We start from the raw sequence: 57017 nt of genomic DNA, 5'->3' as shown, positions 1-57017 counted from the left end.
CGAGCGGTGAGGCCGGTGCCGAGCCCGCGGCAAGCCCGGCATCGACGTCGTTCGCCGCGGCCAGCGCCTGCGCGCTCGCCACATGCAGAAAAGCGTGAAGGTCGCCGTCGACCTCGGCAATCCGATCCAGATGTGCCCGGGTCACCTCCACCGCACTGACGTCACGCGAGTGGATACGGTCGGCGAGCTCGGACGCGTCGAGCTTGGTCAGGTCGGTCATTCGCTCTCTCCCAGAATCTGCGGCACCGCGAAACGGCCCTCCTCGGCATTGGGTGCACCGGACAGCGACTGCTCCGGCGTCAGACCGGGAACGATCACGTCGGGACGCGTCACATTGACGATGTCGCTGGGGTTGGCTGTCGGCGCAACGTCGTCCGTCGCCACCTCGGCCACGGTCTTGACGTGATGGAGGATCGAATCCAACTGGCCGGCGAACTCGTCGAGTTCGGCGTCGCTGAGAGCCAAGCGCGACAGCCGGGCGAGGTGAGCGACCTCGTCGCGGGAGATATCGGGCACCGCGTAGACCCCTTTCACACAGTAGGAGTGGGGCCTGCAGGAACCGGCCCCGTATTTGCGCAGAGCGAACCGCACAGGTCCGCGAACGCGGTCCAGCCTAGTGCGCACCGTTTCGCCGACCTCACTCCCGGTCAGCGGTCGAGATCGGCCGCCGATCTCGCCCACACGAGTGTCAGAATTGTCACGTCCCGCGTTGCGTGTCGAGCCGGCCAGGTCGAAGATGCAAGGATTGCTCGCGCCGGGGGTGCACAGTGTTCCCTGAACTACGCCAGACGTCGAAAGGGAGCGTGCCATGTCCTACTTGCTCCGCGTGCAGCTGCCGGATCGGCCGGGCAGCCTCGGATCGCTGGCCGTGGCCCTCGGCTCGGTCGGAGCGGACATCCTCTCGCTCGACGTCATCGAACGCGGCGACGGCTATGCGGTCGACGACCTGGTGGTCGACGTTGCGCCCGGTTCGCTTCCCGACACACTGATCACTGCAGCCGAGAACCTCACCGATGTCCGCGTGGACTCGATCCGGCCGTACACCGGCGTTCTCGACACCCATCGCGAACTGGAATTGATCGACCGGGTCGCAGCGGCATCCGACGACCGTCTGCAAGTGCTGGTCGACGGCGCTCCCCGAGTTCTGCGCGTGGGCTGGAGCACGGTGGTGGCTACCAACGCGCACGGCCCGTTCCGCCTCGTCGGTAGCCCGGGCGCACCTGAAACACACGCCGCCGAACTGCCCTGGTTCCCCTTGACCTCTCCCGCTGCCCTCGACTCCGACGCAGACTGGGTACCTCAGGTGTGGCGGGACATGGACACCAAGATCGCTGCCGCCCCCCTCGGCACCACCGGCACCGTGCTGATGCTCGGCCGGCCCGGAGGGCCCGAATTCAGGCCGTCGGAGGTAGCCCGGCTCGGTTACCTCGCCGGGATCGTCGCAACCGTCCTGACCTGATCACCGGAACTCGCCCGGCCTCCCCTACTGCGACGCGTCGGTGTCCGTCGTCGGCTCCGACACTGCGTCCGGGCCCTCGGTCAACAGACGCGTGAACCCTGCCTCGTCCAGGACCGGTACGCCGAGCTCGACGGCCTTGTCGTGCTTCGAACCGGGCGATTCACCGACGACGACGAACGCCGTCTTCTTCGAAACCGAACCGGCGGCCTTTCCGCCTCGCAGCAAGATCGCCTCTTTGGCCTCGTCACGCGAGTAGGACTCGAGCGAACCGGTGACGACGATCGACAGGCCTTCCAGATTGCGCTCGATGGAGGCATCCCGCTCGTCCTCCATCGAGACGCCGGCATTCCGCCACTTCTCCACGATTGCCCGATGCCAGTCGACCTCGAACCACTCGGACACGGCAGCCGCGATAGTGCCGCCCACCCCGTCCACCGCCGACAGCTCCTCGACGGACGCTGCTTCGATTCGCTCGAGGCTGCCGAATTCTCCGGCAAGGGCTCGTGCGGCGGAGGGGCCGACGTGGCGAATGGACAGGCTCACCAGCACTCGCCACAGAGGCTGATTCTTGGCGGAGGACAGATTGTCGAGCAGTTTGCGACCGGTGGCCGACAATGCGCCCGACTTCGTGCGGAAGATCGTCGTCTTCATCAGGTCTTCTTCGGTGAGCGAGAACAGGTCGCCCTCGTCCTCTATGGCACCGGTGGCCAGAAGATCCGTCGCCGCTTCGTATCCGAGACCCTCGATGTCGAAACGCTGCCGTTCGGCCACGAAGAACACCCGCTCACGGCGTTGCGCCGGGCAGAACTGCGAATTGGGGCAGCGCAGGTCCGCGTCTCCGTCCTTCGCCGGTGCCAACGGCGTCGAGCATTCCGGGCATTCGGTGGGCATGACGAATTCGGTCTCGTTGCCGGTCCTGGCGTCGACGACCGGGCCGAGCACCTCCGGAATGACCTCTCCCGCTTTGCGAATCGTGACGGTGTCACCGATCAGAACACCCTTGCGCTTGACCTCCGACGCGTTGTGCAGGGTCGCGAGAGACACCGTGGACCCCGCGACGAGCACCGGCGTCATGTACGCGAACGGAGTCACACGCCCGGTTCGGCCGACGCTGACGCGAATGTCCAACAGGGTGGTGGTGACTTCCTCGGGTGGGTACTTGTAGGCGATGGCCCACCGCGGTGCTCGCGACGTCGTTCCGAGCCGACGGTGCAACGACATCTCGTCGATCTTGACCACCAAGCCGTCGATCTCGTGCTCGACGTCGTGGCGGTGCTTGTCCCAGTACTCGACCTTCTCCACGACGGCATCGATGCCCTGCACGCGCGTCGTGTGGGTGGAGATCGGCAGACCCCACGCCTGCAGAGCCTCGTAGGCGTGCCATTGCGAATCGGGGGTGAACCCGACCATCCGTCCGAAGCCGTGACAGATCATGCCGAGACGCCGTTTCGAGGTCACGGCCGGGTTCTTCTGACGAAGCGAGCCCGCCGCCGAGTTCCGCGGATTGGCGAACGGGGGTTTGCCCTCCTCTACGAGCGCCGCGTTGAGCGCTTGGAAGTCCTCGAGCCGAAAGAACACCTCACCGCGCACCTCGAGCAGCTCCGGGATCGGATATTCGGCGCTGCCGGTCAAGGTATCGGGGATGTCGTCGATCGTCCGAGCATTGAGCGTGACGTCCTCGCCGGTCCGCCCGTCACCTCGGGTCGCACCGCGCACCAGAGTGCCGTTCTCGTACACCAGGTTCAACGCCACACCGTCGATCTTGACTTCGCACAAGTAGTGCAGATCCGGCCCGGCCTCGGTCTCGACCCGCTTGGCCCACGCGCGGAGCTCGTCGTGATCGAACACGTTGTCCAAGCTCAACATTCGTTCCAGATGGTCGACGGCGGTGAACTCCGTCGCAAAACCACCGCCCACGAGTTGTGTCGGTGAGTCGGCCGTCCGCAGGTCCGGGTGGGCTTGTTCGAGATCGTTCAGTTCGCGCAGCAGGGCATCGAACTCACCGTCCGAGACGATGGGCGAGTCACGTACGTAGTAGCGGAATTGATGTCCACGTACTTCCTCGGCCAGTGTCTGCCACCGCTCGCGGTCGGCAGGGGTGGCAGGATCGAGTTCGACTCCGGCAGCCTCGGCGGCATCGTCGGTTCCTGCAGGTAGTTCGGTCGGCTCAGGCACGTGACGAAGATTATCCGACGGCACCGACATCGAAACGATCCTGCGTCCGGAAGGCTATCTGCCCATCAGGCCCAGCAGCAGGGTGGCGGCGATCAACGCCACCGCGCAGATTCCGGCAGTCAGCGCGAATCCGGTCAGGAAGTCGTCCGAGTAGATACCGCCGAGGACGGAGGCCATCACCGAGAGCAGGACACCGGCGGGCAGACCGCGCCGCTGGGCGTCCGAGAGTCGATACATGTCTCGATCATCGCAGATCCCCGTGTCAGATCTCGTCGACGACCACACTGTTCCCGCCGGACTGCTTGGACCGGTACATCGCCGCGTCCGCCGTGCGAGCCGCTCGTCCCACGACGGAGGTGCCCACGTCCCACAGCGCGGAGTCCTCACGCAGCAGTGCCATACCGACGCTCGCTGTGACCGGAATGTCGTCCCGGTGGTCGCACAGCACGCGCACCACATCGACGCCGAGGTCGACGGTGCCCTGCGCAGTTCCGACGACGGCCAGCAGAAATTCTTCGCCACCGGTTCGCGCGAGCACTCCGCCGTGGTGGCGCGCGAGTCTGCGTAGCCGATCCGCGACCCGGACGATGACCTCGTCGCCCCGGCTGTGGCCGTAGCGGTCGTTGACGGCCTTGAACTTGTCGATGTCGACCACCAGGAACGCCATCGACAGTCCGCGTTTGTTCGCGAGCTGCCACAGGTCGAGCAGTTCACTGTCGATACCGCGGCGGTTGTACACCCCGGTCAGAGGATCGAGTACCGACCGCTTGGCGTCGTTCGACAACGTCGTCCACGCCACCTGCGCGAACACCGGTACCGCCACCGTTGCCAGCAACAGCACCACCGTCGCCGTCGCAACCGCCGGGCCGTCGACGGCAACCACCTCGCCGTCCATCACAGCGAGGAACGTGCGAATACCGAAGCCGATGATGAACGTTGCCGTCCACACCAGGTGGGCCACGAGCAAACGAGGGCTCAGGAAATACGTACAGAACGCTCCGGTGACGGCGAACAGCACCGTTCCGATCAGGGACGCGACCGGCGCGTACAACAACAGCACCGAGGTGGTCAGAATGTCACCGAACGCCAGGAACCCGACGAAGAAGTTCTTCCCGGGGATCGGGCCGAACACGCACCGCGCGGCAACGAGTACCTGCGTGAACAGGACGAAGAAAACCCACCCGATTGCCAGCGAACCGGTGGGGCCGAGATCACTGAACAACATGAGAATCGAAGTGACGGCATACATCAGGACGGCGGTACCGAAGACGACCCGGATGATTCCCGTCAGTGGACGAGTGGACCGGTGGTTGATGATCCATTCGAAGTCGTGCGGAGCCCGGTACCAATCGGACGTGGCCGCGGCGAGTTTGGCCAGAACTCCGCGTCGATGCCGGCCGGAACGTCGGAGGGAGGCGACTTCATCGAAGCCGCGACCACCTGATGCCATGTACGAACTCCCACCGATTCAGCAGACCCCCGACGGCCGTGTGAATGATGTCACACCTGTTGTACGTCCCGAACGACCCGGGACGGAGCCGCACGCCGTTCCTGGAAGCGTGGCTCGGCACCTTGTGTTTCGTCACAAAGTCCCGGTCCATGGTCACAAGGATTCGGGTGCGTCCCGATAGGCCGCGACAACCTCGTGGGTGAGAGCCGTTGCCCGACGAGCCCACTCGGGCGTGCTTCCGGCCAAGCCGCAGGACGGCGTCACCGACACCTGCGAAGCGAGTATCGAACGATCGAAGCCGAGGCTGTCGACCAACTTCACACCGGGCTCGGCGCACTCGCGCCACAGAGGTGGCCGATCCGGGGTTGCCGACGGAACCGATCCCAGTACGAGGGTCTTTCCGGCCTGGAGCAGCTCTCCCAGCGCATCGAGATCGGATCGACGCAGCTCGTGTGCATCCACCGCCACTGCGACGGCTCGGGTTCGGCGCAGCAGGTCGACGGGAGCTCCCCTGTCGCAGCAGTGCACTGCGACCGGTAGCGCGATGGTGTCGATCAGTGAGTCGAGCAGGTCCAGAACCTCCGGTTCCGGGATCGCGCGCACCGAGTCGATACCGGTGATCCCGGTCAGACTGCCCGCGAGAACGGCGGCGAGACTGGGTTCGTCGAGTTGGACCACCACGTTCGCCGAAAGTCTGCGTGCCACTTCTGCGCAGTGCAGACGCAGCCCTTCGCCGAGGGATTCCGCGAAGTGCCGTAGAGCGCCGCGGTCGGTCAGCGCACGGTGTCCGTGCCGCAATTCGACCTGCGCCGCCATGGTGAACGGTCCTGCAGCCTGCACCTTGATGGTCCGGCCGGTACCGCGTAGTCCCGCGACCTCCCACAGTTCCTCGAGCACGTCGAGATCCTCGGTGAGAAAGTCGGTCGCACGGCGGCCGGCCAGCATCGGACGCGGTACGACGCGGTAGCCCGACGTCCGGACGTCGAGTTCGACGTCGACCATGATGGCTCCGGTGCGGCCGATCATGTCGGCACCGAGCCCGCGCCCGGGCAGTTCGACCACGTGCGGCAGTTCGCCCAACTCGCCGAGGACGATGGAAACGGCCTCACGAACATCGGTGCCGGGCCACGAACCTATTCCGGTCGCCAGCCCTCCGAACGTGCTCGAAGTCACTCGCGCTCGGATCGGGTGCCCGAGATGGTCGAGCTGCCGATCACGATGTCACCGTGAATGTCCTTGCGGTACAACACCGCTGCCTGCCCTTTGGCGACACCGGTCAGAGGTGCCCGGAGCTGGATCTCCATGCCGTCGCCGACGGCCTCGGCAACCGCGTCGGTCAGTCCGCCGTGCGCCCGAACCTGTACGACGCATTCGATGGGCCCGGTGGGCGCGGTGCCCTCGGTCCACACTGCGCGGTCTCCGGTGATGGACCAGACGTCCAGCTTCTGCGCCGAACCGACCATGACGGTGCCGGTGTCCGGTTCGATCGAGGTGACGTAGCGCGGACGGCCGTCCACGGCCGGTCCCTCCACCCCGAGACCCTTACGCTGGCCGATGGTGAAGCCGTGCACACCGTCGTGGTCCGCCAACTCGGCTCCGGTCTCGGAGTCGACGACCTTGCCGGGACGAACGCCGATGTGCGCGCCCAGAAAGGCCCGGGTGTCGCCCGAGGGAATGAAGCAGATGTCGTGACTGTCCGGCTTGTCGGCAACGGCGAGACCTCGCTCGGCTGCTTCCTCGCGAATCTCGGACTTGGGGGTGTCGCCGATGGGGAACATCGCGCGCGAGAGCTGTCCGCGGTTGAGCACGGCCAGCACGTAGGACTGATCCTTGTCGGCGTCCACCGCACGCCGCAGAACTCCGTCGTGCAGTTGCGCGTAGTGCCCGGTCGCGACCGCGTCGAAGCCCAGGGCCAACGCGCGGTCCGCGAGCGCGGAGAACTTGATCTTCTCGTTGCACCGCAGGCACGGGTTCGGTGTTTCCCCTGCCGCGTACGACGCGACGAAGTCGTCGATGACGTCTTCTTTGAACCGATCCGCGAAATCCCAAACGTAGAACGGTATTCCGAGCACATCGGCAGCGCGGCGTGCGTCCCCGGCGTCTTCTTTCGAGCAGCACCCGCGAGAGCCGGTCCGCAGTGCCCCGGGAGCGGTGGACAGTGCCAGGTGAACGCCCACGACGTCGTGCCCCTCGTCGACGGCTCGAGCCGCGGCGACTGCGGAGTCGACTCCCCCGCTCATGGCAGCAAGAACACGCATCAGCGATTTCCTCCTCGAGCTCCGACGCCGGCAAGTCCGGCGGCACGAGCACGTTCGACGACCTGCGGCAGAGCCGCAAGCACAGTGGTGATGTCCGAATCGGACGAGCCGGTTCCCAACGAGAACCGCAGGGATCCCCGGGCCACGCCCGGATCGCACCCGAGCGCGATCAGAACATGGCTCGCACTCGCGACACCCGCCGTACAGGCGGATCCCGTCGAACATTCTATGCCCGCGGCGTCGAGGAGCATCAACAGCGAATCCCCCTCGCACCCGGGGAAGGTGAAGTGCACGTTGCCGGCGAGCCGCCCGTCGCCCTCCGGGCCGTTGAGGATGGCGTCTGGCACCACCTCGCGAACCCCGGTGATGAGTCGATCACGCAACGCGCGAGTTCGTTCCCCGTGCAGCGACAGATTCTGCACCGTCGAGCGCAGTGCGGCCGCCATCGCGACGACGCCGGCCGTGTCGGGCGTGCCGGATCGGACGTCACGTTCGTGTCCACCACCGTGGAACAGCGGCACGCACGGGACCTGACGGCCCAGCAACAGGGCTCCGACGCCCTGTGGGCCCCCGAACTTGTGCGCGGCGATACTCAGGGCGGACAGACCGCTGTCGGCGAATCCCACTGGTAGGTGCGGTACGGCCTGCACGGCGTCGCTGTGCATCGGAACGCCGTACTCCGCGGCCACCGCTGCGAGTTCGGCGATCGGCATGACGGTGCCGATCTCGTTGTTGGCCCACATGACCGTCACCAGCGCGGTCTCGTCTGCGTGCAGAGCCAGCTCGGCGCGCAGCACATCGGGGGTGACCCGGCCCTCGTCGTCGACCGGGAGCCAGGTGACACTCGCCCCTTCGTGCGCGACGAGCCACTCCACCGCGTCGAGCACGGCGTGATGCTCCACCGAGCTGGCGATGATTCTGGTCAGTGCGGCGTTCGAGTCTCGACGGGCCGAAAAGATGCCCTTGACGGCGAGGTTGTCGCTCTCGGTACCACCGGAGGTGAAGATCACCTCGGACGGCCGCGCACCGAGGTCCGCGGCGATCGACTCGCGAGATTCCTCGACGCGGCGACGGGCGGACCGGCCGGAAGTGTGCAGTGACGACGCGTTCCCGACGGTGCCGAACACGGCGGTCATCGCCTCGATCGCACACGGCAACATGGGAGTGGTCGCGGCGTGATCGAGGTACACCGATGGCTGCGGCGGGGCGGGGGCAGGCGTACTGCGCACAGAAGGCATAACGCGCTCGACGATACCCGGTCGAGCGACCGCAGACCTACCTGCGCGAGGTGGGTCCACGGTCGCCCGGGTCAGCTGTGGATCAGGCTGCTGCAACCGCCGGCGCGCTGGGGCTCCGCTCGGCTTCGGCCATCATCTCGTGCACCGTCGGGTCGTAGACGTCCTTCCGGGGTCGTTCCGCAGGCTCCACTCCGTCGTCGCGTCGGATCGCCACCTCGCAGCGCCGCGCGAGGTCGTGTCGATCGCCGCCCGGCGCTTCCGGGGCGGTGAACTCGACCTCGGCGCGCAGTCCGGCGAGGCGGAAGATGCGGCCGATCGACGCTCCGATCGTCTCGTCCCCGACGAAGCACGTCGCGGTGGTCGGTTCGCCGTCTCGACCGAGATAGCGCAGCCGGATGGGCTGCACCCACGTCTCGGAATCGATGGCAGCTTGCAACAGGGCCGGGCGAAGCGATCCGTAGGCCAACCCACACCAGGTGGTGGCCTCGGGGAACACGACGACCGAAGCACCCGCGCGAATTCGGTCTGCAACCTGGTCGACAACGGCCGGGAGCTCACGCAGTCGTGCGCGATCGATGGGAAGCACCTTCATGGCCCGGGCCAGTCGCCCGAGCAGCGGCCAGTCCACCAGATCGGCTCGCGCAACGAACGTCGACGGCCGCACTGCCGTCAGGACGACGACGTCGGTCCACGAAATGTGGCCGGAGACGTGCAGGGCACCATCTGCCGTACGCGACCGCTCCCGCTCCGAGCGTGCATCGAGCACGGTGAGATCGATGCCGATGGCCAGTAGCAGCATCCGAGCGCCCAGCCGCGTCAATGCATGCCGAACCCGGGGAAAGGGCACCCCCAGGACGACCAACAGCGGCAACAACGCAAAGGCCGCGATCGCCGCAGCGATGCGCAGAACGAGGACGATTCGACGCACCGTGGGCGGATTCTTCGGCAAACACCCGTCACTGCACGGCGAGGACGGCATCCAGGCATGTGCCCGAACCAGGGGTTGCGTCATCGGGCACCGGACTCGAATGTCGTTGCTGCAGAACGAAGACGGTCCAGGTACCTGGTGTTGGCCTCGTGCAGGCCGAGGAGCGCGACGAAATCTGCCACTCCGAATTCCGGGTCGTGGGCGGGCTCACCACAGATGGAGGCCCCGAGCCGGAGGTAACCGTTCATCAACGGCGGCATGGACGTTCGCTTCGCCGCCGGAATGTCGACGAGATCGACTCCGTCGACGACCACAGAGTTGTAGGGCACGACCCGCCTGTCGACCGCTGTCGCGTGTCGATCCAACAGCCGGTCGCGAACACCACGCACGTTGGCCCCGATCGCTTCCCCGGGAGCCGATTGCATCGGAACCGACACGCAACCCATCACCCACTCGTATCCCGTCACGTCGAGGTAGTGCAGGATTCCCGCCCACATCAGGCCGAGGACCGACCCCGACCGGTGGTCGGGATGCACAGCGGCCCTGCCCATTTCGACGATGTTCATCCCAACGGGATCGAGCGCGGAGATGTCGAATTCGGTTGCGGTGTAATAGCCGCCTGCCGATACCGCGGCCTGCGGCGGCAACATGCGATAGCAACCGACGAACGTGTCGGTCCACTGGTCGCGAACGAGAAGGTGGTCGCAGAAATCGTCGAAGCGGTCGGCGTCCAGACCGTCCGTGTCGGTGGGTATGGCAAAGCCGGGCTCGGAGGCGAACACGTCGTAGCGCAGGCGCTGCGCCGCGAGTCGGTGTTCGGGGTCGGTGGACAACACGAGCGAATAGCGGTCGGTGGCCGGGACGATCGATGCAGTCGAGCTCATGACGGAAGTGGTCATGAGGTGTGTCTAACGAGCGGGGAAGACTACCGGGCATCGCCGAGGAGAAGTGTCGGAAGAGTTTGCATGAACACGATTGCGCCCGTCGAAACGCGACGGGCCCCCACCGCAATCGCGATGAGGGCCCGTCGAGCAGATATTTTCGCCGAGAGGCTATCCCTTGTGCTTCTTGACGGCCTCGGTCAGCTGAGGCGCGACGTTGAACAGGTCACCGACGATGCCGTAGTCGGCGATCTCGAAGATGGGTGCTTCCTCGTCCTTGTTCACCGCGACGATGGTCTTCGAGGTCTGCATGCCGGCACGGTGCTGGATGGCTCCGGAAATGCCGAGTGCAACGTACAGCTGCGGGGAGACGGTCTTGCCCGTCTGGCCCACCTGGAACTGGCCCGGGTAGTAACCGGAGTCCACGGCGGCACGCGAGGCACCCACTGCGGCACCCAGCGAATCTGCCAGATCCTCGACGACGGTGAACTTGTCGGCGCTGCCGACGCCACGACCACCGGAGACGACGACCGTTGCTTCGGTCAGTTCCGGACGGTCGCCGCCGACGATCGGGTCACGCGAGGTGACCTTGACGGTGCCCTCTTCCTGCGCCGGGACCTCGACGGTTTCGCGGGTTCCCGCTCCGGCCTTCGGCTCTGCCTCCACTGCGCCGGGGCGCAGCGAGAGAACGGGGACGTCGCCGTTGGCCTTGGCCTCGACGGTGAACGCACCACCGAAGATGGAGTAGACGGCACTGCCGTCGCCGTTGATCGCGACGACGTCGTTGTGGTAGCCCGAGCCCAGACGGGCGGCGAGGCGGCCGGCAACTTCCTTGCCCTCGATCGTCGCTGCGGTGATGATCGCCGCAGGCGAGACCGATTCCGCGAGGGACGACAGGATGTCGACCTTCGGCGTGACCAGGTAGCCGTCGACGTCGTCGGACTCGGCGACGTAGATCTTCTCGGCACCGGCTTCGGTGAGTGCGTCGGCGACCTTGTCGGCGGTACCGACGGGGCCGGTGACGACCGCGGACGGCTCACCCAGTGCGCGGGCCGCGGTGATCAGCTCGGAGCTGACCTTCTTCAGTGTTCCTTCGACGTGCTCCACGAGCACGAGTACTTCTGCCATGACTTGCTCCTCGTTGGTCTTCGATTGCTCGGTGGGGCGGGATCAGATGATCTTCTGGCCTACGAGGTAGGTGGCGATCTTGTCGCCGCCGTCGCCCTCGTCGGTGAGCCGCTCGCCGGCAGTCTTGGGAGGCTTGGGGGTGGACGAGGTGACCGTCGTTCCGGCGTTGTCGACACCGACGATGCCGTCCTCGACACCGATGTCGGCCAGGGTGATCGTCTGCACCGTCTTCTTCTTGGCGGCCATGATTCCCTTGAACGACGGGAAGCGAGGCTCGTTGATCTTCTCGGTGACGCTCACGATGGCGGGCAGCGTGGCTTCGAGTCCGAAGATGCCCTCGTCGGTCTCGCGCTCGCCGGTGACCTTGCCGTCTGCGACGGACAGCTTGCGCAGCTGCGTCAGGGCCGGGATCTGCAGGTACTCGGCGATGATCGCCGGAACTGCGCCGGTACGGCCGTCGGTGGCCTCGTTGCCCGCGATGATGAGATCGGCAGGCTCGTCGTTCTCGAACGCGACGTTGCCCAATGCCGCAGCCAGGGCGTACCCGGTCTGGATGGCGTCGGAGCCGTGCAGGCTCGGGTCGTTGAGGTGTACCGCGCTGTCCGCGCCCATCGACAGGGCCTTGCGGATCGCGTCGGTGGCGCGATCGGGGCCTGCGGACAGAACCTTGACTTCACCGCCCTGAGCTTCCTTGATGAGCAGGGCTTCTTCGACGGCCCGCTCGTTGATCTCGTCGAGGACGGCGTCCGCAGCCTCGCGATCGAGGGTGTAGTCACCGTCGCTGAGCTTGCGCTCGGACCATGTGTCTGGAACCTGCTTGATCAAAACAACGATGTTCGTCATGGGTCTGCGTCGACCTCCTGGTCATGTTCTGCTGATCGTGAGTGTTCTAACGGTTGCTGCAAGTCGAACGGTTGGTGCAGTTCTACGTTCCGCTACGAGGTTACCCCACCGTAGTTACTGGTGGGTAACTTACCTCCCTGCCCGATCGACCATACATCTGCACCCCGACTGTTAGGGAGACCACGTTGGCTTACCTCATCGCCGCAGGCACTAACCTTCCGTCGGTGAACGATTCATCGGCTCGGACACCGGCACCGGAACCACTCCCCCTCACCGGCGAGCGAACAGTGCCCGACATCGCCGAGGAGAACTACTGGTTCCGCCGTCACGAGGTGGTCTACCGCGCCCTCGCAGAGCGGTGCCGCGACCGCACGGTACTCGAAGCCGGATCGGGAGAAGGCTACGGAGCCAACATGATTGCCGAGGTCGCGTCCCTCGTCGTCGGCCTCGACTACGACGTCTCGGCCGCGGCTCACGTCCACGCGCGCTACCCCGCGGTGACGATGGTGCGCGGCAATCTCGACCGCCTTCCGTTCGCGGATTCCTCGGTCGGTGTCGTCGTCAACTTCCAGGTCATCGAACACCTCTGGGACCAAGGCGCGTTCCTGGCCGAAGTGCACCGCGTCCTCGAGCCCGGCGGCACGCTGTTGATCAGCACACCGAACCGCATCACCTTCTCGCCCGGACGCGACACTCCCCTCAACCCCTTCCACACCCGCGAACTCGACGCGGCAGAACTGACCGAGTTGCTCGTCGCCGCCCGCCTCGAGGTCACCGAACTCACCGGAGTCCGGCACGGCAGCACGCTGGCCGCCCTCGACGCCAAACACGGCGGATCCTTCATCGACGCGCAGATCGAACGAGCACTCGCCGGTGAACCCTGGCCCGCCGAACTCGCCGAGGACGTCGCCGCGATCACCATCGCCGATTTCGACATCGTGGCCGACCGTATCGACGACAGTCTCGACCTGGTCGCCGTCGCCCGAAAGAACTCGGCTGCGGTGATCGGGTGACATCCGGTGCCACCGTGCCGGGCATGTTCTCCCTCGTGCTGCACTCGCACCTGCCTTGGTTGGCCAATCACGGCAGGTGGCCCGTCGGCGAAGAATGGCTGTATCAGTCCTGGGCCGACTGCTATCTCCCGCTGACCGCGGCGCTGGAACGACTGGCCGACGACGGTTACACCGACGTCCTCTCGCTCGGCGTCACTCCGGTTCTCGCGGCCCAGCTCGACGATCCGCACTGCCTGGCCGGCATGCACCATTGGCTCGGAAACTGGCAGCTACGCGCGCACGAAGCAACCGACCCCGCGCTCTCGATACGCGAACACAGGGCATCCGCCGCAGCTCTGGACCGCTTCGAGACGCGATGGCGACACGGCGGCTCGGCAGTACTTCGTCCGCTGATCGACACGGGCATCGTCGAACTGCTGGGTGGGCCGCTCGCGCACCCGTTCCAACCGTTGCTCGACGACAGACTGCGGCGGTTCTCCCTGAGTGAGGGCCTACGCGACGCCGCCGCCCGATGGGGCACCACCCCCCGCGGTATCTGGGCACCGGAATGCGGATTCACCCCCGGTATGGAAACCGAATACGCGGCCGCAGGCGTCTCGCACTTCATGGTCGACGGCCCCGCCATGCGGGGCGACACCTCCCTCGGCCGGCCGGTGTGGGATTCGGACGTTGTCGCGTTCGGGCGCGATCTCCCGGTCAGCTACCGCGTCTGGTCACCGAAGTCCGGCTACCCGGGCCACGGTGCCTACCGAGATTTTCATACCTACGACCACGCGACCGGACTCAAACCGGCCCGGGTCACCGGCCGTACCGTCGACTCGAACGACAAGGCTCCCTACGAACCCGCGCGTGCCGCGGCAGCAGTGGACCGTCACGTCGCCGACTTCGTCGACGTGGTGCGTCGGCGCTTGATCTCCGAATCCGAGCGGATCGGCCGCGATGCCGTGGTGGTGGCCGCGTTCGACACCGAACTGTTCGGGCACTGGTGGCACGAGGGGCCACAGTGGCTCGAAAAGTTGATGCGCGCACTGCCCGCCGCGGGCGTCACCGTTGGAACGTTGAACGACGCCCGAGAACAGGGATATGTCGGAGCCCCACTCGAACTGCAGGATTCTTCCTGGGGATCGGGCAAGGACTGGCGCGTGTGGGCAGGCGACGACGTCGCCGACCTCGTGACACTCAACGCCGAGGTGTCCCGGACCGCGCTCGATGCCGTCGACGCCTCCCGTGCAGCCCGAAGCCGGGCTGGTGGCCCCGAACTGCGCAATCGAGTCGACGATCAGATTCTGCGTGAGACACTCATGGCCGTGGCCAGCGACTGGGCGTTCATGGTCAGCAAGGACTCCGCGGCCGGATACGCCCGAGAGCGAGCTCACGTCCACGCCCATGCGCTACGTGAAATCGCTGCGGCGCAGCAGCACCCGGCCCGAGCCGAAGAATTGGCGCGGCAATGGAATCAGGCCGACGGACTGTTCGCGGCGCTGGATGCACGCAGACTGCCCGGTGCACGCCGAGAAGGCCCAGGGGGGCGTAGATGAGAGTTCTGATGGTGTCGTGGGAGTACCCACCCGTGGTGGTCGGCGGGCTGGGTCGCCACGTTCATCACCTGGCGACCGAGCTGGTGCGCTGCGGGCACGAGGTCGTCGTCCTCTCGCGTCGACCGACCGGCACCGACGCGTCCACCCATCCCACGTCCCATCACATCGAGGACGGCGTGCTAGTGGTCGCCGTCGCCGAGGATCCGGCGCACTTCGTGTTCGGAGAGGACATGCTCGCGTGGACTCTGGCGATGGGGCACGCCATGGTGCGGGCAGGGGTCGCACTCGGTAAACCCGGCCTCGGCGACGGCTGGCAGCCCGATGTCGTCCACGCCCACGACTGGCTGGTCGCGCACCCGGCCATCGCTCTGGCCGAGTTCTACGACGTGCCGCTGGTCTCGACCATCCATGCCACCGAGGCCGGACGCCACAGCGGCTGGATCTCGGGCACCGTCAACCGCCAGGTCCATTCGATCGAATGGTGGCTCGCGAACGATTCCGACGCGATCATCGCGTGCTCGGCGTCGATGAAGGACGAAGTCACGGCCCTGTTCGACGTCGCCGAGTCGGCGGTCTCGGTCATTCGCAACGGCATCGACGGATCCGCGTGGAGTTTTCGACGCCGTCAGCCCCGCTCCGAGCCCGCGAAATTGCTCTTCGTCGGTCGTCTGGAATACGAGAAGGGCATCCAGGACGCCATTGCCGCTCTGCCACGCATCAGACGAAGCCACCCCGGCACCACGCTGCACATCGCCGGCGAAGGCACTCAGTTCGGGTGGCTGGCGGGTCTGGCACGCACCCACCGCGTCGCCAGGTCGGTGTCGTTTCTCGGCAACCTGGACCACCCCGATCTGCTCGGATGGCTGCACGGTGCCGACGCCATCGTCCTGCCCAGCCGGTACGAACCCTTCGGCATCATCGCCCTCGAGGCCGCGGCCGCGGGCATTCCGTTGGTGGCATCGACGGCCGGCGGACTCGGTGAGGCGATCGTCGACGGCGTCACCGGGCTGTCCTTCCCTCCGGGTGATGTGGCGGGCCTGACGGCGGCGGTGCGGAGGGTGCTGGACAACGCCGATGCGGCGCAGGAGAGAGCCGTCGCCGCTCGGGAACGTCTCACCGTCGACTTCGACTGGAAGCACGTCGCGGAGTCGACGGCTCGGGTGTACCTCGAAGCCAAGCGCAAGGTTCGCCATCCGCTGGGTCGCCCGCACATCGTCGAACGCGCCCTGCCCGATCGCAGCTGACCCCATGTGAGTGGAACCTCGTAGTCCACTACGAGGTTCCACTCACATGGGTCTCAGCTCTCCCGCGCCGCCTCGGCCTGACCGAGAGCCTTCTTGCGCGCAATGTCCTCGAGTGCCGCGATGTACTTCGCTCGCTCGGCTGCGCCGGCCTCCCAGGCCGTCTTGCGATTGCGGACGACTTTGGCCGGGGCACCGACGGCGATGCTGTAATCCGGAATCTCACCCTTGACGACGGCATGGGCACCGAGGACGCAGCCTCGCCCGATTCTGGTTTCCCGCAGGATCGTCACCTTGGCGGCGATCCAGGTGTCGGGTCCGATTCGTACCGGGCCCTTGACGATTCCCTGGTCCTTGATGGGCATGTTCACGTCGTCCATCCGGTGGTCGAAGTCGCAGATGTAGCACCAATCGGCCACGAGCGTCGACGCGCCGATCTCGATGTCGAGGTAGGTGTTGACGACGTTGTCCTTGCCGAACACCACTTTGTCTCCGATACGGAGCGAACCCTCGTGGCACCGGATGGCATTGCCGTCGCCGATGTGGACCCACCGGCCGATCTCGAGGCGAGACAGTTCGGGTGTGGCGTGAATTTCGACGTTCTTGCCGAGGAAGACCATGCCCCGCAGGATCACGTGCGGGTTCGCGAGCTTGAACTTGGCCAGACGGTAGTACCGAACCAGATACCAGGGGGTGTACGCCTTGTTGGCGAGCACCCAGTCGAGGGACGCCCGCGTGAGAAACCGCGCCTGCTCGCTGTCGCGTCGTCTCGACCCGCGCCAGCGTGTTCGCAGCGGCGCGTTCCACATACTCGTCATGGACGTTCACCCTAGTTTCTCGCTCGCCCGCTCTCTGCCGGCACCCGTCAGCGGGCTAGTGTTGTCTCTCGACCGGTGCCCGGGCATCGGCGCAGCAGGCCGAGCGACCGCCGATCGAAAGGGCACAACGGACATCATGGGGAGTGCTCGAATGCGTGTCGGGTTCGGTGCCGGTTCGACGTCCGGAGCAGGCAAGGGTCTGACTGCAGTGGCGGCGACGGTCCTGTTGACCATTGCCGGGTGCAGCACGGAACCTGCTGCCATCGAACCGCTCTCGCCCGACTCCTGGCCCGCGGCGCACGCGAACCTCCGCAACAGTGGCTCGACGGACGTATCGGTCGGTGCTCCGCTGACGCTGAACTGGACTCGACCCACCGGCGGCACCGTGACGTCACCGGTGTCGATCGGCTCGACCGGTCAGATGTTCGTCACTGCCGCAACCGAATCGGGCTGCAACCTGTTCTCGTTCGAGATCGAGTCCGCCCGCAAGCGCTGGTGCAACCGGATCGGCCCTGCCGTGGTGACCGCCACCCCCACCGTCGATTCTGCGATCAATGTCTACATCGGCGACGAAGGCGGGCTGAATTCGTACAACGATCATGGGCAATTACGTTGGCGTACACCGGTATACGGTGTTCCGAAATCCGCGCAGTTCTTGGGCGACGGCAGCGTGCTGTCGATCACCCAGGTGGGTCAGGTCAGTGTCCTCGATTCACAGAACGGCCAACTGCGAGTACCCATTCTCGATCTCGTTCCGGCCCCGGACTTCTTGACCGACCCCGACGCGGACTTCGAGCCGATGGACACCGGACTCGCCCAGTGCAGTTCGGGCGAATCCGAATGCGCTGTGCCCGCCGCGCCTGCGGTGGACCGCGACAGCGACGCCATCTACCTGACCCTGTGGCGACCGGGTTCGATTGCGCCGCAACTCGTCTCGCTGCAATACTCCCGCGACGGCGCACCTGGACTCGTCGAACGGTGGTCTTCCGATCTCCTTCCTGCAGGCGTCGCATCGTCCCCGGTGCTCTCCGAGGACGGATCGACGGTCTACATCGCCGACGTCGACGGGCGACTGACCGCATTCGACACCGCGGACGGAAAACAGAAGTGGACCGAGGGCACGGGACTCGGAATCGGAGGCAGTCCATCGATTGCCTCGGACGGCACCATCGTCCCGGCCGGCGGCGACGGCACCCTGATGGGACTTCGAGACAACGGCGACTCGGCCGAGCGCGTGTGGGTTCGCGACGATGTCGAACAGGCCGGAGCAGCAGCACAATCCGCTGACGGGCGCGGACACACCGTCGTTCGCGACGGCGACGGGCTGGCTCTGCTCACGTTCGACGCGGCAACGGGCGACAGCATCGATTCGCAACCCCTGCCCGACGTCGTCGGCACCACCGTCGGCACGTCCGTCGGTCCCGACGGGCAGGTCGTCACAGCGAGCTACCTGGGTGAGATCTTCACCTACACCGGCTGACGGACCGCGCCCGGCTCGCAGACGAACGCCACGGCAGAGCGCTCGATGCGAGTGATGACGACCGACAGCGAGACCCGGCCCCGCAGCTTGAGTTTGGGCCTGAGCAGCGCTGGATCCACGTCGACTCCGCGCACCAGGATCTCCACCGCGCCGCACCCCAGTCGATTCAGTTGCTGCCGAAGCACTTTCTCCGAGAACTTCGACTGTTCGAGGATTCGGAAACCACGCACTCCGACGGGAACGGCGTCGCCCGTCAGGTACGCGATCCTCGGATCCAATTGCCAGAGATCGAATTTGGCACCGTAGTGGCGCACCAGTCCGGCGCGCACGACCGCACCGTCCGGATCCACGATGTACTCACCGGGCGGCCGAACGGGAATCTCGTCCGACTCGGCGTCGGTGATCTCGAGCGCACTGCCGTCGGATCGCAGGACCGCGGCACGACGCCGAATTCCGCTGTCGCCGAGACCTTCCGACCACAGGCACGCCTCGCGTACTCCCCCGTCGAGGGAGACCACCTCGATCTCACCGGGCCAATCGAGGGCGTCGAAATCGAGCCCGGGGGCGCATTTGACGACCAGGTCTCGCCCTCGATACGCATCCAGAAGATCCGGCAACGGAGGCTCGAGCGCCGCGGGATCGTGCCGTCGGCGACCACCGACGCGTCGTCCGGGATCGGCCACGATCACAGTTCCCCGTGTCGTCGGGGTCAGTGCGTCGGCGCGCAGTACCGTCGCGGACGGCACGTTGTGGGCAGCCATGCGCACCCGAATCGGGTCCAAGTCGCTTCCCACCGCGAGTTCGGCCGTGTCCACCAGCGCCGCCAGCTCGCTGCCGATGGAACAGGTGACATCGTGCACCCGCCGTCCGGCCAGGCGGTCTGCGCGCCTGCGGGCGACGATCGTCGGCGTCGCCTGCTGTACCGCTTCGTCAGTGACGAGCCAGCCGTCGGACCCCAGCAGCTTCGCTCGCGCCTTCCGCCGCACCGTCACCGTCTCGACGAGGGCCGCAACGTGCTCGGGGTAGCGGGCACGTACCGAGGCGATATCGCGCAGAGAAGTTCGCGCGTCGAGGTCCAGTCGGTCGACTGCACCGACTGCCTCGGCACCGGCCTCGCTTCGCAGGAAGTCGAGGTCGGTGCCGGTGAAGTCATAGCCCACGGTTGGGACCGATCGATGCGGCGTCGGCCGCACGGCCGACTGCGGTGGAACGAATCAAGCGCGGGGCGCGGGCTTGGTTCCGGTGATCATCACGTTGTAGAACATGCCTCGCGGTACCACGTGCTGCAAGACCTTCTCGTCGACCCAGCTCAGCGTCTTCCACCCGTTGAACGCGAACTTGGCCCAGTTCCAGCCGAGCTTGCCTGCCGGAACGGCAGCCTCGAACGTGCGCACCGGCCACCCGAGCAGAGCGGCAGCGAACTCCTCGGTGTTGGCCTGCACTGCCTCGGCACCTGCCGACAACGCAATGTTCTCGAGGTCGGTCGGATCGAACGTGTGCAGGTCGACGACGGCCTCGAGTGCCGCAGCTCGCGAGGACTCGTCGAGCTCTTCCTGCGGTTTGCGCCAGTCCGCCAGGAACGGCAGCTTGGTGGCGCGAGTGGTCGCCTCCCAGGTGATACGGCCGAGCCAGCGAGCGTAGAAGTTGCCCACGGTGGTCGGCTCGCCGGCGAAGACGAAGCGTCCACCGGGCTTGAGAACGCGCAGAACTTCTCGAAGAGACTGCTCGACGTCCGGGATGTGGTGAAGGACGGCGTGGCCGACCACCAGATCGAAGGTGTCGTCGTCGTACGGAATCGTTTCTGCGTCGGCCACACGCCCGTCCACATCGAGACCGAGGTGCTCGGCGTTGCGCAGCGCAACCTTGACCATTCCGGGTGACAGGTCGGTGACCGACCCCTTGTCGGCTATCCCGGCCTGCATCAGGTTGAGCAAGAAGAATCCTGTGCCACAACCCAATTCGAGCGCACGCCCGTACGGCAGAGCCGATCGAGCCGACTCGTCACCGGACACCGCCTGATCGAACCTACCCCGGGCGTAATCGATGCAGCGCTCGTCGTAGGAGATCGACCATTTGTCGTCGTAGGTCTCGGCTTCCCAGTCGTGGTAGAGCACCTGCGCCAGTTTGGTGTCCGACCGCGCTGCCTCGACCTGCTCGGCCGTGGCGTGCGGATTCGGTGCCGGATCGACCTCGCGGTCTCGCGCCTCGGCCGAGACGAGAGGCGTCACAGAAGCAGTAGGTCGATTCGCACCGTCGTGGGGGCTTGCAGTCATGAGGCGAGCCTACTATCCGGTAGCCATGGAACAAGTTCGTCCACCGACCTCGGTGCTCAACGCCCGGTGAAAGCGGCCTTTCCCGGTCCGTTCGCGATGAAGGATTCCATCCCGATGGTCCGGTCCTCGGTGGCGAACAGGGCTGCGAACTGCTGTGCCTCGACGCGCAGTCCGCTGGTCAGGTCGACGTCCAACCCCTGATCTATGGACGCCTTGGCCGCAGCCAGAGCGCGTGACGCCCCGGTCGTGAACTGCCCCGCCCATGCGCGCGCGGCGTTGTACACCTCGTCCGGCGCAACCACCTCGTCCACCAAACCGATGCGCAGGGCCTCCTCGGCTCCGACGAAACGGCCGGTGAAGACCATGTCCTTGGCGCGACTGGGCCCGATCAGACGGGCCAGGCGCTGGGTGCCGCCGCCCCCGGGAATGACTCCGAGCAGCACCTCGGGAACGCCGAGCTTGGCATTGTCTCCGGCGATGCGTCGGTCGGCTCCCAGCGCGACCTCGAGTCCACCGCCCAGTGCGTATCCGGTCACCGCGGCCACGACCGGTTTGGGAATCGTGCTGAGCGAGCCGAGGGCGGACTGCAGCTCCGCCGCGGTATCGGTCATCTCGACGACGGACATTGCCGCCATTTCCTTGATGTCGGCACCGGCCGCGAACACCTTCTCGCCGCCGTAGACGATGACCGCTCTGACGTCGGAGTTCACAGTGGCTTCACGCGCCGCAGCCCGGATCTCCTCCTGCACCTGACGATTGAGCGCGTTCATCGGTGGGCGATCCAAGCGAATGGTGCCGATACCGTCGGATACTTCGAGAGTCACGAACTCAGCCATGGCCGAAGGCTACCGCGCCCGAGTTCAGCGATCCGACCAGGGATGGACCGATCCCGCGTAGTACGCGTCCTCGCCGTCGAACTCCACTCGGACGGTGCCGTTCTCCCGGGTCAGAACGGGCAGGACGGCCGCGATCGTCTGCTCGTGATCGAGAACGTCGGTCACCGTGTCGAATCGGCTCAGCGCATCGAGCTGACTCCACGTCGGTGGCAGAAGGACGGTCGTACCCGAACGCCAGTCCGCCAACGCATCCTCGGCCGAACGCCAGCTCACCGACGCCGCCTCGCTGGTCTCACCGTCCGCGTTCTGGCCGTCCGGGAGTACGGCAACGAAGAACCTCGTGTCGTACCGACGGGCTTCACCGATCGGGGTGATCCAATGCGACCACGGCCGCAGCAGATCTGCCCGCAGAACGAGATCGTGGTCGGTGAGAAATTGGGCGAACGACAGCTCCCGGCGCTCCAGGCGACCGCGTTCTGCGGCGAACCGGGCGGTGTCCGCGACGACCGAATCCGCCGTCGGACCGGCCAACAACACGCCGCACTCCTCGAACGTCTCGCGCGCCGCTGCGCACACCAGCGCCTGCGCCTTCCCCTCGTCCGTGCCGAACCGGTCGGCCCACCACGACGGCGGCGGACCTGCCCACTCGATGTCCGCAGCCGCATCCGACGGATCCACGCCGCCACCGGGAAACACCGTCATGCCGCCCGCGAACGCCATCCCGCCGACGCGTTCGAGAAGGAACACCTCTATGCCGGGTCGTGATCGGGCGTCACGGATCAGGATGACGGTCGACGCGTCACGTGCGGGAACCGGATCGGCGTCGGTGCTCGAACTCATCTCCGCAACGTACCGCCGAGCCGGTGCGACCCAGCCATGCGGTCCGCTCTAGCGGCGGTGCGCTCCGGCAGCGCGCGTCCGGCGCGCGAAGTAGCGACCGTCGACGCGATCGAGGGTGATCGACTGACTGAATGCCTCGGTCAGGTTCTCTGCGGTGATCACGTCGTCGACCAGGCCCTGAGCGACCACGCCGCCTTCCTTGAGCAGCAGTGCGTGGCTGAAGCCGGGCGGGATTTCTTCCACGTGGTGGGTGATCAGCACGGTCGCGGGAGCATCGGGGTCGGCAGCCAGATCGGCCAACCGGGCTACCAGTTCCTCGCGGCCGCCGAGATCGAGGCCCGCGGCGGGCTCGTCCAGCAACAGCAGTTCGGGATCGGTCATCAGGGCACGGGCGATCAGCACTCGCTTGCGCTCACCCTCCGACAGGGTGCCGTAGGTCCGCGTCGCGAGATGTTCGGCCCCGAGGCTCTCGAGCATCTCGACGGCCCGTTCGGTGTCGATCGCGTCGTACTTCTCCCGCCAACGTCCCAGCACGGAGTAGCCGGCGGATACGACCAGGTCGGAGACGAGTTCGTCGGCAGGAATTCGGTGCGCCAACGAGGACGACGACAGGCCGATTCGAGGACGCAGTTCCGAGACATCGGTTCTACCCATCACCTCACCGAGCACGTGAGCGACACCGGACGTGGGATGGATCTCGGCGGCAGCGATACGCAGCAGCGACGTCTTTCCTGCACCGTTGGGCCCGAGTACGACCCACCGTTCGTCCAGTTCCACCTTCCAGGTGACGGGACCCACCAACGTCACGCCACCTCGGCGGACTACGACATCGGTGAAATCTACGAGCAGGTCGGGATCCGGTTCAGACACGGCTCCTATCCTCCCGCACACTCCCCGCGCAGACACGGCAGGATGTGCACGCGTGTCGCCCATTGACGATGTACCTCGCACCTTCAGCCGTCCCGTCGACGGGGCCGCCCGCGTGAATCCGCCCGGGCAGCCGTTCCCGCTGGGTGCCACCGTGCATCTCACTGGTACGCAATTCGCAGTCCACGCTCCCGGCGCAGACGGCGTCGAGGTCTGTCTGATCGACCCGGACGGAGGCGAACGTCGCGTCGAACTGAGCACGCGGACCTTCGGCATCAGGCACGCCTTCGTCCCCGACGTCGGGCCAGGCGTGCGGTACGGCTTTCGTGCCCACGGCACCTGGGATCCCCACTCTGGCCGACGGTTCAACGGGGCCAAGATCCTGCTCGATCCGTCCGCCCGCCAGGTTTCCGGTGACTTCGGGGATCCCGCGGCGCTGTTGGCCTACGAGGACGACGCGTTCGGGGCCCCCAGCAGTCGCGATTCCCTCGGCCACCTTCCGCTCGGCGTCGTCCGCGGACCGTCGAACAACGGCAACCGACCGGCGCGGCCGTCGGTCCCCTGGGACAGAACCGTGCTCTACGAACTGCACGTCGGTTCGTTCACCGCGCGGCACAACGGTGTAGCCGAACACCTTCGCGGCACCTACCTCGGGCTCGCGCAACCGGCCGTACTCGAGCACCTGGCTCGAACGGGCATCACGTCGGTCGAATTGCTGCCGGTGCACGCCACGTTCACCGAACCCGGCGTGCGCGCTCGGGGGATGCGAAACCATTGGGGTTATTCCACCGGCGCGTATTTCGCTCCCGATCCGCGTTTCGCCGCCGTACGCGGCAACGAAGTGGACGAGTTCCGGACGATGGTCGACGCGTTGCACAGCGCAGGAATCGAGGTGATCCTCGACGTGGTCTACAACCACACGTGCGAATCCGGGGTCGACGGCCCGTCGATCAGTTGGCGGGGGCTCGACGCGCCGGGGTACTACCTGCTCGACGGCCGCGGATCGGACGTCGATCTGACCGGTTGCGGCAACACACTCGATTCGGCGTCTCCCGCTGTGGTCCGCATGGTCTGCGACAGCCTCCGCTATTGGGTGGAGGACATGGGCGTGGACGGGTTCCGATTCGACCTGGCCAGTACGCTCGGCCGGCCGGGCGGTTGGCGATTCGATTCTCGTGCACCGTTGTTGACGGCGATCGGTACCGATCCGGTGCTGTCGGCCGTCAGGTTGATCGCCGAGCCCTGGGATGCGACCGGTGCCGGATATCAAGTGGGCAACTTCGGGGTCATGTGGTCCGAGTGGAACGACCGCTACCGAGATACCGTGCGAGGCTTCTGGGCCGGCCATCACGGAGTGCGCGAACTGGCTTCCCGCCTGGCCGGTTCCGAGGACCTCTTTGCCGGCAGCGGTCGACTGCCGTGGGCGTCGATCAACTTCGTCACCGCGCACGACGGATTCACCGCACGCGATCTGGTCTCCTACGAACGAAAGCACAACGAAGCCAACGGCGAACAGAACAGAGACGGCACCGACAACAACTCGTCGGTCAACTACGGCGTCGAGGGACCGTCCGACGATCCCTCCGTCCTCCAGGACCGTGGACGACACGTTCGTGCCCTGCTTGCCACCCTGGCGTTGTCGACCGGAACACCGATGCTGCTCGCAGGTGACGAACTCGGCCACAGCCAGGGTGGAAACAACAACGCCTACTGCGTATCTCACGATGCACCGGCATCCGACGCCTGGGCCGTCGACTGGGACAGCGCAGACCAGAACATGATTCGCTTCGTCGCGCGCTTGCTGCGGGTACGTGCCAGCGCCCCGACACTGCGTCAGCAGGAATTCTTCACCGGCCGGGCGACGCCGACCGGTCGACCTGACCTCGTCTGGTTCGATTCCGCCGGAATCGAATTCGATCACGAGAGATGGAACGACGATTCGGTACGCACGATCTCCGCCTGGGTCGACGGGTCCGACGTGCGTTCCTACGCGTCCGACGGTGGGCAGGTGGACGACGCGAGTTCTTTGCTGATCTTGCATTCCGGCGGCCCGGCCGAGATCACGCTGGCCTGCCCCAGCTGGTCGTCGTCACGATTCGTGCCCGTCCTCGATTCCTCTCGCGTGGACGGCGTCCCATCCGATACCACTGCGCGGGAAGCAGGTTCGAAGATTTCGGTGACCGGCTCGACGGTGCTCGTGTTCCGCAGCGCCGGTAGGTGAGTCATGAACAGCTGCACGAGCGGTCCTACCCCGAGCGCGTAGAGCACCGTACCCACACCGAGAGTTCCGCCGAGCAGCCAACCGGTGAGTACAACTGTCAGTTCGATTCCCGTGCGTGTGAGGCGAATCGACCATCCGGTGCGCGCCACCAACCCGGTCATCAAACCGTCTCGGGGGCCCGGGCCCATTCCCGCACCGATGTAGAGCGCCGTGGCGAAGGCATTGACGACGATGCCGGACACCATCGCCAGTGTCCGAACAATCGGCCCGTCCAGATGGGGCAGGATCGCCGACGTCGTATCCACGGCAACAGCAATGACGATCACGTTGCTCACGGTCCCCAAACCCGGACGCTGCCGGAGCGGTATCCACATCAGCAACACCGCGACGCCGGTGATCGCAGTGATGGTTCCGAAGCTGAGCGACAGGTGCCGCGACAGACCTTGGTGGAACACATCCCAGGGGTTGACTCCGAGTCCACCGGCGATCATCAGCGACATGGACGCGCCGTACAGCCACAGGCCGACGTAGAGCGCCGTCAGGCGAGACGGGAGACGACGGCCGGCGACGCGTAGCGGTGAGAAAGACATGGCTTCAGTGTCCGGCCACTGGATACCTCGTTCGATAGCCAGTTGCGCGACAGTGGACCCCCGACCGATGCTACGTTACGTCCGGACAGCGATCACAGTCGTCGAACCGGGAGCCACTTCGGTGAATCCAGCATCTCGAACTGCGACGGCGCGACCCGCGCGGACCTCGTCCAGCGCGTGCGCCCACTGCTCCGGATCCGCCGAGCGAACCGAACAGGCGAAACCGGTATCGGCCCAGGCTCGACAGTCGTCGACGCTCATCGCACCGGCCAGCAACATCGACGCATGACCCACCTGCGCGGCGGCTTTGCCCACCGTCATCGACAGGGACGCGTCGATCCACAGCACCGGACCGGCGCTCGGCGGTGACTCTTCTTCGGCCGGGACGTCGGTGCCGCCGATCTGGAGACGCTTGATGCGCGGGTCCAGATCGCCCACGCGGCCCGGCACGAAAGCACGGGCCGAAGTGTTCCCGACCTCGACCGTGACACCCGGAACTTCTTGCGCCGCAGTCCATTGCGCGCCGCGGGCACGGCGCGCAACCTTCCTGATCCTAGCCGAGGTCCATGCGACGAAAGGCTCGTGCCACGAGGCGTCGACACCGACCCGTGGGTCGAGGCAGAGCGCCACGACAGCGCGAGCGGCGGCTTCGAGTAGATCGTTGCGCACCGGCGGGTCGGCCTTGGGTATGTGCAACACCATGGGCATCGCCAGCACGTCCGACGGGTCCTCGGGGTCCTCCGCGCCGCCGTAGCCGCGGGCCAACTCGGCGTGACGCGAGGCGAACGTGTTGGCGTCCGAGTACTGCTCGGGTGCAGCCGTATCGGTCGACGATTCGACGCGGTCCGGATCGGCGGAGTCGTCGACGGCAGCGTGAGCGTCGATCATGGGATCGGGACGCGGCGGACTCCCCCGTCGACGGCATCCGCGGCTTCGATCTCGTTTCGGGTAACCCCGAGAATGAACAGGACGGCGTCCAAGTACGGGTGCGAGATCGCAGTGTCGGCGATCTCGCGCAGTGCGGGCTTGGCGTTGAACGCAACGCCGAGGCCGGCCGCGGTGAGCATGTCGATGTCGTTGGCACCGTCGCCGACCGCGACCGTCTGCTCCATCGGCACTCCGGCCTGGGCGGCGAACTCCCGCAGCGCCGTCGCCTTCGCAGCACGGTCGACGACGTCGCCGATGACGCGGCCGGTCAACTTCCCGTCCACGATCTCGAGGGTGTTCGCCTTGACGTAGTCGAGTTCGAGTTCGTGAGCGAGTCCCTCGATCACCTGGCGGAATCCACCCGACACGACACCGCAGGCGAAACCGAGACGGCGAAGCGTCCGGATGGTCGTTCGAGCCCCTGCTGTCAGCTCCAAGCCATCGGCGACGTCGTCGATGACGGATGCGTCGAGACCGGCCAGCGCCGCGACACGTTGCTCCAACGACTCGGCGAAGTCGATCTCTCCCCGCATCGCCGCCTCGGTGACGGCACGTACCTCGTCCTCGCGCCCGGCCCGGGCGGCAAGCATCTCGATGACCTCGCCCTGGACCAACGTCGAGTCCACGTCGAACACGATGAGTCGTTTCGACCTTCGCGCGATACCTGCTCGTTCCACTGCGATGTCGACGCCGATTCCCGCCGCGATCGCGGCGAGGCCGGTGCGTAGCTGAAGGTCTGCCTCAGGCGAGGTGTCGGTAGCGGTGACCTGCAGTTCGAGGCCCGTCACCGGGTAGTCCGCGATGCCACGGATGGAATCGATATTGGTTCCCTGCCGGGCCAATTCGCGAGAGATGGTGCTGAACGCTCGTGCAGTGACCGGGCGGCCGAGCACGACGACGACATGCGTGGCCAGCGTGCGTCCACCGTTCTGTGCCGCATCGATCTCGACGTCGACATGGACGCCGACCGTGGCCATCGCGTCTTCCAGTTCTTCCTGGAGCGCCTCGGGATCGCGTGGACAGGTCAGCAAGACTCCCAGCGTCAGCCTCTTTCGAATGACCACCTGTTCCACATCGAGCAGGCTGACGTCGTGCCGCGACAAAGCCGCGAACAGCACCGATGTGACACCTGGCTTGTCGGGTCCCGTCACCGTTACCAACACCGCAGTGTCGTTCGATCTCACCGAATCTCCCTTTCGCACTGTCCACCCAATTACTGCTGTGCCCTGCTCGTATCCCATGACTGCCGCCGAACGGACCGGACGCGCAGAGTAAATTGTCGCAAGCGAAGAGCCCCGCCCGGTAGCCGGGAGGGGCTCTCGCTGTGCTGTGGACTACCGGGGATCCGGGTCGCCCGAACCTTCGTGATCGCTGGTCGCGATCGGAGCCCGGCGGGCCTGTTCGAGTACCGCGGTGGTCTTGCCACCGTGAGCACCCGGACCGACGTGCGCTTCGGACCGCATCCGCTCGACCATGTGCGGGTAGTGCAGCTCGAACGCCGGACGTTCGGAACGAATCCGGGGCAGTTCGGTGAAGTTGTGCCGCGGGGGCGGGCACGAGGTAGCCCACTCCAGCGAGTTTCCGTAACCCCATGGATCGTCGACGGTGACGACCTCACCGTAGCGGTACGACTTGAACACGTTCCAGACGAACGGCAGCGTCGAGGCACCGAGGATGAAGGCACCGATCGTCGAGATGATGTTCAGCTCGGTAAAGCCATCGGACGGCAGGTAGTCGGCGTAGCGACGCGGCATGCCTTCGTTACCCAGCCAGTGCTGCACCAGGAACGTGGCGTGGAATCCGAAGAACGTCAGCCAGAAGTGCCACTTGCCCAGCGCCTCGTCCATCATCCGGCCCGTCATCTTCGGGAACCAGAAGTAGATGCCTGCGTACGTAGCGAACACCACGGTGCCGAACACCACGTAGTGGAAGTGGGCGACCACGAAGTACGAGTCGGTGACCTGGAAGTCGATGGGAGGCGATGCCAACAGCACACCGGTCAGACCGCCGAACACGAACGTGATCAGGAAGCCGATCGAGAACAGCATGGGCGTTTCCAGAGTGACCTGGCCCCGCCACATCGTGCCGACCCAGTTGAAGATCTTCACGCCGGTCGGAACAGCGATGAGGAACGTCATGAACGAGAAGAACGGAAGCAGCACTGCTCCGGTGGCATACATGTGGTGCGCCCACACGGCGATCGACAGGGCGGCGATCGCGATCGTCGCGTAGATCAGACCCGAGTAACCGAAAATCGGCTTGCGGGAGAAGACCGGGAACACCTCGGAGACGATTCCGAAGAACGGCAACGCGATGATGTAGACCTCGGGGTGGCCGAAGAACCAGAACAGGTGCTGCCACAGCAGCACGCCGCCCGTTGCCGGATCGAAGAGGTGCGCACCCAGGTGGCGGTCGGCAGCCAGGCCGAGCAGCGCCGCGGTCAGAAGCGGGAACGCTAGCAGGATCAGAATCGACGTCACGAGGATGTTCCAGGTGAAGATGGGCATCCGGAACATCGTCATACCGGGGGCGCGCAGGCAGATCACCGTGGTGATCATGTTGACGCCGCCGAGGATTGTTCCCAGACCGGCGATGGCGAGGCCCATGATCCACAGGTCGGCACCGACACCGGGCGAGTGCAGAGCAGAGGTGAGGGGCGTGTACGCCGTCCAACCGAAGTCGGCCGCGCCACCCGGGGTGATGAAGCCGGCCGTCGTGATCAACGCACCGAACAGGTACAGCCAGTAGGAGAACGCGTTCAGACGCGGGAACGCCACGTCCGGCGCACCGATCTGGAGCGGAAGAATGTAGTTGGCGAAGCCGAACACGATCGGCGTTGCGTACAGCAGCAGCATGATGGTGCCGTGCATCGTGAACAACTGGTTGTACTGCTCGTTGGACAGGAACTGCAGCCCCGGTACGGCCAACTCGGCGCGCATCAGCAGCGCCATCAGTCCACCGACGAGGAAGAATCCGAACGACGTGGCGATGTACATGATCCCGAGAACCTTGGGATCGGTTGTGGTCACCGCCTTGTGGATGAACGAACCCTTCGGTCCCATCCGCGGCGGGAAAGGCCGAGCAGCATCCACCGCGGGAGCGGGCCTAGGCGCTAGGGCAGTCACAGATCCTCCTGATTGCGCGTCCGACCCCGAACCACGAGGCGACGTCATCTAGTCGTGCGCTCCTCGAATCGTAGACCGTCGGACCGACGCTTGCCGAACCGGTCCTACCGTGTGTCGTATTGGATTCGAGCCGGCCATGGTGCGGGGTGCGATCTGCCTGCGCCATCGGCCTTTACGAGCCCGCCGACACACCCCGCGACACCGTCCGAACCCACGGCCGGGAAGGGTGCGCGGCAGTGCTCTGCGAGGGGCGACTTCCGTTACTGTGTGAGACCACCCGACCCGCAGAAAGAAGTTCCGCGTTGCCACTTCGACCACGACTCCCCCGCCGGTTCGCGGCGCACACCACGGGCACGGCGGCCGCTGTCTGTCTGATGGCAGCTGTGGCGCTGACCGGGTGCTCCGATTCCGCGACCGAGGACGACGCATCCACCATCGTTCGTAGTACGACGAACATCGCCGGAGCGGGGGTGGTCGGCAACAACCGGGACACCGCCGGGCTGTGTCCAGCACTTGCCCCACTCGACCCGACCGGAGTCGAAGGCGATACCCGCCCCGTCGGACACGCCGAGGGAATCAGTGCCATACCGGCCGACCCACAGCGCATCGTCGTGCTCGACGCAGCCGGCCTCGACGCCAGTTGTGCGGTCGGGATCTGGGAACGCGTCGTCGGCGCGGCCACGCTCGACCCCGACTTTCGGGGAGACGGAGACCAACCTCTGTACCTGGGTACCGGCCTGGCGTCGGTTCCGTCGGTCGGCCCGGTCGGTGCGCCCGACCTGGATGCGATCGCCGCCCTCGACCCGGACCTGATCCTGGGTGCCGATTCCCTCGGATCCGATACATACGATTCGCTGACGGCTATCGCTCCGACCGTGTTCACCACAACCGGACAGGGATGGAAAGACACCTTTCTGCAGTCCGCCGCCGCTTTGGGTCGAGGCCAGGCAGGATTCGATCAGCTGGCGTCGTTTTCCGCGGATGCCGAACGGGTCGGGCGCGAGATCGACGCAACCCAGACGCAGGCGTCGGTCGTGCGATTCGATGGCGACTCCATCGAGGTCGACGGCCGGGACTCGTTCGCCGGCCAGGTGCTCGCCGAGGTCGGCGTTGCACGGCCACAGAATCAACGTGACGCTGCTTTCTCGGTCGAGCCCGGCAACCTGGAGCCCGTCGAGGGCGACATCGTCTACGTGCGATTCGCGGGCCCGGACGGCGAGACCTTCGGCCGCGAGGTGATGGACGGCGACGCGTGGCACGCTCTCGGCTCGGTCACCGACGGGCGGGTGTTCGCGGTGAACGACACGGTCTGGTCGGGTAGCGGGGTCGTCGCGGCGCGGGCGGTTCTGGCCGATCTGTCCGCTTCTCTGAACGCCTACGTGTCCTGACGCGATGCCCATTCCGGACTTCGTTCAGGCGCTGCGCAGCGTCGTCGGCACGTCCCCACTGTGGCTGTCCGGTGTCAGCGCGGTCGTTCTCGACGACGATCGGCGCGTGCTGCTGACTCTGCGGGCAGACAACAACACCTGGGCGGTGGTGTCGGGAATCCTCGAGCCCGGCGAGGAACCTGCACCCGCCGCGCTGCGTGAGATCGGTGAGGAGACCGGCGTGGACGCCACGATCGTGCGCCTGACGAGCGTCGACGTGACGGAGCCCATCACTTACCCCAACGGCGACGTCGCGCAGTACCTGGACATCACGTTCCTCGCTCGCTACACCGGCGGCACTCCCCATGTCGCCGACGACGAGAACCTCGACGTGGCCTGGTTCGAGCTCGACGGTCTACCCGACAACCTCACGGCCACTTCACGATTGCGGATCGCGAAAGCCGTCGCCGACGACCCGTCGGCGTGGTTCCGTCGCTGACTCCCCCACCGCACCGAACACAATTCCCAGGAACCGACCCCACTCGGTCGTTAATGTGATATCACTTTAGTATCACCATCGAGAGGGAGGTTCCGATGTCCGTACCCACTACCGTCGCCGAGAAGCCGACGGGTACTCCGACCACCACCATCGCCGAGCGCACCGGCTGGGATCTACCCGGCTGGTCGATGCTCGGCGTCGGTCTCGTGTTGTTCCTCGGCGGAGTCGCCACGTTCGTTCTCGGACTCGTCTTTTCTGTGGTGGCGCTCATGGCCGTCGGAGTCGCGCTGTTCGTGCTGTCGTTGCCGGCACTCATGGGTTTGACTCTGGTGCAACCGAATCAAGCTCGCGTTCTGCAACTGCTCGGCAGTTCGTACAGCGGAACGCTGCGCACCCCGGGTCTACGCTGGACCAACCCGTTGACGTACCGCAGAGCCATATCGACGCGCATCCGCAATCACGAGACCGGCCAGTCGAAGGTCAACGACGCCGACGGCAATCCGATCGAGATCTCTGCCATCGTCGTCTGGCAGGTGGCCGATACGGCCCTGGCGTCGTTCCAGGTCGACGACTACGAGGAGTTCGTGGCCGTCCAGACCGAATCTGCCGTTCGCCACATCGCCGGTAGCTACCCGTACGACGCCGAAGGCCGAATGTCGTTGCGCGAGAACGCCGACGAGATCACCGCCGCCATGTCGGAGGAGGTACACGCGCGGGTGAGATCGGCCGGCGTCGAGGTGATCGAGACCCGCATCAACCGTCTTGCCTATGCTCCGGAGATTGCGCAGGCCATGCTGCGACGCCAGCAGGCCGGAGCTGTCATCGCGGCGCGTCAGCAGATCGTCGAAGGTGCGGTGGGAATGGTGGAGATGGCGCTCTCGAAGCTCGAAGAGAAGCACGTCGTCGAACTCGACGAAGAGCGGAAGGCGGCGATGGTGTCGAACCTGCTCGTCGTGTTGTGCAGCGATCGCGATACCCAGCCCGTCGTCAACACCGGATCGCTGTACCAGTGAGCCATGGCCGTCGAGCGTAAGAAAATCCTGCTTCGGCTGGACCCAGCGGTGCACGACGCCCTTGCCCGCTGGGCCTCCGACGATCTCCGGAGCACCAACGCTCAGATCGAGTTCCTACTGCGCCGAGCATTGAGCGACCAGGGCCGAATGCCGAAGGATGCCAAAGACATTCGCGCGCCGGGCCGCCCACCGAAAGAGTGAGCGGCCCGACGCGCGAACGAGTCTCTAGAAGTCCCAGTCCTCGTCTTCGGTGTTGACGGCCTTTCCGATGACGTACGACGAGCCCGACCCGGAGAAGAAGTCGTGGTTCTCGTCGGCGTTGGGCGACAGTGCCGACAGAATGGCCGGATTGACATCCGTCTCGTCCTTGGGGAACAGCCCCTCGTAGCCGAGGTTGTTCAACGCCTTGTTGGCGTTGTAGCGCAGGAACTTCTTGACGTCCTCGGTCAGACCGATCTCGTCGTACAGATCCTGGGTGTACTCGACCTCGTTGTCGTACAACTCGAACAGCAACTCGAACGTGTAGTTCTTGAGTTCCTCGCGTCGCTCCTCGCTGACCTTCTCGAGACCCTTCTGGTACTTGTACCCGATGTAGTACCCGTGGACGGCCTCGTCGCGAATGATCAGCCTGATCAGGTCCGCCGTGTTGGTCAGCTTGGCCCGCGAGGACCAGTACATCGGCAGGTAGAAGCCGGAGTAGAAGAGGAACGACTCGAGCAGCGTCGACGCCACCTTGCGCTTGAGCGGGTCGTCACCGTGGTAGAAGTTCAGCACGATCTCGGCCTTGCGCTGAAGGTTGACGTTCTCCTCGGACCAGCGGAACGCATCGTCGATGTCGCGGGTGGAGCTGAGGGTGGAGAAGATGGAGCTGTAGCTCTTCGCGTGCACGGACTCCATGAACGCGATGTTGGTGTACACCGCCTCCTCGTGGGGAGTGATCGCGTCGGGAATGAGGCTGACTGCACCGACGGTGCCCTGAATGGTGTCGAGCAGTGTCAGTCCGGTGAACACGCGCATCGTCAGCTGCTTCTCGACGGCGGTCAGAGTGGCCCACGACGGGATGTCGTTGGACACCGGCACCTTCTCGGGCAGCCAGAAATTACTGGTGAGCCGCTCCCAGACTTCGGAGTCCTTGTCGTCCTGGACCCGATTCCAGTTGATTGCGGAAACGCGATCGATCAGCTTCACCATGTGTCCTATCTACCGAGAGAATCTGCCGAATATTGGCTTGCTTGAACACTACCCGTTGTGTCCGACATCAATACATGACACAACATCTGTGTCGCGCAGTGTCCGACCGACCTGGACCCGTCCACACGACGGCGAAGCCCTACAGCATGCAGGAAACGCAGCCCTCGACCTCGGTGCCCTCGAGGGCCATCTGACGCAGACGGATGTAGTACAGCGTCTTGATGCCCTTGCGCCATGCGTAGATCTGCGCGCGGTTGATGTCGCGAGTGGTGGCGGTGTCCTTGAAGAACAGCGTCAACGACAGGCCCTGATCCACGTGTTGTGTTGCGGCAGCATAGGTGTCGATGATCTTCTCGTACCCGATCTCGTACGCGTCCTGGTAGTAATCCAGATTGTCGTTGTCGAGATACGGTGCCGGGTAGTAGACGCGGCCGATCTTGCCTTCCTTGCGGATCTCGATCTTCGACGCCACCGGGTGAATCGACGAGGTCGAGTTGTTGATGTACGAGATGGAGCCGGTCGGCGGAACGGCCTGCAGGTTCTGGTTGTAGATTCCGTACTCCTGCACCGATGCCTTCAGCGCGGCCCAGTCGGCCTGCGTCGGGATGGCGACGTCGGAGTCGGCGAACAGCTTCGCGACCTTCGGTGTCGCAGGCTCCCACACCTGATCGGTGTACTTGTCGAAGAACTCACCCGACGCGTACTTGGAATCCGGGAAGCCCTTGAAGTACTGGCCGCGAGCCTTGGCCAGCTGGTTCGAAGCCTGGATGGCGTGGAACAACACCGTGTAGAAGTAGATGTTGGTGAAGTCGATTCCCTCGGTCGAGCCGTAGTGGATGCGCTCGCGGGCGAGGTAGCCGTGCAGGTTCATCTGACCCAGGCCGATCGCGTGAGAGTCGTTGTTGCCCTGCTCGATCGACGGTACCGAGAAGATGTGGGTCTGATCCGACACCGCTGTCAGGCCACGGATCGCCACCGCGATGGTCTTACCGAAATCGGGCGAATCCATCGTCTTGGCGATGTTCAGCGAGCCCAGGTTGCACGAGATGTCCTTGCCCACATGGCTGTACGAGAGGTCGTCGTTGAACGTCGACGGCGTCGAGACCTGGAGAATCTCCGAGCACAGGTTGGAGTGAGTGATCTTGCCCTTCACCGGGTTCGCACGATTGACGGTGTCCTCGTACATGATGTACGGGTAGCCGGACTCGAACTGCAGCTCGGCGAGGGTCTGGAAGAATTCACGCGACTTGATCTTGGTCTTGCGAATCCTCTTGTCGTCGACCATCTCGTAGTACTTCTCCGAGACGTTGATGTCGGCGAACGGCACTCCGTAGATGCGCTCGACGTCGTACGGCGAGAACAGGTACATGTCCTCGTTCTTCTTCGCCAGCTCGAACGTGATGTCCGGGATGACGATTCCGAGGGACAGCGTCTTGATGCGGATCTTTTCGTCCGCGTTCTCACGCTTGGTGTCGAGGAACTTGTACACGTCGGGGTGGTGCGCGTGCAGGTACACCGCGCCCGCGCCCTGGCGTGCCCCGAGCTGGTTGGCGTACGAGAACGAATCCTCGAGCAGCTTCATGATCGGGATGACGCCGGACGACTGGTTCTCGATGCGCTTGATCGGCGCACCTGCTTCGCGAATGTTGCTCAGCAGCAATGCAACTCCGCCGCCGCGCTTGGACAGCTGCAGCGCGGAGTTGATGGATCGTCCGATGGACTCCATGTTGTCTTCGATGCGGAGCAGGAAGCACGAGACGGGCTCGCCGCGCTGCTTCTTGCCCGAGTTGAGGAAGGTGGGTGTCGCGGGCTGGAATCGGCCGGCGATGATCTCGTCCACGAGATCGGTGGCCAGGGCTTCGTCACCGGCCGCCAGCGTCAAGGCCACCATGCACACACGGTCCTCGAAGCGTTCGAGGTAGCGCTTACCGTCGAACGTCTTGAGCGTGTAGGAGGTGTAGTACTTGAACGCACCGAGGAAGGTCGGGAAGCGAAATTTCTTCGAGTATGCGTGGTTGATCAGGAACTTGACGAACTCACGTGAGTACTGGTCCAGAACCTCGGGCTCGTAGTAATTCTCCTCGACCAGGTAATCCAGCTTCTCGTCCAGGTCATGGAAGAACACCGTGTTCTGGTTGACGTGCTGCAGGAAGTATTGATTGGCCGCTTCGCGGTCCTTCTCGAACTGGATCTCACCGTTGGGGCCGTAGAGATTGAGCATCGCGTTGAGCGCGTGATAGTCCATGTCACCGTCGCTGCGAACGGTCGCGGGTGCGGGTGCTGCGTCGGTGATGGTCGGTGCCACGGCGGTGCTCCTACTGGTCTGTGGTGGTTGATGCTCAGTGCGTGTGGGCAGCGCGACGGACTTCCCGTTCCCAGAAGTCTTCGAGTCCTTCGCGGACTCGCACTACGTCTTCGGGGGTGCCCATCAATTCGAAGCGGTAGAGATATGGAACTGCGCATTTCTGCGAAATGACGTCTCCGGCGAAGCAGAACGAGTCACCGAAGTTGGTGTTTCCGGCAGCGATGACGGCTCTGATCAACGATCGATTGTGCTTGTCGTTGAGAAACTTGATCACACGCTTGGGGACATAGTTGGTGTCGCGGCCGGTGTACGTCGTTCCTCCGCCGTACGTCGGCACGATCAGAACGTAGGGAGAGTCGACGCGAAACGTACCCTCCGGATCACGCAGGGGGATGCGCGTCGCGGGGATATCCAACTTCGATACGAAACGGTGCGTGTTCTCCGACGCGCTGGAGAAGTAGACGAGTGAGTTCGCGGACTGCGACTGTGAAGCCACCGCTCACTCACCTTCTCGATCTGTTCAAGCAGCGTTCGTCGCGAGGGTCTTGATGCGATCCGGGCGGAAGCCGGACCAGTGGTCGTCACCGGCGACGACGACGGGAGCCTGCAGGTAACCGAGCGCCATGACGTAGTCGCGCGCCTCGGGGTCCTGCGAGATGTCGATGACGGAGTACTCGATACCCGCTTTGTCGAGGGCTCGGTAGGTGGCATTGCACTGGACGCAGGCGGGCTTGGTGTAAACGGTGATGCTCATGGTGTCCCTCTTTCCGTTGTCACCATCGGATGCGCCGATGGCAACGATGTGCTCTGCGTGTGGCACCGAGAACATCTCCCGCTCAGGGCGACTGCGACCTGCTCGAACCCACGTCGTTCGGGCTCTTCGAGTTGTGGTCTCTCGGTGGGTGAAACACTACACCTAGTGTCCCCCATCTGCCTAGAACACGAGATGTTGCGAACAACATGCGTGGTATTCGCTGGTCACGGCCTTGCGGACGGCGCACACCGCGGCCGGCTCGGCGTGTCGCACGTCACACGCCGTGGTGTTGTTCGTCACTGCCGCCATCCGTATCGACAGTGACGTTCCCCTAGAGCATCCGGCGCCCCACACACGACGATGGCCCCTCGGAATTGCTCCGAGGGGCCATCACGTGGATTGCGCGAGTGTCAGCGTTGACGCGCCTTGAACCGCGGCTCCTTCTTGTTGATCACGAACACGACACCGTGGCGGCGAACCACCTGGGCACCGGGCTTGCTCTTGAGCGACTTCAGAGAATTTCTCACCTTCATGAGCCCAGGCTACATGAAAACGATTCCCGATACCATCAAACGGTCACGCACTGACGAGTTCCTTCGACGCCTTGACCAACTCGGCCACGACATGGCCGATCTCACCGGACACCTCGGCGTTCTCACGCGGGTGGGCGGCCCCGAACTTGTCGATGGTGCCGCCGATGGTGAGCTGGACGTCGTCGAGAACGGATCCGCCGGCGATGCGGACGGCCTTGCTCGTGTCCTCGTGGGCCCACTTGGCCCCGTTGCCGCTCGGCGAGGCACTGATGACGACAACCGGCTTGCCCACCATGGCCCCGGCACCGTAGGGACGCGAGAGCCAGTCGATGGCGTTCTTCAACACGGCGGGAATGGTGCCGTTGTATTCGGGCGTGACCAACAGCAGCGCAGAAGCCTTCTCGGCAGCGGCGCGCAGAGCGAGGGCGGCTGCAGGCACGGAGCCCTCGACGTCGATGTCCTCGTTGTAGAAGGGAACGTCGCCCAGCCCGTCGTAGACCACGATCTCGGCATCGGCCGGTGCGACGGTGACTGCAGTCTCGGCAATCTGCCTGTTCACCGATTCGGCGCGCAGGCTTCCGACGAGAACGAGTACGTGTGCGTCTGACATGGAATCTTCCTTCGAGAGTTCGGATGACGTGATCGTCGTGCTAATTCATACCATCCAAACGGACCGCGGTCCATTTATGTTCCCAGGAGAGGTACCCTGAATGGGTGACCGGTCCGATGCTGCCCGTAGTAGGCGAAGACACCGAGCGCTGTGACGCTGCCCGCAACCGCCGCCTGCTCTTGGACGCCGCAACGGAGCTGGTGGCGACCCTCGGTGCCGACGCCGTGACCATGGAGGCCGTGGCGACGAGGGCCGGTGTCGGCAAGGGCACCGTCTTCCGGCGTTTCGGCAACCGCGCCGGATTGATGCGAGCCCTGTTGGACCACACCGAGAAGATGCTGCAGAGCTCGTTCATGTTCGGCCAACCACCGCTCGGGCCCGGTGCCGATCCCATCGACCGCCTCGTCGCGTTCGGTCGGGCACGGCTGGAATTCGTCAGGGTTCAGGGCGAGGTGTTGCGCGCCGCGGAGAGCTCGGCCGACGCTCGGTATTCGGCTCCGGCGCACATGGTCAATTTCACCCACGTTCTGTCCTTGCTCCGCGCAGCCGGAGTGGAGGGAGACCTGGAACTTCTGACCTACTGGCTGCTCACGCCCTTGGAAGCCACGTTGGTGCTGCACCAGTACCGAGACCTCGGTATGACGATGGACCGTCTGGCGGACGGATGGGAAGATCTGGTGCGCAGGGCAACTCGCGTCCGGTAGGCCGTTGTCGGTCACGCCGCGAGGACCGACAGTGCTGCCGAATGCAACGCAGTACCGTACGAACGGCCGTGGCCGGCCGCATGTACGGCCAATGGGTGCAACTGGTGGAGAGCGATCCGGTCGCGCCACCCCGCCCGCAACCGGTGCACGGACTCGTAGCCGTCCACCATGGCGTCCAGATGAGGGCAGCCGAACAGTGCCGCCATAGCGAGATCGGTTTCGCGATGGCCGCCGTGCGCCGCAGGATCGATCAGCACGACACCCGCATCGTTCCAGAAGACATTGCCGTTCCACAGGTCTCCGTGGATCCGACTGGGCGCTTCACCGTCGTCGAACTCGCCGTCCGCCACCCGCTCGCATGCCGCCTCGATGGTCGCCGCCTCCGACAAAGTCACGTTTCCGGCATCGACCGCGATCCGCAGAAACGGCAGTACTCGCTCGGCGGCGTAGAACGAACCCCAGGTGGCGTGAACAGTGCTGGTCATGGGCCGCGAGCCGATGAACAACTGCCCGGAAAACGGTGTGCCGTCCGGGCGGTTCGGCGGAGCCCCGAATCCGGCTGCCCCGCCGTCGTGCATCCGGGCCAGGGCACGTCCGAATCGACGACCCGCGATCTCGGTGGGACGCGCTGCCGTCAGCCGTTCGAGTTCGACGAACGTCGGTCCGTGATCGAGAACACCGACGACCGGCACTCCTGTCTCGCCGAGCCACGCGAGTCCCGTGGCCTCGGCTGCGAAGAAGTCCGGGTGCGCGCGGGTATCTCTCTTGACGAAGGTATCGGTGGATCCGCTCACGTCGAACGACCCTACGCATCCTTCTCGACCCGAACACGTACCCGCACTCGTCATTAGGATGATCGGATGGGACACATCAACTCGGAATTGCGCTCCGGAATCATGCGTGAGCTGGCAGTACAGTCGACCATCGATCCGGTGACGGAGGTCCGCAGGCGTGTGGACTTCCTCAAGGACTACCTGGCCTCGACACCGGCCTCCGGTTTCGTACTCGGGATCAGCGGCGGACAGGACAGCACGCTCACCGGCAAGCTCGCACAGCAGGCAGTGACCGAACTACGAGCCGACGGGCACGAGGCCGAATTCGTCGCCGTGCGGCTCCCCTACGGTGTGCAGGCCGACGAGGACGACGCGTCGATCGCGCTGAAGTTCATCGATCCCGACCGCACGGTGACGGTGAACATCAAGGACGCCTCCGATGCGGCGGCCGCTGCCACCGCCGAGGCCCTGGGAACCGGCGAGGTCCGAGATTTCGTGCGCGGCAACATCAAAGCTCGCCAGCGCATGGTCGCCCAGTATGCAATCGCCGGAGAACTCGGCTATGTGGTGGTCGGTACCGACCACGCCGCCGAGGCGGTGACCGGATTCTTCACCAAGTTCGGTGACGGCGGGGTCGACCTGACGCCACTGACCGGCTTGACCAAGCGTCAAGGTGCCGCGCTGCTCCGCGAGCTCGGTGCGCCCGAGAGTACGTGGCGCAAAGTCCCCACCGCAGATCTGGAAGACGACCGACCGGCTCTGCCCGACGAGGAAGCGCTCGGCGTCACCTACGAGCAGATCGACGACTACCTCGAAGGCAAGGACGTCACCGAGGAAGTGGCCGACAAACTCGAGAAGATGTTCGCCGCGACGCGGCACAAGCGCACCGTTCCGGTGACACCGTTCGACGACTGGTGGAAGAACGGCCACTGACCGAACTTCGTCGGCGGCGATCGGTGACGATCAGCCGCCGGCGAAGGGCGGCAGTACGTCGACCCTGCTGCCTACGGGCCGGTCCAGATCGCGGGTCAACTCGTCTCCGACCAGATACGCCGACACCCGCAGGATCGGTTCCATCGGGGCTCCATACCGAGAACGGATGGCCTCGCGCAGTTCTCCCAGCGTCGAACCGGCCGCCAGAGTCAGGTACTCCGACTCGCAGCCGGACGCATCGACGGCGGCCGCGAAGTACCGCACCTGCACCTGCATCGTCCGAGTGTCCGTCGTGCTGGGCTGTGTCTCAACCACCGATTGCTCCCATACTGCGGGTCGGTGGCACGAAACCTTCGGCGTCGATGCCGTGCCCGGCCCACTTGTTCCACATGGCTCCGCGCCAAACTGCTGCCAACTCGTCATCGGTGGCACCGCCCCGCAGCGCCGCGCGAAGATCCGTCTCGTCGTCACTGAACAGGCAGGACCTGATGGTCCCCTCGGCGGTGAGCCTCGTTCGATCGCAGTCGCCGCAGAACGAGCGCGTGACGGACGCGATGATTCCCACGGTCGCCTCCGTTCCGTTCACGCTCCATTCCTCGGCTGGAGCGGACGGATCGGCACGACCCACTTCACGAAGATCGAAAGCAGTGGACAGCTCGTCGAGCAACGTCTGGGCGTCGATCATGTTGTTGCGGGCCCATTCGTGATCGGCGTCGAGTGGCATCTGCTCGATGAATCGAAGTGCGACCCCCTCGTCCAGACACCACCTGAGCAGATCCACGGAACCGGAGAGGGTATCTCGCATCAGTACGGCATTGACCTTCACCGGACCGATGCCCGCCCTCTTGGCCGCCCGGATGCCGGCCAGCACCGACGGAAGACGATCGCGTCGAGTCAAGCGCGCGAACTGTTCGCGATCGACCGAGTCCAACGACACGTTGACGCGTGTCAACCCGGCGTCGGCGAGGGCCTGCGCACGATGTTCGAGACCGACGGCATTGGTGGTCATGGACAACGGCACGCCATCCGCAACAGCGGAGCACGAGCGAAGGATCTCGTCCAGATCGCGGCGCATCAGAGGCTCACCGCCGGTGAAACGCACGTCGCGTATTCCCAACAGGCGCACGGCAACCGAAACGACCCGAGCGATCTCGGCGGCGGTCAGAAGGTCTGCCGTGGGGATTGCCGGCAGCCCCTCCTCCGGCATGCAGTACGTGCACCGCAGCGAGCACTTCTCGGTGATCGAGACGCGCAGATCACGTGCCACCCGACCGAAGCGATCGATCAGATGCGGCACGTCGGGACGATCGTCCACCGGACCGAAAGACGACCCCGAGGTAGCTGCACCGAATCGTGGGATGCCGAGGGATGTGACACTGTCCACCGTCACCTCACACCTCGAATCCATCTGTTGCTGCATGTTTCACATCGGCTTGTCTACCCAGTATGCCGCAGCCCACACGCGCCCGTCGTGTCGGCGTGCCTAGGATTGGCAGCCATGACGGCTGAGCACACTCGCGCGATCACCGGACCTGCGCTGTGAGCGCCGTATCCGTCGAGGAGCACGCGGCAGCGATCGAGTCGCTGCTCGTTGATCTGGGCACCCGAGCCGCCCAGCGAGTGCCGCTGACCGACGCACTGGGGCGGGTGGCATTCCACGACGTGACCTCCCCCGTCGACCTACCGCTGTTCCGCAATTCGCAGATGGACGGTTATGCGGTCGATTCTCGATCGGTGCAGTCTGCGCCCGTGACGCTTCCGGTGTCGACGATCATCGCCGCCGGACCCACCGAACCTTCGACGCTGGCGCCGGGTAGCGCGGCCAAGATCATGACCGGCGCCCCGATTCCCGACGGAGCGGACGCCATCGTCCCGGTGGAGGACACCGCGGTGACCACAACAGGTGCGGTGACCGTTCGACGAGCCCGCGTCGCAGGCGAATTCGTGCGGGAGCAGGGCAGTGACGTACGCGCTGGAACGGTCCTGATCGAGGCGGGCAGACTGCTCGAGCCTCGGCACATCTCGGTTCTCGCCGCCGTCGGACTGGCCACCGTCGACGTACGTTCGCGTCCTCGGGTGGCCGTCGTGACCACCGGGGCAGAGTTGGCCGACGCAGGCGAGACGCTCTCGCCCGGTCAGATCTTCGACTCGAACGGCATCACTCTTGCCGCGCACCTGCGCGCGAGCGGTGCCGACGTGGTCACCGTCGCACGCAGCACCGACGATCCGGAACGCTTCCGAAGCATCCTCACCTCCGCAGCCGCATCGGCAGAGCTGATCATCACCTCCGGTGGAGTGTCGATGGGCGACTTCGAGGTGGTCAAAGACGTTCTCGCGCCGCTGGGTGGACAGTTCGGATCGGTTCGGATGCAACCGGGTGGACCGCAGGGCATCACGATGTTCGACGGCACCCCGGTCCTGAGTTTCCCCGGCAACCCCGTCAGCACCGTGGTGTCGTACATCATGTTCGCGCGCAACATCGTTCGACGATCGGCCGGCCTGCCACCGGTCTTGTCGGGCCCTGCGACTTTGTTCCAGTCGATCACCTCGCCGCCGGGAAGGCGTCAACTGCTCCGCGGGAAATTGCGTGACGACGGCCGGGTAGAACTGGTCGCCGGACCCGGGTCCCACCTGGTCGCTGCACTGGCGTGGGCCGATGTACTCATCGACATCGCCGCAGAGACAACCGAACTCGCCGCAGGATCGCCCGTGGAGGTATGGCCGCTGTGACCACCGAAGTACCGCACAACCCCCTGTCCCACCTGGACGACGAGGGCCGCGCCCGCATGGTCGATGTGGCGCACAAGAAGGAGACCTCCCGAACTGCTGTGGCGGCCGGCGAGTTCGTCACCACGCCCGAGGTCATCGGATTGGTGCAGGCGGACGGCATGCCGAAAGCCGATGTGCTGGCGACCGCTCGGATCGCCGGTATCTCGGCCGCCAAGCGCACGTCCGAACTGATTCCACTGTGCCATCAACTTGCGCTCTCGTCGGTGAAGATCTCCTTCGGATTCACCGACACCTCCATCACGGTCGAGGCCACCGCCCGCACGACCGGTAGAACCGGCGTCGAGATGGAAGCCCTCACCGCCGTCGCGGTTGCCGGGTTGACCCTGCACGACATGGTCAAGGCAGTCGACCCAGGTGCGACGATGAACGGCGTCCGGCTGATCACCAAAGACGGTGGTAAGCATGGACACTGGCAGCGTGATGCGACGCCGACCGCCCCCGACTCCGACGCTCCGCCGTCGGGTGGGACGAAGTCGGCAGTCGTGCTCGTGGCCTCGACCGGCGGCGCTCGTGGGACCCGCCCGGACACTACCGGCCCCTCCATCGCATCGTGGCTGACCGATCGAGGCTTCGCGGTGCGCGGCCCACTGGTGTACGCCGACGCCGACATCGAGGCCGGGTTGCGCGACTCGCTGCGCGGCGAGCCGTCGCTGATCATCTCGACCGGTGGAACCGGCGTCTCCCCCACCGATGCAACTCCGGAGGCCACGGCGGCACTGCTCGACATCGAGATGCCCGGAATCGCCGACCAGATTCGCACCAAGGGAACCTCCGCGACGCCGCACGCGGTGCTGAGCCGCGGAGTCTCCGGGTTGATCGGACGTACCCTCGTCGTCAACTTGCCCGGATCGCCGGGAGGCGTGAAAGACGGCTTGGCCGTTCTCGATCCGCTCCTCGATCATGTACTTGCCCAGATCTCAGGAGGAGGACCCCACGATGACTGAACTCGTCGCCCGCATCTCGAACGAGCCACTGACGACCGCCGAAGTCGAGGCGGCGGTGCAGGATTCGCGCCACGGTGCCGTGGTGCTGTTCAGCGGAATCGTTCGTGACCACGACGGTGGCCATGCCGTGGAGACTCTCGAATACCGCGCCCATCCCGATGCGGAACGCTTCTTGAACCGATGCTGCTCGGAGGTCTCGGCCGAGACCGGTCTTGCAGTCGCTGCGGTGCATCGCGTCGGTGACCTGCGGGTCGGCGATCTCGCGCTCGTGGCCGCGGTCGGCTCGGCTCATCGCGCCGAGGCGTTCGAGGCCTGCGCCCGACTGGTCGAACGCATCAAAGCCGAGGTCCCCATCTGGAAACGGCAGGGCTTCGAAGGCGGACGCACCGAGTGGGTGGGACTGTAGAAGACCTACGCCGGCTCGAGGTATCGATGGACCGGCAACATGGCCGAGGCGTCGACTACGTCGTCGGGGCCGCGCACGCAGGCACGCAGTCGATGTTCGACCGCATCCGCATCCAGTTCGGTGCCGATCAGAACCAATGATGTCTGCTCGGTTTCACCCCGCGACCACGCTGCACTCTCGAACCGGATGTGTCGCCCCACCGTCTGCACGATGAACTTCTGCTGATACCCCAGCAGGTCGAAATGCACGAAACCCTTGATGCGATAGAGGTTTCCGGTCGGGTTCTCGAGAAATTCGATCAGCCGACGCGGCTCCATCGCCGCTGTGCTGACGAACTCGGTATGCGAGTACTGCGCATGCAGGTGTCGGTGGTGTCCGTCCTCGAGGCAGCCATCGCCGTCGCGGTGCTCGCGCAGAAGTTCGTCGAAGGACAGCTGCACGGGCAGTGCGGATTCGATCGGCCCGTTCTGGGGCCGGTCGAACAACAACAGAGGATCGACGCGTCCGAATGACACAGCTGCGACAGGAACGTCGCCGACGATGGACCGCACGGTGGCCACCACCGCGGCGCGCTCGGAATCGTCGACGGCGTCGGACTTGTTCAGTACCACCAGATCCGCCAATTGCAGATGCTGATCGATTTCGGGATGCAGAGTGCGCGTATCGGCGAATTCGACCGCGTCGACGACTCCCACCAAGCCGCCGTAGACGATGAACTCGTTCTCGCTGCCGCGCACCATTCGGATGAGGTTCCGGGGCTCCGCCAATCCGCTGGCCTCCACCACGATCACGTCCATGGGCGACCGGCGGTGTGCCAGCGCATCGAACATCGCGTCCATGTCACTGATGTCCACCGCACAGCAGATGCATCCGTTGCCCAGTGACACCATCGAATCGACCTGTCCTGCAACGAGCATCGAATCGATGTTGATCGCGCCGAAGTCGTTGACCACAACGCCGATCCGAATGCCCGCATCGTTGCGCAACAAATGATTGAGCAGAGTTGTCTTACCGGCACCGAGAAAGCCGGCAACGATCACCACCGGAATTCGTCGACGCGCCACGCCGGTCGAGACTACCGGGCGGCGAGAATTCGATTCAGGAGGCCTCGAGCGAAGGTCGAGACGCTGCTGACGTTCTCTTCGTTCGCCAATTGCTTCAACCCGTCGACACCGAACGATTCGACATACGGTGAGACGCTTTCGAGCAGCCGAGACAACGCACTACGCCCCGCTACGGACGTCGACGTAGCTGCAGGGACAGTCGCGCTCGTCGGCACCGGCGCAGAGGCGGTGGGAACTGCGACGTCCGGCGACGAGGCAGCCTCGGCTCCGAGGAGATAGTCGATGATGCCGGTGGAGATGGCGATCGCATGTTTCAGTTGGCCGTCCGAGCCCTCGAGCACCGCCGCGTCGTCCGGGTTGGAACCGTTGCCCATCTCCACGAACACCAACGGAACAGTCGTCAGCGCGGGCCCCGCGACGTCGGATCGTTCCTGAATCCCGTCGACGACGCCCGCGTAATTGGCGGGATCGAACCCGGCGCGAACGTAGGAATCTCTCATCAGCTTCGAGGCCGAGCGCCCGCCTTCCGACTGAGCCGCATCGGCCGCCGCATTCGGAATCGGCAGTGTCGGCACGATCAGATGGAATCCGTGCTTGTCGGTGTCGGTCGTCGTGCTCGTCGAGTCCGCATGAATGCTGACGGCCACATCGGCTCCTGACGCGCCGGCAGCGCGCGCCCGATCGTCGACGCACCCGCCCCATCCGGTGTCGTCGACGCGGCTGGTCTTCACCGTCGCGCCGAGACTCTCCAGACTGGACCGAACCAGCTCCGAGACCTTCCAGTTGATGGTGTGCTCCGGCACCCCGTCCACCGTGGTCATGCCCGTGGTCTGGCAGTCCTTGGTACCGCCGCGCCCGTCGTCGACCTGCCGTTGCAGGTTTTCCGAATGAGCTGTGCCCTGGTGACCCGGATCGAGAAAAACCGTCTTCCCCGTCAACTCTTTGCCGGCCGATTCCGTGCCGGGTGTCGCCGACGGCGTGGTGGCGGGTGTGGACGGGTCGGCCGATGCCGGTGCGCAGACGAGCACCCCTGCACCGAGTAGACCTGCGCACATCAGTGTCACTGCAGCCGACCCGGCTGTTCGTGAAGATTTCATCGACTTGTAGGCGCTCCGGTGGAACCGGTAGCGCCACTCCCCTCTCGGCACCTCGGACGCTGTCGAGCCACGCGGTTCTCATTGGCATCAGGAGCTACCGTGCGTCACAACAGACACTTGCTGCTCGAGTGAACCAGAGATCGCACCCCTCGAGTCATGGATCAGATTTCGTTAGCCAAAAGAGTGCGTTTCGTGATCGATCCGTTGCGATCCGCCCCGGTCTTCTCTCATTTTTGCGACAACGAAAGAAATGCACCGAGACTCCGAAATCGGACGTCGGCTCGAACCGACCCCGAGAACGTATTTCTTATGAATACCGGACAGTTCGTCTTTCTTCGCCGCAGCAGCGATCCCTTGCACTGCGCACACACTTAATGCCTGCGCCACGTCGGTTTCGGTGAATGCATCTGCAGATTCTGCGGCAATGCTGCGAAACCGGTAACAATCGATCGGCCAGCATGGATATAGACAATGCTCGGCCGTATAGTCGACACAGTTCGATCTGGACATCCCCCCGCATCATTCCCTGCACCATTGGAGAGCTTCAGCATGGCCAGAAAAGTCTATGTGCAACTAGTCGATGACATCGACGAAAAACCGATCGAATCCGGTGGCGAACACATAACCTATTCGGTCAACGGAGTCAGCTACGAAATCGATCTGAGCGACAAGAACGCCAAAGAATTCCACCGCAAGCTCGACTATTACATCGAGCACTCCACCAAGGTCGGCGGAAAGCGACAAAAGAAGTCGAGTTCACCGGCCACCGGGGCGAAGCGCGACGCCAATCAGACCAAAGCCATCAGAGAATGGGCGAAGGCGAACGGCCACAACATCTCCGCGCGCGGAAGAATACCCGCCGAAGTGGAGCAGGCGTTCGACGCAGCTCACTGACTCCCGCCTGCCGAATCGGCGTCTCAGGACCAATCTGCAGACGCTGATTCGGTGGCCGAAGGCATCGACACAAGAAAAGCGCCGCCCGATGGGCGGCGCTTTTGCTTTCTCGGTGGAGCTAAGGGGACTCGAACCCCTGACCCCCACACTGCCAGTGTGGTGCGCTACCAGCTGCGCCATAGCCCCGAGTACTGCGTGCTCCCGCTCATGCGGTTGCTCGAACGAAGTTACACCATCGCTCGCGGCAGCAACAAATCAGCTGGTGCGGCCCGTACTCGACGCTCCGGTACGGGCCCCGGTGCTCGACCCCGATCAGCCGACCGCAGCCAGCCATTCCGAGTCACCCAGCGCGTCGACCACCTGTCCATCCACCAGAACGCCCGGAGTTCCGCGTGCGCCCGATGCGGCCAGTGCGTCCCGGCCGGTCGTTGCGTCCGCCACCGCTGCGTCGCGCTGAGCGCCGGTGAGGATGCATTCCTTCGCGAGCTCGCTCGCCCCGTTCGACATTGCCGAATCCGCCAGTTCTGCATCGGTTCGGTCGGAGTCGCTGCCTTCCTCCGGCTGGAATTCCGGGTCGAACAGCGCGGCGTGAAAAGCTGAGTAGACCCGCGCATTCTCGGTGGCGGCCACGCAGTGGGACGCCGCAACGGCCCGCGTCGAATAATCGCCCGAGGCCGAGCTCGCATCGAGGAAATTGACCAGGTGGTAGTTGACTGCAACGACGCCGTCGTCGATTTTCTGAGCCAGTTCCTGGCCGTGCTTCACTTCCAGATCACCGCAGAACGGGCACATCGGATCCTCGTAGATATCTATGATGCGCGGCGCGCCCGGACGAGCCAATACGACGACACCGTCTCCCGGCAACGACAATTCGACCTCGGGATTCTTGACCGACCCGTAACCGTCGTTCCGGGGCGCGTCACTGCCTCGCTGCCACAGGATCGCGACCACGACGACCGCGACCACCACGAGGAAAGCAATACCTGCCAGAATGTACGTCACGTTATTCGACGAGGCCTGCGGAGTGTGCTTCGTACTGGATGTCTTCTTCTCGCTCACAGAGCGAATACTACGGACGTGTCCGTCAGCTGCGCTCGCGCTCGAGGGTGTCCGGAACACGCGACCACCACAACCCCGCCAGCAACAGGAGTGCGCCCGTCACGGCGAAAGCCGGACCGAACGAGACCCGTTCGACGATCATCCCGGCCACGATCGGGCCGATCACCGCACCCACGTCGGACGCCATCTGGAAGGCAGCCAGCACGGGTCCTCCACGCGCCTTGGAGCCGATCACGTCGGCGACCGAGGCCTGCTGGGCAGGACTCATCAGGCCCGATCCGATTCCGGCGATCAACGACACCACGAGGAACAACACCGGATCGTGGACATAGCCCATCACGACCGTTCCCAGGCCGCACACCGCCAAACCGCCCAGCATGAACGGTTTGCGTCCGCGTACGTCGGACAGGCGACCGGCACTGGTGAGCACCAGAGCATTACCCACCGCGAACACCGTGAGAGCAATCCCGACGAACACCTCGGACCGCTGCATCGCCTCGACGACGAACAACGGCACCAGCGCCACCCGGACACCGAACACGGCCCATCCGTTGGCGAAATTCGACGCCAGCGCGGCCCGATAGGATGGGATTCGCAGAGCAGCGAGCAACGACATCGTCGGCGGCGCAGTTCCCTTCTCCGGCTTGACCAGATCGGAATTGCCGAGGGTGAAGAACACCACGGCAGCGGCGATCACCAGAGCCACCGCATAGATGACGAACGGCACCCGCAGACCGAAGCCGACGAGCGCGCCGCCGACGAGCGGACCACCGATGGTTCCCAACAAGAACGCGGTTGCGTAGAGCCCCGAGATGCGGCCCCTACTGGTCGGTGGACTGATTCTGATCAGCAGTCCGAGAGCAGACACCGAGAACATCGTCGACCCGATTCCGCCGAGTCCGCGAAACACCAGCAGCTGCCAGTACGTCTGAGCCAGAGCGCACGCACCGGTGGAGACCGCGACGATCAACAGCCCGATCAGGTAGACGGGTCGTTCGCCGAGCCGCTGAACCAGAGCGCCGCTCGCCGGCGCGAACAGCAACCGCATGAGAGCGAAGGCACTGATCACTGCCGACGCGGCCGTGTATCCGACGCCGAATTCTCGAGCGAACTGCGGCAGGGCAGGCGCGACGATGCCGAATCCGAGGGCGATGACGAACGCTGCCGAGACCAGTACCCAGATCTCCGGTGGGAGTGTGCTTCCGGGTTGGAATGCCGGCTCGGGGGCCGAGCTGTCGTGGTCGGGTGTCGGTGAGTCGGTCACGAGCTCTCGAGGGCGGACGAGACCAATTCACGTGCTGCAGCCTGAACCTGAGCGAGGTGTTCCTTGCCCTGGAACGACTCCGCGTAGATCTTGTAGACGTCCTCGGTTCCCGACGGACGAGCAGCGAACCAGGCGCTCTCCGTTGTCACCTTCAGCCCACCCAGTGCGGCCCCGTTTCCGGGAGCCTCGGTCAGCGTCGCGGTGATCGGCTCCCCCGCCAATTCGGTGGCGGTGATCTGGTCGGGCGACAACTTCGCCAGCACGGCCTTCTGCTCCCTGGTTGCCGGGGCGTCGACGCGGGCGTACGACGGGTCGCCGTACTCAGCTGTGAATTCTGCGTAGCGTTGCGACGGCGTCGACCCGGTGACTGCGGTGATTTCCGAGGCCAACAGCGCCAGAATGATTCCGTCCTTGTCCGTGGTCCACACTCGGCCGTCGTGCCGCAGGAACGAGGCACCGGCGCTCTCCTCGCCGCCGAAGCCGAGCTCGCCGTCCAGCAGCCCCGGCACGAACCACTTGAAGCCGACCGGGACCTCGAGCAGCTTCCGTCCGAGACCGGCGACGACGCGATCGATCATGGAGGAACTCACCAGCGTCTTGCCGACTGCCGCCGTCGGTGACCAACCGGGTCGGTGGGTGAACAGATAGTCGATCGCGACCGCGAGGTAGTGATTGGGGTTCATCAGACCACTGTCGGGAGTGACGATGCCGTGTCGATCGGAGTCGGCGTCGTTGCCCGTGGAGATGTCGAATCGATCTCGGGCTGCGATCAGTGATGCCATCGCGTTCGGCGACGAGCAGTCCATTCTGATCTTGCCGTCCGTGTCCAACGTCATGAAGCGGAACGTGCCGTCGACCAACGGATTGACGACGGTCAGATCGAGGTTGTGTCGTTCGGCGATCGCATCCCAATAGTCGACACTGGCACCGCCGAGCGGATCCGCACCGATTCGAACTCCGGCGGCGCGGATCGCATCGAGATCGAGCACGTTCGGGAGGTCGTCCACGTAGGTGCCGAGGAAGTCGTACCGCGAGACGCTTCCCGCGAACGCCTGCGCGAGAGTCACGCGCTTGATACCGGTAATCCCCTCGCGGAGAAGCTCGTTGGCGCGCGCAGCGATCACCGACGTCGCATCGCTGTCGGCCGGGCCACCGTGCGGTGGGTTGTATTTGAACCCGCCGTCGCGCGGCGGATTGTGGGACGGTGTGACCACGATGCCGTCGGCTTTCGCGGTCGGCCCCGACTCGTTGTACCGGAGAATGGCATGGCTGACGGCGGGCGTCGGGGTGTAGCGATCCCCCGAGTCGACCAGAACGTCGACGTCGTTGGCTGCCAACACCTCCAGAGCCGTCGTCCAGGCCGGCTCCGACAACGCGTGGGTGTCCCGTCCGATGAACAGGGGCCCGGTGATGCCTTGCGCAGCGCGGTACTCCACGATCGCCTGCGTCGTCGCGACGATGTGGGCCTCGTTGAACGCCGAATCCAGGCTCGATCCTCGATGTCCGGACGTGCCGAAGACCACCTGCTGACTCGGGTCGGAAACGTCGGGAACACGCGAGTAGTACGCCGTCACGAGTTGCGAGAGATCGACCAGATCCTCCGGCAGTGCAGTGGTTCCAGCTCTCTCGTGCGCCACGATGCGCCTCCTCAATCCTCGAACGAACCGAATCCGGTCGACGAACCGAATTTCTCGTTCAACCCTAACGCCGCTGCCCCACCCGCGAGCTACTTGCTCTGCCGTTTCGGTGGCCGTGGCAGAAAATAACTGGTTCGCTGCTGATATTCGCGATACCCCGGACGCTGTTCCATGCTCCGTTCCAACAGCCGAGCCCCGGTGGCGAACACCAAGAAGTACGTCATCGCGACGGGCGACAGAAGCGTGAACACCCCAGGCCACGCCGAGGCCGAAACGAGGAACAGTCCCCACCACACTGCCGAGTCGCCGAAGTAATTGGGATGCCGCGTCCAGGACCACAGACCTCGGTCCATGATCTTGCCCTTGTTCGACGCGTCGGCTTTGAACGCCTTCAATTGCGCATCGCCCACTGCCTCGAACGCCCACCCGAGCATCCAGACCAGTACACCGAGTACGACGACCGGCAGGACCGATCCGTGTGCGACGGCAGATACCTGTATTGGGAGGGATACGAACCACAATGCGAGTGCCTGCGTCAGATAGATCTTTCGAAGGGCATACAGGGTCGTGTTTCCGGTGGCCTTGGAGAGCAATTCTGTGTACCGCGGATCCTCACCGTGCCCACGCGATCGCCGAAAGACGTGCAGGGCGAGGCGAAGTCCCCAGACACCGACGAGGACGAGCAGCAGGAGTCGTCGCCACAGATCACCTGTTCCGGTCGCAGCCGAGATCAGCGCGATCAGAACGAAGCCGCCGCCCCACGTCACGTCCACGACATTGTGGCGTCCGATAAGGGCACCGACGAGGGCGGTGACCATCATCAGGACAGCGGTGCCGCCGAGGCTCGCCAGCGATACGGTCAGGAAGTCCGACCAGTTCATCTGGTTGTCGTCCAGGTCGGCCGCACCGGTTCCATGTCGGACGGTCCGTTCTCGGACCTGACCGCCAGGATCTGGTCGACGCCCATCCTGTTGTCCCGGAAGGCCATTCCGCCGCCGATCAGGTACAGCCGCCACACGCGAGCGACCTCTTCCCCGACCATCGCCACCACGTCGTCGTAGCGCGCCTCGAAGCGCTTCGTCCAGACATCGACGGTCCGCACGTAATGCTCCCGCAGAGCATGGACGTCGCGAACCTCGAGTCCCGCCTCCTCGATCATCGCGACGGTCCGACCGACCGGACGCATGTACATGTCGGGCGCGATGAACGATTCGATGAATGCTCCGCCGCCGGGGTTGTCGCCTTCTCTCCGCGACATCTGCTGGATCAGCACTCGCCCACCCGGCTTGACGTTGGTATGCAGTGCGGCGGTGTAGGTCGGGTAATTGGCCTCCCCCACATGCTCACCCATCTCGATCGACGCCACCGCGTCGAAAGGCCCGTCCGGAATTTCGCGGTAATCCTGGATTCGGATCTCGACCTTGTCCTGCAGTCCCCGGTCGGCGATTCGCTTGTCGATGAAGGCTTTCTGTTCGCGCGAGATGGTCACTCCGACGACCCGAGCTCCGTATTCCTGTGCCGCATGCAGGCTGAGAGATCCCCAGCCGCAGCCGACGTCGAGAAACCGTTGCCCGGATCGCTTGTCGAGCCCGATCTTTCGGCATACGAGGTCGAGTTTGTCGCGCTGGGCATCATCGAGGGTGTAGTCCGGCGAATCCGAGGTCCAGTACGCCGACGAGTACGCCATGTGCGAATCGAGGACCAGTTCGTAGAAGTCGTTCGACAGGTCGTAATGGTGGCTGATCGCGGCACGGTCACGAAGCAACGAGTGCAGCCGCCCCTTCACCGAGGCCTGCGACGAGGGCGGCGGTAGTGGGCGGCCGAACACGCCGAGATCCTTGGCCAGTCTTGCCAACCGCAGCAGCGACGCCGGCCCCGGTCGGGCGGCCGAGAGTCGGCGCTCACGCACCACACCCCAGACGTGATCGAGAGCCGCGGCAAGATCCCCGTCGACGTCCAACTCCCCGGTGACGTACGCCTGCGCAGCGCCGAGTTCACCGGGGCTCCACAGCAATCGACGAAGAGCGCTGGGGCTCCGCAACAGCACTCTCGGTGCCGAGTCATCGCCTGCGACGGATCCGTCCCACGCCTGCAGCCGAACGGGAAGCGGGCCACCCACCAGGGGTTCTATCAACTCGGCAATCCGATGCGCGAAACCGCCACTGCGATGGGTCCGGTCCACGGTACTTGTCGAGGTGGTCATCGGTCGTCCCTTCGGTCGAGCACGATCTGCTGAACATCGAGGTACCCGGATCGAAATCCGGCCTCCGAATAGCAGAGGTAGAAGTGCCACATTCGCGCGAACACCTCGTCGAAACCGAGATCGGATGCCTCGCTGCGGTATTCACAGAATCGACTGTCCCACAGAGCGAGGGTTCGCGCGTAGTGGTCGCCCATGGACAAACGCTCGCGAACCCGAAGCGAAGTGTGCTGCTCGGTCACCTCCTCGATGGCCCGCACCGACGGCAGGAACCCGCCGGGAAAGATGTACTTGTGCACCCACGTGTATGTATTGCGGGTGGCCAGCATCCGCTCGTGCGGCATGGTGATGGCCTGGATCGCCACGCGTCCGCCCGGGGCCAGATGTGCATCGATCGTCTCGAAATAGGTTGCCCAGTACTGATGACCGACGGCCTCGATCATCTCGACCGACACGATAGCGTCGTACTCGCCGTCGACCAGACGATAGTCGAGGAGATCGATCTGTACTCGATCGCTGTATCCCGCTGCCGCGCAACGTTTACGCGCGAGCTCCTGCTGCTCCACCGACAGTGTCACCGAACGGACCGTCGCACCGCGAGCGGCCGCACGAATGGCCAGCTCGCCCCATCCGGTGCCGATTTCGAGGACCCTGGTTCCCTCGCCGACGCCTGCGCGATCGAGGAGCCGGTCGATCTTCCGGCGCTGAGCGTCGGCGAGCTCCACGCTGTCGTCTGGTCCCGATCCGGCGAACAACGCACTCGAGTAGGTCATGGTCTCGTCGAGGAAGAGCTCGAACAGGTCGTTCGATAGATCGTAGTGACGCGAGATGTTGGATCGCGTGTTCTTCGTCGTATTCCGCTCACTTCGTGGAGGTTTCGGGATGTAGAGCCCACGGAGTCGCTGCAAGGACTCGGGAATCAGCGACGCCATGCGCCGAGCGAAGACCTCGAGCACAGCGGTGACATCCTCGGCATCCCAGTCTCCGGCCATGTATGCCTCACCGAATCCGATGAGACCACTGTCGCCGACGCGCGCGGCGAAGTCGTGTGGCCGATAGACCGTCATCAACGGTGCACAGGACGATCCGGCCCCGATCACTGTGCCGTCCGGCATCGCGACTCGGACCTGCAACCCCGCGACCGCACGACGGAAGAGAAAGTCCGCAACGGGCGCGGCGACCGCAACTTTCACACCACCGGGAACGTGGGCTATCTGGGGCCAGACCCGAGGATCGACGAGCGGGCGCGGCCCGGCACCGGATAGGTTCGACATGGAATCGGTTCGAGACACCGTTGTCATCTGTGAGCTCCTTCCTTCTGAACTCTCCGCGCCCCCGGAGGGGCAGGTTTCTGCACGATCTTCAGACCCCGCACCCAGAGCCGAATGCCTTGCCAGCGGATCTGTATCACCACTCGCAGCGGTGCCAACGGGATCTCGAGTGCGGTACGAAGAATCGATCGCGTCGTCACCTCGCGGCGGCGGCCGACGACGGTCGCCACGAACGGAGGGTGACGGGGACGTTCGAGGACGATCGACAGCCGGAGTGTGGCGTCCGGCTCGGGTAGCTGCATGGAGTACTCGCCGTCGACGTCGTTGAACGGTGAGACGTAGAACTCTTTGGTGGTCCGTGCCTCGCCGTGAGGATCGGTGTCCAACAGATACCGGTATCGCTCGCCGTAGGTGTTGTGCACCTCGGCCACCACGCAGCGGAGGCTTCCGTCGCGGTCGTGGCACCAGTAGACACTCAATGGGTTGAACGTGTGCCCGAACACCCGTGCGCTGGCCAACATCGTGATGCGACCGCCGTCGAGATCGATTCCGCTCTCTGCCAAGAAGACATCGACGTTCTGTCGAATGGTGGCACCAGGGTCACCCAAGTGGTCGCGGGAATCGAACGATGCAAGTGGCCGCAAGATCCGCGGCAGTTCGGGAAGTGCGTCGAGGTCGACGAACCAGCTGTAGCTCTTGTACGAGAACGTATTTCGTATCGGTGCTCGTCGGACGTGATCTATCCGAGTGAGATACAGCGCCGCCCCGTGCGCCCGGGTGTTCGGCAGAACCGACGTCAGAGCCACGAGGCCCCCACCCGTTGCGCGGCGCGCGCTCCGGACAGCGCACCGTCCTCGTGGAACCCCCACCCGTGGTACGCCCCGGCGAACGACACCGTATCCGTGTCCAATTCGGGCAGCCGACGCTGCGCTGCGACAGATTCGGGGGTGTACTGCGGGTGCTCGTAGGTCATCTCGTCGAGCACCGTGTTCGGGTCGATGCGATCTGCTCCTCCGAGGGTGACCAGCATCCTTCGATCGGTGTCGTCCAACCGCTGCAACCTCGTCAGGTCGTAGCTGACCAGAACTCGATCGGGCCGGGCGCTACAGGACGGGAGGTGGTAGTTCCACGAGGCCCGCGCCCTGGTGTTCTTCGGCAACACGGACGAGTCGGTGTGCAGAGCAGTGTGATTGACCGAGTACGGCATCGCTCCGAGGATGCTGTGCTCGAGCACAGTGGGTTCCGCGAGCATCTTCAGCGCGGCACCGGGATGGACCGCGATCACGGCGGCGTCGAACGTGCGCAGGTTGTCGTGGCCGTCCCGGATCTGCACGGAGTCCTGGGACCTGTAGACCGCGCGCACGGGGGTATCGAGCAACACCTCGTCGATGTGCGACGCAACCCGGCGAACGTATTCGATGGACCCGCCCGTGACGGTGCGCCAGGTGGGAGATCCTGTGACGGAGAGCATTCCGTGGTGCTGAAGAAAGGAGAACAGGTAGCGAGCCGGGTAAGCGAGCGCAGTGTCCGGATCACACGACCACACCGCCGACACCAACGGCGTCATGAAGTGGGATTCG

General features: G+C 64.9%; 56 protein-coding genes and 1 tRNA gene (2 of these 57 cut by a window edge). 16 read left to right on the top strand and 41 right to left on the bottom strand.

The genetic code is table 11. The features are described 5' to 3' along the window. On the bottom strand, nucleotides 1–220 hold the beginning of the coding sequence (gene gatA, locus E4P29_RS08760) for an Asp-tRNA(Asn)/Glu-tRNA(Gln) amidotransferase subunit GatA (RefSeq protein WP_032366363.1). It extends 1253 nt beyond the left edge of the window; the window shows 220 of its 1473 coding nt (coding positions 1–220); its start codon is at nucleotides 218–220; its stop codon lies beyond the left edge, outside the window. After that, nucleotides 217–516 (bottom strand): Asp-tRNA(Asn)/Glu-tRNA(Gln) amidotransferase subunit GatC, encoded by a 300-nt coding sequence (gene gatC / locus E4P29_RS08755; RefSeq protein ID WP_027496634.1) that lies wholly within the window; start codon nucleotides 514–516, stop codon nucleotides 217–219. Before gatC ends, gatA begins: the two co-directional genes overlap by 4 nt. A 292-nt stretch (nucleotides 517–808) precedes the next feature. Here gatC and E4P29_RS08750 point away from each other — a divergent pair, with 292 nt between their 5' ends. After that, a complete protein-coding gene (locus E4P29_RS08750; RefSeq protein WP_027496633.1) occupies nucleotides 809–1459 on the top strand; it encodes an amino acid-binding protein in 651 nt (216 codons plus the stop codon). A gap of 24 nt (nucleotides 1460–1483) precedes the next feature. Here E4P29_RS08750 and ligA read toward each other — a convergent pair whose 3' ends face one another. The 10 genes from ligA to E4P29_RS08700 all read right to left on the bottom strand — a co-directional run bounded on the left by ligA (nucleotide 1484) and on the right by E4P29_RS08700 (nucleotide 12360). Next, nucleotides 1484–3664, bottom strand: a complete 2181-nt coding sequence (ligA, locus tag E4P29_RS08745; RefSeq protein ID WP_135043857.1) for an NAD-dependent DNA ligase LigA — start codon at nucleotides 3662–3664, stop codon at nucleotides 1484–1486. Nucleotides 3665–3688: 24 nt separating this feature from the next. Next, complete coding sequence (locus tag E4P29_RS08740; RefSeq protein ID WP_027496631.1) at nucleotides 3689–3871, bottom strand: hypothetical protein; 183 nt, start codon at nucleotides 3869–3871, stop codon at nucleotides 3689–3691. Nucleotides 3872–3896: 25 nt separating this feature from the next. Then, entirely contained in the window at nucleotides 3897–5084 is a 1188-nt protein-coding gene (locus E4P29_RS08735) for a GGDEF domain-containing protein (RefSeq protein ID WP_135043855.1), read from the bottom strand. Nucleotides 5085–5237: 153 nt separating this feature from the next. Then, the gene (locus E4P29_RS08730; RefSeq protein ID WP_135043853.1) at nucleotides 5238–6257 is read right to left on the bottom strand and encodes a methionine synthase; all 1020 of its coding nucleotides are present in this window, start codon (nucleotides 6255–6257) and stop codon (nucleotides 5238–5240) included. Continuing rightward, nucleotides 6254–7342: a tRNA 2-thiouridine(34) synthase MnmA gene (gene mnmA / locus E4P29_RS08725; protein WP_027496628.1), complete on the bottom strand. Its 1089-nt coding sequence runs from the start codon at nucleotides 7340–7342 to the stop codon at nucleotides 6254–6256. The genes E4P29_RS08730 and mnmA overlap by 4 nt, the downstream gene beginning before the upstream one ends. Further along, nucleotides 7342–8580: a cysteine desulfurase family protein gene (locus E4P29_RS08720; protein ID WP_135043851.1), complete on the bottom strand. Its 1239-nt coding sequence runs from the start codon at nucleotides 8578–8580 to the stop codon at nucleotides 7342–7344. Before E4P29_RS08720 ends, mnmA begins: the two co-directional genes overlap by 1 nt. Nucleotides 8581–8662: 82 nt before the next feature. Then, the gene (locus E4P29_RS08715; RefSeq protein WP_167735422.1) at nucleotides 8663–9592 is read right to left on the bottom strand and encodes a lysophospholipid acyltransferase family protein; all 930 of its coding nucleotides are present in this window, start codon (nucleotides 9590–9592) and stop codon (nucleotides 8663–8665) included. After that, nucleotides 9589–10407 (bottom strand): GNAT family N-acyltransferase, encoded by an 819-nt coding sequence (locus E4P29_RS08710; RefSeq protein ID WP_135043849.1) that lies wholly within the window; start codon nucleotides 10405–10407, stop codon nucleotides 9589–9591. Before E4P29_RS08710 ends, E4P29_RS08715 begins: the two co-directional genes overlap by 4 nt. 153 nt (nucleotides 10408–10560) lie before the next feature. Next, nucleotides 10561–11517, bottom strand: a complete 957-nt coding sequence (locus E4P29_RS08705) for an electron transfer flavoprotein subunit alpha/FixB family protein (protein WP_135043848.1) — start codon at nucleotides 11515–11517, stop codon at nucleotides 10561–10563. A 42-nt stretch (nucleotides 11518–11559) separates the two neighbouring features. Then, nucleotides 11560–12360 carry an electron transfer flavoprotein subunit beta/FixA family protein gene (locus E4P29_RS08700; protein ID WP_027496624.1) on the bottom strand — a complete coding sequence of 267 codons (801 nt, stop codon included), beginning with the start codon at nucleotides 12358–12360 and terminating at the stop codon, nucleotides 11560–11562. Between the two features lie 224 nt (nucleotides 12361–12584). Between E4P29_RS08700 and E4P29_RS08695 the strand changes: the two genes are divergently transcribed. From E4P29_RS08695 to E4P29_RS08685, 3 genes are read left to right on the top strand one after another with little or no spacing between them, the layout of a single operon-like run. Beyond that, entirely contained in the window at nucleotides 12585–13373 is a 789-nt protein-coding gene (locus E4P29_RS08695; protein ID WP_245154226.1) for a class I SAM-dependent methyltransferase, read from the top strand. Nucleotides 13374–13396: 23 nt separating this feature from the next. After that, a complete protein-coding gene (locus E4P29_RS08690) occupies nucleotides 13397–14911 on the top strand; it encodes a glycoside hydrolase family 57 protein (protein WP_135044216.1) in 1515 nt (504 codons plus the stop codon). Next, entirely contained in the window at nucleotides 14908–16155 is a 1248-nt protein-coding gene (locus tag E4P29_RS08685) for a glycosyltransferase family 4 protein (protein WP_135043844.1), read from the top strand. The genes E4P29_RS08690 and E4P29_RS08685 overlap by 4 nt, the downstream gene beginning before the upstream one ends. A 53-nt stretch (nucleotides 16156–16208) precedes the next feature. On the opposite strand, the gene E4P29_RS08680 is transcribed toward E4P29_RS08685, so the two are convergent. Beyond that, nucleotides 16209–16970 carry an acyltransferase gene (locus tag E4P29_RS08680; RefSeq protein ID WP_135043842.1) on the bottom strand — a complete coding sequence of 254 codons (762 nt, stop codon included), beginning with the start codon at nucleotides 16968–16970 and terminating at the stop codon, nucleotides 16209–16211. 151 nt (nucleotides 16971–17121) lie between these two features. Here E4P29_RS08680 and E4P29_RS08675 point away from each other — a divergent pair, with 151 nt between their 5' ends. Beyond that, complete coding sequence (locus tag E4P29_RS08675) at nucleotides 17122–18450, top strand: PQQ-binding-like beta-propeller repeat protein (protein WP_135043840.1); 1329 nt, start codon at nucleotides 17122–17124, stop codon at nucleotides 18448–18450. Here the strand turns inward: E4P29_RS08675 and E4P29_RS08670 are convergent. The 5 genes from E4P29_RS08670 to E4P29_RS08650 are packed head-to-tail and all read right to left on the bottom strand — an operon-like array spanning nucleotide 18438 to nucleotide 23269. Further along, complete coding sequence (locus tag E4P29_RS08670) at nucleotides 18438–19610, bottom strand: class I SAM-dependent methyltransferase (RefSeq protein WP_135043838.1); 1173 nt, start codon at nucleotides 19608–19610, stop codon at nucleotides 18438–18440. The two genes, E4P29_RS08675 and E4P29_RS08670, sit on opposite strands and share 13 nt — an antisense overlap. A 54-nt stretch (nucleotides 19611–19664) precedes the next feature. Further along, entirely contained in the window at nucleotides 19665–20723 is a 1059-nt protein-coding gene (locus E4P29_RS08665; RefSeq protein ID WP_135043836.1) for a class I SAM-dependent methyltransferase, read from the bottom strand. Between the two features lie 56 nt (nucleotides 20724–20779). Beyond that, a complete protein-coding gene (locus E4P29_RS08660) occupies nucleotides 20780–21559 on the bottom strand; it encodes an enoyl-CoA hydratase-related protein (protein WP_135043834.1) in 780 nt (259 codons plus the stop codon). Between the two features lie 24 nt (nucleotides 21560–21583). After that, nucleotides 21584–22399 carry an NUDIX domain-containing protein gene (locus E4P29_RS08655; protein WP_135043832.1) on the bottom strand — a complete coding sequence of 272 codons (816 nt, stop codon included), beginning with the start codon at nucleotides 22397–22399 and terminating at the stop codon, nucleotides 21584–21586. 48 nt (nucleotides 22400–22447) lie between these two features. After that, complete coding sequence (locus tag E4P29_RS08650; RefSeq protein WP_027496614.1) at nucleotides 22448–23269, bottom strand: ABC transporter ATP-binding protein; 822 nt, start codon at nucleotides 23267–23269, stop codon at nucleotides 22448–22450. A 61-nt stretch (nucleotides 23270–23330) separates the two neighbouring features. Here E4P29_RS08650 and glgX point away from each other — a divergent pair, with 61 nt between their 5' ends. Continuing rightward, complete coding sequence (gene glgX, locus E4P29_RS08645; protein WP_135044214.1) at nucleotides 23331–25487, top strand: glycogen debranching protein GlgX; 2157 nt, start codon at nucleotides 23331–23333, stop codon at nucleotides 25485–25487. A gap of 665 nt (nucleotides 25488–26152) precedes the next feature. Here the strand turns inward: glgX and E4P29_RS08635 are convergent. The 3 genes from E4P29_RS08635 to ctaD all read right to left on the bottom strand — a co-directional run bounded on the left by E4P29_RS08635 (nucleotide 26153) and on the right by ctaD (nucleotide 30129). Beyond that, complete coding sequence (locus E4P29_RS08635) at nucleotides 26153–26965, bottom strand: aminoacyl-tRNA hydrolase (protein WP_135043830.1); 813 nt, start codon at nucleotides 26963–26965, stop codon at nucleotides 26153–26155. Further along, nucleotides 26962–28188 carry a phosphoserine phosphatase SerB gene (gene serB / locus E4P29_RS08630; protein ID WP_135043828.1) on the bottom strand — a complete coding sequence of 409 codons (1227 nt, stop codon included), beginning with the start codon at nucleotides 28186–28188 and terminating at the stop codon, nucleotides 26962–26964. The genes E4P29_RS08635 and serB overlap by 4 nt, the downstream gene beginning before the upstream one ends. A 150-nt stretch (nucleotides 28189–28338) precedes the next feature. Then, a complete protein-coding gene (ctaD, locus tag E4P29_RS08625) occupies nucleotides 28339–30129 on the bottom strand; it encodes a cytochrome c oxidase subunit I (protein WP_135043826.1) in 1791 nt (596 codons plus the stop codon). Between the two features lie 374 nt (nucleotides 30130–30503). Between ctaD and E4P29_RS08620 the strand changes: the two genes are divergently transcribed. The 4 genes from E4P29_RS08620 to E4P29_RS08605 all read left to right on the top strand — a co-directional run bounded on the left by E4P29_RS08620 (nucleotide 30504) and on the right by E4P29_RS08605 (nucleotide 33209). Then, nucleotides 30504–31517, top strand: a complete 1014-nt coding sequence (locus tag E4P29_RS08620; RefSeq protein ID WP_135043824.1) for an iron-siderophore ABC transporter substrate-binding protein — start codon at nucleotides 30504–30506, stop codon at nucleotides 31515–31517. Nucleotides 31518–31521: 4 nt separating this feature from the next. Further along, nucleotides 31522–31995, top strand: coding sequence for an NUDIX domain-containing protein (locus E4P29_RS08615; RefSeq protein WP_135043821.1), 474 nt, complete (start codon nucleotides 31522–31524; stop codon nucleotides 31993–31995). Nucleotides 31996–32090: 95 nt separating this feature from the next. Then, nucleotides 32091–33008, top strand: coding sequence for an SPFH domain-containing protein (locus E4P29_RS08610; RefSeq protein ID WP_209205339.1), 918 nt, complete (start codon nucleotides 32091–32093; stop codon nucleotides 33006–33008). Nucleotides 33009–33011: 3 nt separating this feature from the next. Then, nucleotides 33012–33209, top strand: a complete 198-nt coding sequence (locus tag E4P29_RS08605; protein WP_135043819.1) for a hypothetical protein — start codon at nucleotides 33012–33014, stop codon at nucleotides 33207–33209. Nucleotides 33210–33233: 24 nt separating this feature from the next. On the opposite strand, the gene nrdF is transcribed toward E4P29_RS08605, so the two are convergent. From nrdF to E4P29_RS08575, 6 genes are all read right to left on the bottom strand, one after another. Further along, nucleotides 33234–34199, bottom strand: a complete 966-nt coding sequence (nrdF, locus tag E4P29_RS08600; protein ID WP_027496604.1) for a class 1b ribonucleoside-diphosphate reductase subunit beta — start codon at nucleotides 34197–34199, stop codon at nucleotides 33234–33236. Between the two features lie 139 nt (nucleotides 34200–34338). Then, a complete protein-coding gene (nrdE, locus tag E4P29_RS08595; RefSeq protein ID WP_205912783.1) occupies nucleotides 34339–36444 on the bottom strand; it encodes a class 1b ribonucleoside-diphosphate reductase subunit alpha in 2106 nt (701 codons plus the stop codon). Nucleotides 36445–36538: 94 nt separating this feature from the next. Next, the gene (gene nrdI, locus E4P29_RS08590) at nucleotides 36539–37000 is read right to left on the bottom strand and encodes a class Ib ribonucleoside-diphosphate reductase assembly flavoprotein NrdI (protein WP_135043817.1); all 462 of its coding nucleotides are present in this window, start codon (nucleotides 36998–37000) and stop codon (nucleotides 36539–36541) included. Nucleotides 37001–37024: 24 nt separating this feature from the next. After that, entirely contained in the window at nucleotides 37025–37258 is a 234-nt protein-coding gene (locus E4P29_RS08585; RefSeq protein WP_027496601.1) for a redoxin NrdH, read from the bottom strand. Between the two features lie 410 nt (nucleotides 37259–37668). Next, the gene (gene ykgO / locus E4P29_RS08580) at nucleotides 37669–37791 is read right to left on the bottom strand and encodes a type B 50S ribosomal protein L36 (RefSeq protein ID WP_032387197.1); all 123 of its coding nucleotides are present in this window, start codon (nucleotides 37789–37791) and stop codon (nucleotides 37669–37671) included. Nucleotides 37792–37834: 43 nt separating this feature from the next. Then, nucleotides 37835–38401: an NAD(P)H-dependent oxidoreductase gene (locus E4P29_RS08575; RefSeq protein ID WP_135043815.1), complete on the bottom strand. Its 567-nt coding sequence runs from the start codon at nucleotides 38399–38401 to the stop codon at nucleotides 37835–37837. Between the two features lie 104 nt (nucleotides 38402–38505). On the opposite strand from E4P29_RS08575, the gene E4P29_RS08570 reads away from it, so the two are divergent. Next, complete coding sequence (locus E4P29_RS08570; protein ID WP_135043813.1) at nucleotides 38506–39105, top strand: TetR/AcrR family transcriptional regulator; 600 nt, start codon at nucleotides 38506–38508, stop codon at nucleotides 39103–39105. Nucleotides 39106–39116: 11 nt separating this feature from the next. On the opposite strand, the gene E4P29_RS08565 is transcribed toward E4P29_RS08570, so the two are convergent. Further along, nucleotides 39117–39899 carry a fructosamine kinase family protein gene (locus E4P29_RS08565; RefSeq protein ID WP_245154225.1) on the bottom strand — a complete coding sequence of 261 codons (783 nt, stop codon included), beginning with the start codon at nucleotides 39897–39899 and terminating at the stop codon, nucleotides 39117–39119. Nucleotides 39900–39965: 66 nt separating this feature from the next. Between E4P29_RS08565 and nadE the strand changes: the two genes are divergently transcribed. Beyond that, nucleotides 39966–40811 (top strand): ammonia-dependent NAD(+) synthetase, encoded by an 846-nt coding sequence (gene nadE / locus E4P29_RS08560; protein ID WP_135043809.1) that lies wholly within the window; start codon nucleotides 39966–39968, stop codon nucleotides 40809–40811. 30 nt (nucleotides 40812–40841) lie between these two features. Here nadE and E4P29_RS08555 read toward each other — a convergent pair whose 3' ends face one another. Both E4P29_RS08555 and moaA read right to left on the bottom strand, forming a co-directional pair. Beyond that, complete coding sequence (locus tag E4P29_RS08555; RefSeq protein ID WP_135044210.1) at nucleotides 40842–41087, bottom strand: MoaD/ThiS family protein; 246 nt, start codon at nucleotides 41085–41087, stop codon at nucleotides 40842–40844. A gap of 31 nt (nucleotides 41088–41118) precedes the next feature. Next, nucleotides 41119–42201, bottom strand: a complete 1083-nt coding sequence (gene moaA, locus E4P29_RS08550) for a GTP 3',8-cyclase MoaA (RefSeq protein WP_245154224.1) — start codon at nucleotides 42199–42201, stop codon at nucleotides 41119–41121. Between the two features lie 149 nt (nucleotides 42202–42350). Here moaA and glp point away from each other — a divergent pair, with 149 nt between their 5' ends. The 3 genes from glp to E4P29_RS08535 are packed head-to-tail and all read left to right on the top strand — an operon-like array spanning nucleotide 42351 to nucleotide 44951. Next, the gene (glp, locus tag E4P29_RS08545) at nucleotides 42351–43541 is read left to right on the top strand and encodes a gephyrin-like molybdotransferase Glp (protein ID WP_135043807.1); all 1191 of its coding nucleotides are present in this window, start codon (nucleotides 42351–42353) and stop codon (nucleotides 43539–43541) included. Continuing rightward, nucleotides 43538–44545, top strand: a complete 1008-nt coding sequence (gene moaCB, locus E4P29_RS08540) for a bifunctional molybdenum cofactor biosynthesis protein MoaC/MoaB (protein ID WP_280634535.1) — start codon at nucleotides 43538–43540, stop codon at nucleotides 44543–44545. Before glp ends, moaCB begins: the two co-directional genes overlap by 4 nt. Continuing rightward, a complete protein-coding gene (locus E4P29_RS08535; RefSeq protein ID WP_135043803.1) occupies nucleotides 44538–44951 on the top strand; it encodes a molybdenum cofactor biosynthesis protein MoaE in 414 nt (137 codons plus the stop codon). Before moaCB ends, E4P29_RS08535 begins: the two co-directional genes overlap by 8 nt. Before the next feature lie 5 nt (nucleotides 44952–44956). Here the strand turns inward: E4P29_RS08535 and E4P29_RS08530 are convergent, their stop codons facing one another. Both E4P29_RS08530 and E4P29_RS08525 read right to left on the bottom strand, forming a co-directional pair. Further along, the gene (locus E4P29_RS08530; RefSeq protein WP_135043801.1) at nucleotides 44957–46015 is read right to left on the bottom strand and encodes a CobW family GTP-binding protein; all 1059 of its coding nucleotides are present in this window, start codon (nucleotides 46013–46015) and stop codon (nucleotides 44957–44959) included. Between the two features lie 11 nt (nucleotides 46016–46026). Then, nucleotides 46027–47112 carry an N-acetylmuramoyl-L-alanine amidase gene (locus E4P29_RS08525; RefSeq protein WP_245154223.1) on the bottom strand — a complete coding sequence of 362 codons (1086 nt, stop codon included), beginning with the start codon at nucleotides 47110–47112 and terminating at the stop codon, nucleotides 46027–46029. Nucleotides 47113–47661: 549 nt separating this feature from the next. On the opposite strand from E4P29_RS08525, the gene E4P29_RS08520 reads away from it, so the two are divergent. Next, nucleotides 47662–48006, top strand: a complete 345-nt coding sequence (locus E4P29_RS08520) for an Lsr2 family protein (RefSeq protein WP_032370939.1) — start codon at nucleotides 47662–47664, stop codon at nucleotides 48004–48006. A gap of 113 nt (nucleotides 48007–48119) precedes the next feature. Here E4P29_RS08520 and E4P29_RS08515 read toward each other — a convergent pair. The 9 genes from E4P29_RS08515 to E4P29_RS08475 all read right to left on the bottom strand — a co-directional run. After that, nucleotides 48120–48192 (bottom strand) — tRNA-Ala (locus E4P29_RS08515). Between the two features lie 126 nt (nucleotides 48193–48318). Continuing rightward, a complete protein-coding gene (locus E4P29_RS08510) occupies nucleotides 48319–49065 on the bottom strand; it encodes a DsbA family protein (RefSeq protein ID WP_167735421.1) in 747 nt (248 codons plus the stop codon). Between the two features lie 25 nt (nucleotides 49066–49090). After that, a complete protein-coding gene (locus E4P29_RS08505; RefSeq protein ID WP_135044202.1) occupies nucleotides 49091–50248 on the bottom strand; it encodes an MFS transporter in 1158 nt (385 codons plus the stop codon). Nucleotides 50249–50325: 77 nt separating this feature from the next. After that, a complete protein-coding gene (gene pgm / locus E4P29_RS08500; RefSeq protein WP_135043799.1) occupies nucleotides 50326–51966 on the bottom strand; it encodes a phosphoglucomutase (alpha-D-glucose-1,6-bisphosphate-dependent) in 1641 nt (546 codons plus the stop codon). A gap of 89 nt (nucleotides 51967–52055) precedes the next feature. Then, the gene (locus E4P29_RS08495) at nucleotides 52056–52847 is read right to left on the bottom strand and encodes a DUF1295 domain-containing protein (RefSeq protein ID WP_135043797.1); all 792 of its coding nucleotides are present in this window, start codon (nucleotides 52845–52847) and stop codon (nucleotides 52056–52058) included. After that, nucleotides 52844–54169 (bottom strand): cyclopropane-fatty-acyl-phospholipid synthase family protein, encoded by a 1326-nt coding sequence (locus tag E4P29_RS08490; protein WP_135043795.1) that lies wholly within the window; start codon nucleotides 54167–54169, stop codon nucleotides 52844–52846. The genes E4P29_RS08495 and E4P29_RS08490 overlap by 4 nt, the downstream gene beginning before the upstream one ends. Then, a complete protein-coding gene (locus E4P29_RS08485; RefSeq protein WP_135044200.1) occupies nucleotides 54166–55440 on the bottom strand; it encodes a cyclopropane-fatty-acyl-phospholipid synthase family protein in 1275 nt (424 codons plus the stop codon). Before E4P29_RS08485 ends, E4P29_RS08490 begins: the two co-directional genes overlap by 4 nt. A gap of 23 nt (nucleotides 55441–55463) precedes the next feature. Then, the gene (locus tag E4P29_RS08480; RefSeq protein ID WP_135043793.1) at nucleotides 55464–56243 is read right to left on the bottom strand and encodes a DUF1365 domain-containing protein; all 780 of its coding nucleotides are present in this window, start codon (nucleotides 56241–56243) and stop codon (nucleotides 55464–55466) included. Then, nucleotides 56234–57017: the 3' portion of an FAD-dependent oxidoreductase gene (locus E4P29_RS08475; protein WP_135043791.1), read on the bottom strand. The gene runs 491 nt beyond the window's last position; 784 of the gene's 1275 nt are visible here — the last part of the coding sequence; its start codon lies off the right edge, out of view — the gene reads right to left on this strand; it ends in the stop codon at nucleotides 56234–56236. The genes E4P29_RS08480 and E4P29_RS08475 overlap by 10 nt, the downstream gene beginning before the upstream one ends.

This window comes from Rhodococcus sp. 1R11, assembly GCF_004563845.1.
In the GTDB taxonomy this organism is placed as follows: domain Bacteria; phylum Actinomycetota; class Actinomycetes; order Mycobacteriales; family Mycobacteriaceae; genus Rhodococcoides.
Note: the sequence above shows the minus strand (reverse complement) of the source record. Positions and strands in the feature narration are given on the sequence as shown.

What these genes read in the sequence shown, in the direction of transcription:
- E4P29_RS08750 (WP_027496633.1), top strand. Translation starts at nt 809, where the DNA reads ATGTCCTACTTGCTCCGCGTGCAGCTGCCGGATCGGCCGGGCAGCCTC.
- ligA (WP_135043857.1), bottom strand. Translation starts at nt 3,664, where the DNA reads ATGTCGGTGCCGTCGGATAATCTTCGTCACGTGCCTGAGCCGACCGAA.
- E4P29_RS08740 (WP_027496631.1), bottom strand. Translation starts at nt 3,871, where the DNA reads ATGTATCGACTCTCGGACGCCCAGCGGCGCGGTCTGCCCGCCGGTGTC.
- E4P29_RS08735 (WP_135043855.1), bottom strand. Translation starts at nt 5,084, where the DNA reads ATGGCATCAGGTGGTCGCGGCTTCGATGAAGTCGCCTCCCTCCGACGT.
- mnmA (WP_027496628.1), bottom strand. Translation starts at nt 7,342, where the DNA reads ATGCGTGTTCTTGCTGCCATGAGCGGGGGAGTCGACTCCGCAGTCGCC.
- E4P29_RS08720 (WP_135043851.1), bottom strand. Translation starts at nt 8,580, where the DNA reads ATGCCTTCTGTGCGCAGTACGCCTGCCCCCGCCCCGCCGCAGCCATCG.
- E4P29_RS08715 (WP_167735422.1), bottom strand. Translation starts at nt 9,592, where the DNA reads ATGACGCAACCCCTGGTTCGGGCACATGCCTGGATGCCGTCCTCGCCG.
- E4P29_RS08710 (WP_135043849.1), bottom strand. Translation starts at nt 10,407, where the DNA reads ATGACCACTTCCGTCATGAGCTCGACTGCATCGATCGTCCCGGCCACC.
- E4P29_RS08705 (WP_135043848.1), bottom strand. Translation starts at nt 11,517, where the DNA reads ATGGCAGAAGTACTCGTGCTCGTGGAGCACGTCGAAGGAACACTGAAG.
- E4P29_RS08700 (WP_027496624.1), bottom strand. Translation starts at nt 12,360, where the DNA reads ATGACGAACATCGTTGTTTTGATCAAGCAGGTTCCAGACACATGGTCC.
- E4P29_RS08690 (WP_135044216.1), top strand. Translation starts at nt 13,397, where the DNA reads ATGTTCTCCCTCGTGCTGCACTCGCACCTGCCTTGGTTGGCCAATCAC.
- E4P29_RS08685 (WP_135043844.1), top strand. Translation starts at nt 14,908, where the DNA reads ATGAGAGTTCTGATGGTGTCGTGGGAGTACCCACCCGTGGTGGTCGGC.
- E4P29_RS08680 (WP_135043842.1), bottom strand. Translation starts at nt 16,970, where the DNA reads ATGACGAGTATGTGGAACGCGCCGCTGCGAACACGCTGGCGCGGGTCG.
- E4P29_RS08675 (WP_135043840.1), top strand. Translation starts at nt 17,122, where the DNA reads ATGCGTGTCGGGTTCGGTGCCGGTTCGACGTCCGGAGCAGGCAAGGGT.
- E4P29_RS08665 (WP_135043836.1), bottom strand. Translation starts at nt 20,723, where the DNA reads ATGACTGCAAGCCCCCACGACGGTGCGAATCGACCTACTGCTTCTGTG.
- E4P29_RS08660 (WP_135043834.1), bottom strand. Translation starts at nt 21,559, where the DNA reads ATGGCTGAGTTCGTGACTCTCGAAGTATCCGACGGTATCGGCACCATT.
- E4P29_RS08655 (WP_135043832.1), bottom strand. Translation starts at nt 22,399, where the DNA reads ATGAGTTCGAGCACCGACGCCGATCCGGTTCCCGCACGTGACGCGTCG.
- E4P29_RS08635 (WP_135043830.1), bottom strand. Translation starts at nt 26,965, where the DNA reads ATGATCGACGCTCACGCTGCCGTCGACGACTCCGCCGATCCGGACCGC.
- E4P29_RS08620 (WP_135043824.1), top strand. Translation starts at nt 30,504, where the DNA reads ATGGCAGCTGTGGCGCTGACCGGGTGCTCCGATTCCGCGACCGAGGAC.
- E4P29_RS08615 (WP_135043821.1), top strand. Translation starts at nt 31,522, where the DNA reads ATGCCCATTCCGGACTTCGTTCAGGCGCTGCGCAGCGTCGTCGGCACG.
- E4P29_RS08610 (WP_209205339.1), top strand. Translation starts at nt 32,091, where the DNA reads ATGTCCGTACCCACTACCGTCGCCGAGAAGCCGACGGGTACTCCGACC.
- E4P29_RS08605 (WP_135043819.1), top strand. Translation starts at nt 33,012, where the DNA reads ATGGCCGTCGAGCGTAAGAAAATCCTGCTTCGGCTGGACCCAGCGGTG.
- nrdF (WP_027496604.1), bottom strand. Translation starts at nt 34,199, where the DNA reads ATGGTGAAGCTGATCGATCGCGTTTCCGCAATCAACTGGAATCGGGTC.
- nrdE (WP_205912783.1), bottom strand. Translation starts at nt 36,444, where the DNA reads ATGGACTATCACGCGCTCAACGCGATGCTCAATCTCTACGGCCCCAAC.
- E4P29_RS08585 (WP_027496601.1), bottom strand. Translation starts at nt 37,258, where the DNA reads ATGAGCATCACCGTTTACACCAAGCCCGCCTGCGTCCAGTGCAATGCC.
- ykgO (WP_032387197.1), bottom strand. Translation starts at nt 37,791, where the DNA reads ATGAAGGTGAGAAATTCTCTGAAGTCGCTCAAGAGCAAGCCCGGTGCC.
- E4P29_RS08575 (WP_135043815.1), bottom strand. Translation starts at nt 38,401, where the DNA reads ATGTCAGACGCACACGTACTCGTTCTCGTCGGAAGCCTGCGCGCCGAA.
- nadE (WP_135043809.1), top strand. Translation starts at nt 39,966, where the DNA reads ATGGGACACATCAACTCGGAATTGCGCTCCGGAATCATGCGTGAGCTG.
- E4P29_RS08555 (WP_135044210.1), bottom strand. Translation starts at nt 41,087, where the DNA reads ATGCAGGTGCAGGTGCGGTACTTCGCGGCCGCCGTCGATGCGTCCGGC.
- E4P29_RS08535 (WP_135043803.1), top strand. Translation starts at nt 44,538, where the DNA reads ATGACTGAACTCGTCGCCCGCATCTCGAACGAGCCACTGACGACCGCC.
- E4P29_RS08525 (WP_245154223.1), bottom strand. Translation starts at nt 47,112, where the DNA reads ATGAAATCTTCACGAACAGCCGGGTCGGCTGCAGTGACACTGATGTGC.
- E4P29_RS08520 (WP_032370939.1), top strand. Translation starts at nt 47,662, where the DNA reads ATGGCCAGAAAAGTCTATGTGCAACTAGTCGATGACATCGACGAAAAA.
- E4P29_RS08495 (WP_135043797.1), bottom strand. Translation starts at nt 52,847, where the DNA reads ATGAACTGGTCGGACTTCCTGACCGTATCGCTGGCGAGCCTCGGCGGC.
- E4P29_RS08490 (WP_135043795.1), bottom strand. Translation starts at nt 54,169, where the DNA reads ATGACCACCTCGACAAGTACCGTGGACCGGACCCATCGCAGTGGCGGT.
- E4P29_RS08485 (WP_135044200.1), bottom strand. Translation starts at nt 55,440, where the DNA reads ATGTCGAACCTATCCGGTGCCGGGCCGCGCCCGCTCGTCGATCCTCGG.